This is a genomic window from Anaeromyxobacter dehalogenans 2CP-1, assembly GCF_000022145.1.
GTDB classification, from domain to species: domain Bacteria; phylum Myxococcota; class Myxococcia; order Myxococcales; family Anaeromyxobacteraceae; genus Anaeromyxobacter; species Anaeromyxobacter dehalogenans.
On the sequence record NC_011891.1, the window covers coordinates 4,154,884 to 4,209,869 of the forward strand.

Genomic DNA, 54,986 nt, shown 5'->3' on the forward strand with positions numbered 1-54,986 from the left:
CCGGAGGCGCTCGCGCTGCAGCGGCGCGCGGTGGACGTGTCCCCGGAAGGCAGCGATGCGGCCGCGTGGAACGCGCTGGCCGAGCGGCGCGCTCGCCTGGAGTCCGCCTGCGGGACGCCGCCCGCGCCCGCCCCGGCGACTGCGCCTGGCGCGGCGCCCTGACCACGTGAGGACGGAATCTTCGCTGCGGGTGTGGACGACCCGCGAGAGCGGTTGGTACCGTGGGTGGATGCGTCCCCTCCTGTGCAGGACCGCCGCCCTCGCTGCCGTCCTCGCCCTCGGCGCCACCGCCCGCGCGGACGACTTCCGCTGCCCGGATCGTGGCGGTCCGGCGTGGCGCGAGCTCCGCACGCAATTCGCCGAGCTGCAGGGCCGCTTCCTCCGCGGACAGGCGCGCCGGGAAGTACAGCTACCGCGGCGTGCGCCTGCCCGAGGCGGCGCCGATCCGCGAGCGCCCCATGAGCGCCGCGGAGGCCCACACGATCCGGCTCTCGCTGCCCTGGATCGAGCGCGGTGAGAAGCCCGACCCGGCGCGCCTGAAGGCCGAGATCGAGGAGGCGCTCGCCCACGATCCCGGGCACGTGGCGGCGCTCGAGCGGATGGCCGAGGACCGTGCCGGCGACGCGCTCTCCCTCGCCGAGCGCGCCACGGCCGCCCACCCCGAGGACGCGCGTGCCTGGCGGTTCCTCGCGCGCAGCACCAGCGACGGCGAGCGGCGCATCGCCGCGCTCCGCAAGGCGGTGGAGACGGATGGGGCGAGCGCCGAGGCGGCGAACGAGCTCGCCTGGACGCTGCTCGAGGCGGGCCGCTCCGGTGAGGCGCTGCCGCTCGCGCGCCGAGCGGTCGCGACGGAGCCGTGGAATGCGGGGATCATCGACACGCTCGCCGGCGTGCTCGAGGACCTGGGGCAGTGCCCCGAGGCGCTCGCGCTGCAGCGCCGCGCCGTCGACGTGCTGCCGGAAGGCGTCAGCCCCGCCGCGCGGGCCGCGCTCGTCGAGCGGAGGTCGCGCTTGGAGGCCGCCTGCGGCCGGCCGCAGCCCGCGACGGCGCCGGCGCCGGCTCCCGCCGCGGCGCCCTGACGCGGCGGAGCGCGGCCCCACGCCGCTGCGCGCGCCGGCGCAACTCCGTCCGGAGAGCCTCGCGCCGCGGAACCCGAAATCCGCCGCCCCTCCCCGGCTCCCGCGGGAGCACGATCCGTCCATGACCAGGCGAACGATGCAGCGGGCCAAGGTGGACCGGCCGGGCGACGTGGGCATCGACCTGCCCGCGGGCGCGGCGGCGGAGGCGCTCCGGCCCTCCGACTATCACCTCCTCGAGATGGAGCCGGCGGAGCCGCGCCCCGTCCGCGCGCACCACGGGCCGCGGGCGCACGCCGCGGAGGTGGAGCGCCCGGGCGACGTCGGCATGGACCTGCCCGCCGGCGCGGCGGCGGCCGAGCTCCGCCCGTCCGACTACCACCCGGTGGAGATGGAGCCGACCACCGGCGGCCGGACGAAGCGGCGCACGCATCACTGAACGTGTACGTCAGCGCGCGGCGCCGGGCGGGAGCGCGAAGAGCGCGTCCGCCGCGGCGCCGAACGCGCCGGCCACCTGCGCGGGGAACAGCAGCACCGGCAGCGCCAGGGCGGCGCCGACGACCACCGCCCAGGCGAGCGGGTGCGCCGTGTCGGTCTGCGTGGCCATGAACACCGACGCGCCGAACAGCAGCAGCGTGAGCGTGCCGCCCACCAGCAGCGAGGCCGGGCCGGAGAAGCCCAGCAGCCGCAGCGCGCCCGCGATCGCGACGAGGCCGGCCAGGTTGAGGAGGTCGCGCCCGCTGCCCGCCCACCAGGCCCGCCGCTCCTCCCGGAGCAGGCGGAGCCCGACCTCCTGCACCCACAGGAAGCCGGCCACCGCGACCACGTACGCCGCCATCGCCCCCGCGCGCGCCGTCCCGGCCGGCTCGACCACCGTCCACATGAGAGGAGTCTAGCGCGAGGCGAGCAGCGCGCACGTCACCTGCCCGACGTCGAGCAGCGGCGGCGCCCCGGCCGGCACCTCGACCGCGAAGGTGCAGGTCTGGCCGTGCCAGAGCACGTGCGCCCGGTGCGTCCCGGCCGGCAGGCCGTCGAGCCAGAACTCGCCCCGCGCGCCGACCGGCGACGTGAACACGCGCCGGCTCGCCAGGACCACCACGGTGCCGTAGGCCGGCACGGCGTCGTGGCCCGGCATCCGCACCCGGCCCTGGACCGCGCGCAGGCGCTCCACGTCGAACACCACCACCGCGCCGCCGCGGCGGGGCGGGCCCACCACGCGCTCGGTCGCGCCCACCGAGTGATCGATGGGGACGTCGGCGTCGGCGATGGAGAGCCGGTTGCCGCCGTAGGGGAGCAGGCCCGGCACGAGCAGGTCGCCGCCGCGGCCGGTGCGCCCCACCGGCTGGTTGTTGAGGTAGGCGTGCACGCCCGGGACGCCCGGGACGCGCACCACCGCGTAGCTGCCCTCCACCGGCCGCGCCGCGAACACGCGCCCATCCATGAGGACCAGCGCGCCGGATGCCGTCGCGGTTCCGACCTCGCCGAAGCGGGTGCGGTCCCAGGTCAGCTCGTAGCGCCCGAAGGACGACTGCGCCTGGCCGAGCGCGGAGACGTCGGTCTGGCCGGCCCAGCGATCGGTGCGCACGCGGTAGCCGAACCCCTCGCCGAGCGGGAGCGGCCGCTGGAGCCCGGCGCCGGTCCGCGCCTGGCCGTCCTGGACCCGCGTGCCGGCGTCGAGCGTGATCGCGCGATCCGCGGTGATCGCCAGCCCGGCGGTGCCCGTCCACTGCGCGGTACCGCCCGCGCCGGAGACGCCGGTCCCGACCTGCAGGTGGACCCCCCGCGCCATGCGCACGTAGGCGGTGAAGTCGGCCGCCGAGCGGGCGCTCCCGTCCGCGTAGCGCGTGGTGGAGGCGGCGAGCTGTCCGGTGAGCCAGCCCAGCGGCGACCAGGAGAGGTTAGCGCCGCTGCGCCAGAGCATGCGCGGGAACAGCGCGTCTGAGGTGGTGGTGACGTAGGCGCGGGAGCTCCACGTGTGGTCGAGCCCGAGCCAGGCGCGGCGCAGGCCCAGGCGCCAGCCGGCGAGCGCCGCGCCCCCCAGCGCGCCGTCGTGGCCGCTGGCGGCGCCGCCCACCTGCAGCTCGCCCACCGGCAGGCCCAGCACCGCCGAGAGCCCGCCGCTCGCCAGGTCCGGCGAGGCCTCCACCCGCGCACCTGCAGTGAACCAGTCGGTCACGCCCAGCCGGTGGCTCCCCACCAGCACGGGCGGCCCGTAGCTCCAGCTCTCCAGGCCGAACGCGCGCCGCCGCGGCCCGGCGTACCAGGAGAACGCGTGGAAGCCCTGCGCGAGCAGGCCCTGGGCCTGGTAGCGCGCCGCGTCCACCTCCTCGGTGCGCCCGAACGCGTCGCGCACCACCACCCGCACGTCGTTCTGCCCGGTGGTCACCGGCAGGTTGGAGAGATCGTACGTGCCCGGCGCCACCTGCATCGTGCGCACCAGCGCGCCGTTCACCCAGACCTCCACGGTGGAGGGGCTGGAGGCGAACGCCGAGACCTGCGGCAGCGGGCTGGTGCGGCGGTACGGATCGAGCGACGGCTCGCGCGAGATCCCCAGGCCGCCCAGGATCGGCGCGCCCCCGAGCGGCTGCGCCGGGACGATGGCGTCACCGAGCGTGAATCGGATCATCGGGCCCGGCTCCTCGCGGGTGAGCGCGGTGAGGCCGCGGATCACGCGGCCGTCCGGATCCACCGAGGCGCTCCCCAGCGCCAGGTGGCGCGAGAAGCTCACGCCGGCCTCGGCGAAGCCGGTCAGCTCGCGACCGCTGGTGCCGCGCGCCGAGTAGTTGAGGAAGGCGCCGGGCGACTCGCGCAGCTCGAGGCCGGACGGACGGCGGAGCGTGTCCAGGTCGAGCGCCTTGCGCCCCAGCAGCGCGGGGCCGGCGGTGAGCCGCAGCGTCAGCGCCGCCTCGTCCACCTCGAACTCGAGCCGCGGCGCGAGCGAGCGGAGCGACACCAGCTCGCGTCCGTCCGCGGTGCGCCGCGCGCCGTCGCCGGCGGCCACGCCCAGGCGCTCCAGGTCGGTCGGCGCGATCCAGGCGTCGCCGCCCTCCAGCACCACCAGCACCGGCTCGCCCTCGGCGTCGTTCACGATCGGCAGGAGGAAGGCCGGGCGCGGGCCGGCGGCCGGCTGGGCCGGGGACGCCTCGACGGTGGGTGACGGCTGGGCGCGAGCCCCGGCGGCGGCGGCGAGCGCCGCGAACGCCAGGGCCAGCGTCCGCGCGGCGGTCACGGCCCGCAGGCGCCCGGCGGGATCGGGGCCGACGCCTTCGCCTCGCCCGTGTCGAGCGTGGCGGTGACGGTGGCGGTGACCGCCGCGGCGCGCGCGGCGGCGCACACCGCCGCCCCGAGCGCGACCTCGTAGCGGCGCTCGCCGCCGGCCAGCACGTACCAGCCCTCCAGGTCCTGCTCGAGCAGCGGGCCGCCCGAGGCGCCGCGCACCACCAGGCGGACGGCGCTGGGCCGGAAGCGCGCGTTGCCCTCGTTGCGCAGGAGCGCGGTGACCCGGCCCGCCGCGGCTGCGGGGGGTGCCACCACGGCGCGCACCACCGGCACGGCCGGCGCCACGAACACCGGGATGCTGATGCGGGTGAGCACGCGCACCTCGGCGGCCGAGACGTCCGCGGGCGGCGGCAGCTCCTCGAGGAACACGCGGAAGCTCCGCTCGGCCGGGCCGGGCGCGAGCTCGGTGCCCACGCGCACGTTGCGGCTCGTCCCGGGCGCGATCTCGAGCAGCGGCGGGAACGCGAGGAGCTCGGTGGTCGGCTCGACGCGCATGACGCCGGCCGCGTCCTGCGCCCAGCTCGCGGTCCGCACCTGCACGCGGAGCGGCGTCGTGCCGGAGTTGCGCACCTCGAGCAGCGCGGTGCGCCCGCGCGGCCCCAGCTCGACCAGGATCGGCTTCACGTCGATCTGGCCCGCGCGCGCGGGGGCTGCGGCGGCGAGCAGCAGGGCGAGGGTCGCGCGGGCGAGCAGGGTCATGGCGGTCGGGCCGTCCCGGCGGAGGATTTCCGGACGGCGGCCCGTCACGGTATACGAAACGACGGACCGATCAATGAATCGGCGGCTGCCACATCCCCCGACGTCCTGCGCGCTCGCGCGCCTCCTCGCGGTGGCGCTATCGCTCCTCGCGCCTGCGGCGGCGCGCGCCACGAGCTGCAGCATGACCATGGGGACCTCGATCGCGTTCGGCGCCTACGATCCCCTCTCCCCCGTCCCGCTCACCACCACCGGCATGCTGCAGTACCGCTGCTCCCGCGGGCAGGCCATCCGGATCACGCTGAGCCCCGGCAGCTCCGGTGACTTCCAGGACCGCACGCTGCGCCAGGGGCCCTGGACGCTCGCGTACAACCTGTACGCCGACGCGGGCTTCGGGACGGTCTGGGGGGACGGCACGGGCGGCACCGCGGCCGCGCCCGCCGTCACCACGCTCTCGAACGGCCTCACCGTGGCGTACGTGTTCGGGCGCATCCGCGAGCGGCAGGAGCCGCCCGTGGGGCCGTACTCCGACACGGTCGTGGTGACGTTCGAGTTCTGATCGCCCCTCCCGCGCGCGCAGGGATGCCGGGACGATATCGCGGACGAGCCGGACCCACCGTAGCGCCTGCGCGGCGACAGCGCCCCCGCGTTGACCACGGGTCACGCGCTCTTCACGTGGGATGGGGATGCCGGAGGGCCGGGACCCCGGGTAGCGTCTCGAGCCTCGCGCTCTCGCGAACGTTCACCCAAGGAGTCGTCCACATGCAGAAGCTCGCCCTGCGCCTCGCGCTCGCCATCGCCGCCCTCACGCTCACCGCCGGCACCGCCCGCGCCGCGACCGCGACCGCCACCCTCGACGTCACCGCCACCGTGGTCCCTTCGTGCACGATCGCCGCCACCCCGGTCGCGTTCGGCAACTACGACCCGCTCGTCACGAACTCGAGCACGGCCCTCAACGCGCAGGGCACGGTGACGGTCACCTGCACGACCGGCACGGCCTACACCATCGGCCTCGGCGCCGGGAACAGCGCCAGCGGCAGCCGCGCCATGCAGCACGCGTCGCTCACCGCGGAGCTTCCCTACGAGCTCTACCTGGACGCGGCGCGCACCACCGTCTGGGACAACACCGTGATGCAGACCGGCACCGCCGCGGGCATCACCCCGGCCCCGTACCCGGTGTACGGCCGCATCCCGGCCGCCCAGAACGTGCCGACCGGCAGCTACGCCGACGCGGTCGTCGCCACGGTCACCTTCTAGCCGCTCGCCGTCGCCCCCTCCCCGCGCGCCGGTCCGCACACCCGCGGGCCGGCGCGCGCCGTCTCCGGCCCTGCCGCGCCACGCAGCCGCGGCGCCCGGTGCCGGCGCGGCCCACCCGGTCGCTGGGCGTCACGATCCGTGAACGGTGTCGCCTACCGCTGCGCCGGCGCCGAGGCGCCTCGGCCGACGACCCTCGCGGCCAGGATCCGGATCGGCGGCGAGAGCGCCTGGCCCTTCACCGCTGCGCGGTGGATGCGCCGCACCACGTCCATGCCGCGAACGATCCGCCCGAACGCCGCGAAGCCCTGGCCGTCCGGGTTGCGCCGCCCCCCGAAGTCCAGGTCCGGCTGCGGGCCCACGCACACGAAGAAGTCGCTGGTGGCCGTGTCCGGCCCTGCGCGCGCCATCGCGATCGCGCCGTCCACGTGCCGCAGGCCGGTGTCGCGCGTGCGCTCGAGGCGGATGGGCGCGTGGTCGTGCTCCCCGTGCGCCGGCGCCACCCCCGCCTGCACCACGTCGATCTTCACCGCGTCGCCGGGCTGGTTGTCGGCGCGCACCGTCCGGTGGAAGCGGCCGCCGTCGTAGCGCCCCTCGCGCACGTAGCGGAGGAAGTTCGCCGCCGTCGCCGGCGCGCGCGCCGCGTCCACCTCGACCTCGAGCTCGCCGAGCTCGGTGGTCATCACCACGTGGACGCGGGCCGGGGCCGGTGACGCGGCGCCGAGGAGGAGCGCGAGCAACGGGAAGGCGAGCATCCGGGGAGCGTAGCGCCTGCGGGGCGCCGCAGCGAATTCGAGCCCGCGATCGCGCCGGACGCCCTTCTCCGGGCGACGCCAGCACCGGGCTGGCGACTGCGCGCGGTCTCGTTCCGATGCCGCCTCGAGCCCCTCCTTCGGCCGAACGATCGGGTCGCACCGCGCTCGGAGGCACTCGGATGAGCGTGCCTTCACCCCACACGCTTCGTGCTATCCCCGTCGCCGACGCGCACGCGCGCGCGGAGGTCGCGATCATGCCCCTGGCACACCGGATGGCGGCGGAGGTCGTCGGCACGTTCTGGCTCGTCCTCGGCGGTTGCGGCAGCGCGGTCCTCGCCGCCGCCGTCCCGGGGCTCGGGATCGGCTTCCACGGGGTGGCGCTCGCCTTCGGCCTGACCGTGCTCACGATGGCGTACGCCATCGGGCACGTGTCCGGATGTCACCTCAACCCCGCAGTGACGGTGGGGCTCACGGTCGCGCGCCGCTTCCCGGCGGGCGAGGTCGGCCCGTACGTCGTCGCCCAGGTGATCGGTGCGATAGCCGGCGCGGGCGTCCTGTACCTCATCGCCTCCAGCAAGGCGGGCTTCGACGTGTCTGCGGGCTTCGCCTCGAACGGCTTCGCCGAGCACTCGCCCGGCGGCTACGCCCTGGGCGCGTGCTTCCTGACCGAGCTCGTGATGACGTTCGCGTTCCTGTTCGTGATCCTGGGCGCGACCGACGAGCGCGCGCCGAAGGGCCTCGCCCCGATCGCGATCGGCCTGTGCCTCACGCTCATCCACCTCGTAAGCATCCCCGTGACCAACACCTCGGTGAACCCCGCCCGGTCCACCGGGCCGGCCCTGTTCGCGGGCGGCTGGGCGGTGGCGCAGCTCTGGATGTTCTGGATCGCGCCGATCGTGGGCGCGGCGCTGGCTGGCATCGTCTACCCGCTCGTCGCCGGCGGCCGCGCCGCGCACGGACGCGCGACGGCCACGCACGCGAGCGCGACCTGAGGCACCACCCGGGGGCCCGCTGTTCGCCGCCGGAGCCCCGCCCATGGCGAGGCTCCGGGCGGACGGCCGTCACCGTCTCAGCGCGTCGCGGATCTCGCGGAGCAGGACGACCTGCTCCGGCGGCGCCGCCGGGGCAGGCGCCGGCTCGGCCCGCTTCATCCGGTTGAACTGCTTCACCATGAGGAAGATGATGAAGGCGAGGATGAGGAAGTTGAGGACGATGGTGAGGAAGCTGCCGTAGGCGAAGACCGGCACGCCCGCCTTCTTGACCGCGTCCAGGGCGTGGGGAACGCCCGGCGGGATCTCCTTCAGCGCGACGAAGTAGTCCTTGAAGTCGAAGCCGCCGAAGATCGCGCCGACCACCGGCATGACGAGATCGTTGACGATCGAGTCCACGATCTTCCCGAAGGCGGCGCCGATGATGACGCCCACCGCCAGGTCGACCACGTTCCCCTTCAGCGCGAACGCCTTGAACTCCGACGCGAAGCTCATGGTTGCTCCCCCGGTTCGATGGATGGTTCTCCCCGGGCCGGTCCGACCCGGGCCGCGATGACAGTAGGACGCTGCGTCACCTTCGTCCATCAGGTGGGGAGGCGCGCCGGCTGATCCCGCCATACGGGTGGGCGGTTCCGACGCGCCACGACGGACGGAGGGTCCGGGCCAACCAGGGGGCACCGACCGGTCACGCACGGTCGGTGAATGCCACGGCGAAGACGCGCGCGATCCCGGCCAGCGATCGGACGCGGACGTCCTTCAGCCCTGCCGCCGGACGCGCGCTCGGCACCGCGTGAGGGTCGAGGTCCATGCGTTGTCTCCCTGCGTTCCGGGAGGCGCCAAGCGACGCCAAGTGACCGCTCCACCCGCGACGCCGTCCGCCTGGACACACGCCCTTCGATGGTACAGAACCTCGGTCGCGCTCATCCACGGTCCGAGGAGCGCAAAGTCGGTCTCGGTCACCGACCGGTGCGCGAACCCCTTCCGCTCCGACACGCGCCAGCCGCGGATGCACGGGGAGATCGCGACGGTGAGCCCCCTGCTGCCGACGTGGGCGTGTAAGACGACCACCTCGCTCCTCTGGATCTTCTCGCGGCAGTCCGCCACGCAGATGCGCATCCGCAGGCCCTCGGCGCGGCAACTCGTGCAGCGTGACGATCTGCTGGACGTCCATCTCGGCGACCGCCCGGCGTCGGGTCGTTCACGACGAACCACAATTCTCCGGCCTGCTCGTTCACCCCAGGTCACGACGAAGGACGCATCTGGCTGCCCCGGCCGAACCCACCCTCCCCTAGCACTTCGACGGAAAGTGTGTTTAACTGTCTGTCGTAGCACCTTCCGTCGAACCGAGCAATGAGCGATATGTGCCGCCGCCGGCGGCGCGAACGGGCTGTCATCCTGGGGGCGCGCGACTGCGGCTCGAGTGCGGCTCGACGAGGGAGGTGTGCGACGACCGTGATCGAGGCGCCGCACACATGTGTCCGATCAGAACCCCGGGTCGAAGGCTCGCCCCGGTCTCAGCGGAGGGAAAGCATGCACACGTTGAAGTCGAATCGAGGTGCTGCACTTGGAGCACGCGTGACCATCGCGCTCGCATTGCTCGGGATCGCATTCGCCGGGTGCGGTCCTGGCGCGGAAGGGTCGTCCCCAGCGAGTTCATCAGAGCCGTTGTACGTGGCTTCCTCGAAGATCTGGCGGCTCAATCCCATTCCGGTTTGCTGGACGAATCCCTCGGAGGCGAACGCCATCGAGCGCGGCTGGATGCGCGCGGCTGTCGAGCGGGAGTACGAGGGCCATTCGGCAGTGCTGTTCGAGGGATGGGGGGCGTGTGGGGTGTTTCAGCGAGGAATTCGGATCGCGATCTCCGACGAACAACCGCACACGATAGGCCTGGGGACGGACATTGACAGTGCATGGATGTATTCAAGTCCAGGAATGTACGTCAACTTCACCTTCCAAAACTGGAGCCCGTCATGCGCCGCGGGCTCGATGAGGCGGTATTGCATCGAGGCGATCGGCGTGCATGAGTTCGGCCACGCTCTCGGCTTTTCACACGAGCAGAACCGGCCCGACACGCCGCGCGATATCTGCACGGATGCTCCCCAGGGTACGAACGGGGACACTCTCGTCGGCGCCTGGGACCTAGAATCCGTGATGAACTACTGCAATCCGAACTGGAACAACGGGGGCGTCCTCAGCGCGACAGACATCTTCGGACTGAGGATCTTCTACGGGCCGCCGAACCAGCTGTCGCGCGAGGCATGGGCAAGGGCCTCCGGAGGATTCTGGAACGCGCAGAAGTGGCTCGCGGGCGACTTCAACGGCGACGGACGCGCCGACCTCGCGAACGTGTTCAACGACGGGGGCTACTCCACCGTGGACGTGCATCTGTCCACGGGCAACGGATTTGTGCAGACGATCTGGGCGACGCGCTCGGGCGGCTTCTGGGACGCGCAGAAGTGGCTCGCGGGCGACTTCAACGGCGACGGACGCACCGACCTCGCGAACGTGTTCTACGACGGAGGATACTCCACCGTGGACGTGCACGTGTCCACGGGCAGCGGATTTGTGCGGACGCGCTGGGCGACGCGCTCGGGCGCCTTCTGGGACGCGCAGAAGTGGCTCGCGGGTGACTTTAACGGCGACGGACGCACCGACCTCGCGAACGTGTTCAACGACGGGGGATACTCCACCGTGGACGTGCATGTGTCCACGGGCAGCGCGTTCGTGCGGAGGGTCTGGGCGACGCGCTCGGGCGACTTCTGGGACGCTCAGAAGTGGCTCGCGGGCGATTTCGACGGCGACGGACGCGCCGACCTCGCGAACGTGTTCAATGACGGGGGTCTCATGTCCGCCGATGTTCACGTGTCGACGGGCATCAGCTTCGAGCGGCAGGCGTGGGTCAGGCGCTCCTACCAGTTCTGGGACGCGCAGAAGTGGATGGCAGCCGACCTGAGTGGCGACGGTCGGGCGGACCTCGTCAACGTGTTCAGCGACGGGGATCTCATGTCCGCCGACGTGAACGTCTCGTCCGGGGCCGGGTTCCGCCGCGAGCGGTGGGCGACGCGGTCCTACGGGTTCTCAGATGCGCAGAAGTGGATGGCGGCGGACTTCAGCGGCGATGGCCGAGCGGACCTGGCGAACGTCTTCAACGATGCAGGAAACATGTCTTCGGATATCCACGTCGCCGAGTGTCCGAGCGGGTGGCAACAGTGCTCAACAGCGAGCGGCAGCTGCGTCGACATGCAGCACGACGCCGCGAACTGTGGTTCGTGCGCGAACACGTGCGCGAGCGGTCTGACGTGCAATCACGGCAGTTGCGGGTGAGCTCTCCTGCTCATCTCCAGACGGTAGGGATCAGTATTGAAGCCCAGCGGACTTCCCAGGTCCGCTGGGCTTCGCCGTTTGCGGATGCGCGTCGCGTCACGGCGGGTCGCCCCAGGTCGCTCGCAAGCTGATCGGCTACTAGCGCCGATGGCCCGTCGCGAGCGTGTCGGATCCGCGTCCACGGAACGATCCACATTTCGCCAGCCAGCGCACGGGCTCGTGCGCGAGGGAAGCCGCGGTCGGGTCGCGCGCCCGTCGGCGATGCCGAGGCGAGGTCCTCTCGCCGCCTACTACTACCCGTGCGTAAGCCTCCCGGGTGCGCGTCTGCCTGCCGCTCGACCGTGGGGGGAGCATCGATCTCAATAAACGACCGCGCCCAGGTCGAGGCGCCGCAAGTCGCGCGCACCTCCGATGACATCTCAGAAAAAAAGACCGGAGCCGCCCTGTAAGCCGGGTTCTGTTCCGCGGGAAACCCCGCGGCGACGAACATTCATCTCGGACGCGCGTTGCCGCGCGTCTCCAGCGAGCATACCCGGAGGCCTGGACCGGGCCGGTCTTGCCCTCCCGCTCGCGCGGGTGGGACGCCTCCCTATTCGCTCTTGCACCGCGTGGGGTTTGCCGTGCCGCGCCGGTCACCCGGCGCGCGGTGCGCTCTTACCGCACCGTTTCACCCTTGCCACGCACGCCGGTCGCCCGGCGCCGTTCGGCGGTCTGTTCTCTGTGGCACTTTCCTGCGGGTCGCCCCGACCGGCCGTTGGCCGGCACGCTGCCCTCTGGTGCCCGGACTTTCCTCGGCGGCCCCCTTCCCTGCAGGACCGACGCGTTCGCCCGGGCGGCTCCGGCGAGGCGGATGTAACACGCGGGCGGCGGGCCGGCAATGGGCCTACCGGCGCAGGGCGGCCGGGACCCCGCGCTTCGGGCAGAGGTCGGCCACCACGCAGCGGGAGCACGCCGGCGCGCGCGCGGCGCAGGTCCGGCGCCCGTGCCACACGAACAGCTGGTGGCCGCGACCCCAGCGCGCCTCGGGCAGGAGCGCCATGAGGTCCCGCTCCACGCGGTCGGGATCCTGCTCGCGGGTGAGGCCGAGCCGTCGCGAGACGCGGCCGACGTGCGTGTCCACCGGGAACGCCTCCGCCGCGCCGAGGTGCACGAGCACCACGCCGGCGGTCTTCCGCCCGACCCCGGGCAGCGCCTCGAGCGCCTCGCGCGTGCGGGGCACGCGGCCACCGTGCTCGCGCGCGATCGCGCCCATGGCGGCCACGATCGCCTTCGCCTTGTTCCGGAACAGCCCGAGCGACCGGAGGTACGGCCAGAGCTCCTCCGGCTGCGCGCCGGCGTAGGCCGCGGCGTCCGGAAAGCGCGCGAACAGCGCGGGCGTCACCTTGTTCACGCCGGCGTCGGTGCTCTGCGCCGAGAGGATCACCGACACGAGGAGCTGGAGGTCGTCCTGGAACGCGAGCGCGATGCGCGCCTCGGGCATCTCCGCGTCGAGGCGGTCCACGATCTCGGCGGCGCGCGCGCGAGCCTGCGCGGTGGGCGCGCGGGGGCGTGCGCGGAGCCGGGAGCGGGGCGGCATGCGGGCGCGGATGCTAGCACCGGCGGCCGCGCCGGCGGGACGCCGGAAGAAAGAAGGCGCCCCGGCGCGGCGGCCAGGGCGCCTTTCCCACACCCTCCCCCGCGGAAGGCGGCGCCGGATGCGGCGAGACGATGGCGAGAGGGTGCGCCGGGAGCCGGCGCGGGGTCAAAGCCCCGGACCGGACGTCACGTACAGTGAACGCGCCGGCGCCCCGCTCCCGGCCCGGCCTCCCTGCCGCCGGCCGATCCCCCGGGGCCCCGGGAGATGTGCGTGCGTGCAGGGAGATGCAGGGAACTCCGGGAGGATCCCCGCCCCTCCTCCGCCGGGCCCGCCGGCGGCGCCGTGTCCCGTCCTCACTCGACAAATGGGGCCGCCCGTGCCAGCCTCTGCGCTCGCATCGGGTCCCGCGGGGGGCGGGCCGTCGCTCGGCACGCCGCTCCAGGGAAAGGCCCTCGTCGCGCGCCATTGGAGGATCGCGCTTCATGCAGATCAACCTGCGCAAGGCGATGTTCGTGCTGCCGAACCTGTTCACGGTCAGCTCGATCTTCCTGGGCTTCTACGCGCTCACGCTGTCCGCCGGGGACGCCACCCCCGCCCAGCTCTACCAGGCGGCCCTGGCCATCTTCTTCGCCATGTTCTTCGACGCGTTCGACGGCCGCGTCGCGCGCATGACGAAGACCCAGTCCGACTTCGGGGTCCAGCTCGACAGCCTGGCCGACGTCATCTCCTTCGGCGCGGCCCCGGCGCTGCTCGTCTACAAGTGGGCGCTCGCCCCGCTGGGCTTCATCGGCCTGTTCTTCTCCTTCGCCTTCGCCGCCTGCGGCGCGCTCCGCCTGGCGCGCTTCAACGTGCTCGCGCAGCGCGGCGACAAGGGCTCGTCCGCCTTCTTCGTCGGGCTCCCCATCCCGCTCGCCGCCGGCACCATCACGGCGCTCGTCATCGCGCACTACAAGGAGTTCGGCGCGGCCACCAACCCGGCCACCCGCGTGCCGGTGCTGGTGGTGGTCGCCCTGCTCTCGTTCCTGATGGTCTCGACCGTCCGTTACCGCACCTTCAAGGACGTGCACCTGTCCGCCCGCAGCCTGTCCGCGTTCGTGCTGGCGAGCGCGGTGGGGCTGGCGGTCGCGTACGCGACCCGCGCGTCCTTCGCGCTCGTGGTCTACATGGGCGCGTACATCGCCATGGGCCTGGCCGAGTCGCTGTTCGAGAAGGCGCGCACGCTGGATCGCAGCCGGCTGCCGCCGGACGTGCGCGCCGAGCTCGACGCCGACGAGGCGCTCGAGCCGGGCCCCGAGGACGTGGACGGGGACAAGGCGGAGCAGGACGAGTACATCTAGCGCGTGACCACGCCGCCCTCGCCCGCGCCCGGCCCGGCCATGCCCGCGCCGGGCGCGTCCTCCCCCGGCCTCCTCTCCCGCCTCCGCCGCCGCGGCCTGAAGCGCGGCCCGAGCCCGAAGGGCCCGCCGGGCCCGGCGGTGCTGTTCGCCGCGTGGGGCCCGTGCGGCTACGCGCCGGTCGCGCCCGGCACGTTCGGCACGCTCGGCGCCATCCCGCTCTACTGGGCGCTCACCTGGCTCACCTGGCCCGCGTACCTCGCGGTCACCGCGGCGCTCACCGCGCTCGCCATGGTGGCGGCCCAGCGCGCCGGCCGTTACTGGGGAGTGGCCGATGCCTCGCCCATCGTGGTGGACGAGGTGGCCGGGTACCTCGTGACCATGGCGCTCGTCCCGTTCTCCTGGCCCGCGGCGATTGCCGGCTTCGTGCTGTTCCGGATCTTCGACGTGCTGAAGCCCTGGCCGGCCTCCGCGTTCGACCGCGTGAAGAACGGCTTCGGCGTGGTGATGGACGACGTGGCGGCCGGGGTGTTCGCCTGGTGCACGCTGCAGTTCGTGCAGCTCGCGCTGCGGCTCCTCGCCGGCTGCGGGACCGTGTTCCACTGGTGGTGCGTGGAGGTGGGGTCGTGATGCAGGTGGAGATCCTCGCGACCGGCGACGAGCTGCTCACCGGCCAGGTGGTGGACACGAACTCCCCGTGGCTGATGGACCGGCTGTGGGACCTCGGCCTCATGGTGCGGCGCAAGACGCTGGTGGCCGACGACCGCGACGACCTGCGCGCCGCCATCCTCGAGACCACCGCGCGCGCCGACCTCGTCGTCATGAGCGGCGGGATGGGCCCGACCGAGGACGACCTCACCTCGGAGTGCGTCGCGGCGGTCCTGGGCGTGCCGCTGGAGCGCCACGAGCCGTCGATCGAGGTGCTGCGCGAGCGCTTCCGCAAGTTCGGGCGCGCGCTCACGCCGAACAACGAGAAGCAGGCCTGGTTCCCGCGCGGCGCGGAGGTGATCCCGAACCGCTGGGGCAGCGCGCCGGGGTTCACGGTGCCGGTGGGGCGCGGGCGGGTGGTGTGCCTGCCCGGCGTGCCGGTGGAGTACCGGGGCCTGTGCGAGGAGTGGGTGCTGCCGCACGTCGGCGCCCGGCTGAGCGAGGTGCCCGCGGCGGGCCTGGTGAAGCTGTTCGCCGTGCCCGAGTCGCACGCCGACCACGCCATGCGCCCGGTGATGGACGACCCGGCCAACGCCGGCGTCCGCTTCGGCTACCGCGCCCACTGGCCCGAGACCCACGTGAAGTGGACCGTGCCCGGTCCCGACGCGGCGGGCCGCGCGGCGCGCATCCGCGAGCGGGTGCTCGGGATCTTCGGCGAGCAGGTGTTCGGCGAGGGCAAGGACGAGCTGCCGGATCTGGTGGTGGCGCGCCTCGCCGCGCGCGGCGAGCGGGTGGCGCTGGGCGAGTCCTGCACCGGCGGGATGGTGGCCGAGCTCCTCACCGCGGTGCCGGGCGCCTCGGCGGTGCTCGACCTCGGGGTGGTCGCCTACGCGAACGCGGCCAAGGAGCGGGTGCTGGGCGTGCCGGCGGAGCTGCTCGCGGCGCACGGCGCCGTGTCGGAGCCGGTGGCGAGGGCGCTCGCCGAGGGCGCGCGCCGGGCCGGCGGCGCAGCCTGGGGCGTCGGCATCACCGGCATCGCGGGGCCGAGCGGCGGCACGCCGGAGAAGCCGGTGGGCACCGTGCACCTCGCGGTGGCGGGCCCGTCGGGCACCGAGACCGTCGCGCGCGCCTACCGCGGCGACCGCGACCGCGTGCGGCGCCAGGCCGCCTACGAGGCGCTCAACCTGCTGCGGCTCGCGCTGCGCTGAGCGACGGGCGCGTCACGCCGCCGGCGGGGCGGCGGGCTCGAGGCAGAACGCCTCGACGAAGCGATCCCAGGTGACCTGCGCGGCGCCGCTCGCCATCAGCGCCTCGTAGGTGCGCGTGGCCGCCTCGAGCAGCTCCGGCAGCGGCCGCGGCGCGTAGCGGGCGGTGAGCCCGCCGTCCTCGAGCACGCGGCGCACCAGCGCCTGCACGTTCACCGCGCGCCCCTCCAGCTTGCCCTGGCGGTCGATGAGCCACCCGACGAGCTGGCCGATCCGCTCGCGCACCGCCACCCGCACGCCGGCGCCGCCGGCGGCGAGCGCCTCGTTCACGGCGTCCGGCGCCGCGTCGCGGACCACCACCCAGGTGAGCGAACGGTCCGCGGCGTACCCGGCGCGCTCCAGCGCCGCGCGGCAGCGGGCCTCTTCCTCGGGAGGGCAGCGGATGCGGACCACGGGCTCGGTGCGGGGGCTCACGGGCCCCGTTCGTACCCTCGCGCCGGCCGGCGCGCAACGGCGTCCACGCGCGGCCCGCGCCGGCAGCCCGGGCGCGCTATCCTCCGGGCGTGTCCGAGGGCCCTCCCGACCCCGCCGCGCTGGAGCTGCTCCGCTCCCGGAGCGGCCTCTCCATCGACCCCGAGGGCCGGTTCCTGCACCGCGGCGAGCCGATCACCCACGCCCGCACGCTGGAGGCGCTGTGGCGCTCGCTCTCGCGCACGCCGGACGGGCGCTACGAGGTCGCGATCGGCCGGGAGCGCGCCTACGTGCAGGTGGACGAGGCGCCGTACGCGGTGCGCGGCGCCACCGAGGACCCGCGCGGCGGACCGCCGCTCCTGCACCTGTCCGACGGCACCGCGGAGCCGCTCGACCCCGCCACCCTGTCCGTCGGCGCGGACGGCGTGCTGCGCTGCGCAGTGAAGGGCGGGGCCCACCGGGCCCGATTCACCCGCGCGGGCCACGTGTCGCTCGGCCTGATGCTGCGTGAGGACCCTCCCGGGTCGGGTGGCTACGCACTTTTCGTGAATGGCGCGCGCTGGCCGGTGACGGTGTTGTAGTCCGCACGGACGGTGCCCGGCGCGGTATCCTTCCGGTTGCTCGCCCGGCGGCGGGCCCGACCGTTACCTTCCGCAAATGAGAAGACTCGTCGCGCTCTGCGCGCTCGCCATCCCGCTCGCGGCCGCGCCCCAGGGGTTCCAGCTCCGGGCGCCGTCGCTGGCCGACGCGTTCCAGACCATGGACCGCATCGAGGCGCGCCAGGTCGAGGGACGCGTCGAGGACGGGCTCGAGCAGACGTACATCCTCCCGGAGCGCCCCGGCCAGAACCAGGTGGCCTGGTACGGCTTCGACTGGCACTACCTCGACGTCCCGCCCCCGGGCGGCGGCAAGGGCGGCATCCGCCTCTACTACTACGAGACCGAGCTGGCCCAGGCGCGGCGCGCGCTGCCCGCGATCCGCAGCGCCTACGCGCGGCTGGTGGACGCGTTCCACTACAACCCCACCCGCCGCATCCCGTACATCCTCTACGCCACCCAGCGCGAGTTCCAGACGCAGAACGTGTTCGCGGTGACCGAGTCGGTGCTGGGCGTGACCTCGCCCGAGGACCTGAAGATGACGGTCCCGTACTTCGGCGATCACTCCCGGTTCACCGAGGTCTCCACGCACGAGATGGTGCACCAGTTCACCATCCAGAAGCTGATGGAGGCCGCCGGCGCCGAGGACATCGGCTCGCCCATCCAGTACCTGCCGCTCTGGTTCATCGAGGGCATCGCCGAGTACTACACGAAGGGTGGAATCGACGTCGAGACCGACCTGTACCTGCGCGACCTGGTGTGGAACCCGGATCCGCGGCGCGGGTACGAGATCCTCGCGTTCCAGGACGACCGCTACCGCGGCTACATCCCCACCTACAAGCTGGGCCAGGCGCGCGTCGCCTTCATCGCCGAGGAGTACGGGCGCGAGAAGATCCAGGGCTTCCTGGAGAGCGCGTACCTGCTCGCCGACGACGGCGGCCGGGGCGGCGGCGGCGGCGGGCGGGGCTTCTCCGCGCTGGTGCGGCGGGTGCTGAACGAGCCGGTGGAGCAGGTGGACGCGCGCTGGAAGGCGTGGCTCAAGAAGCGCTACTACCCCGCCTACCTCGCGGCGCGGCAGGACCTCTCGGCGGTGCGGGAGCTGCGGCAGCTCCCGGGCGAGCCGGAGGACTTCACCACCTCGCACGACGGCACGCTGGTGCTGTACCGCGCCATCGACCGGCGCCGCGGGCGCGCAAGCCTCTACCTCATGGACGTGCGCAGCCCGCGCAGCGCGGTCGAGGTCGCGACCGACAGCCAGCCCGGGCTCGAGTCGCTCCACCCCATCGACTACTCGGTCGGCGCGGTCGCCGACGGCGTCCTCGCGTTCTCGGCGCAGGACGGCATCGGCGACGCGCTCTATCTCCAGCGCTTCCGGCACAAGTTCACCGAGGGCCGCACCGCCCGCTTCCAGCTCGGCAAGCGCCGCAAGCTCGACGTCCGGCCGCCCGACGGGCGCCGCTTCATCACCATCGCCGACCCGACCTTCTCCGCCGACGCGAGCCACCTCGCGTTCGTGGGCGTGGCCGAGGACGGCCAGCAGGACGTGTACGTGGTGCCGGTGACCGGGGGCGTCGCCCGCCGGCTCACCAACGACGGCTACACCGAGAAGGACCTGCACTGGGGCGCCGACGGCCTCTACTGCGCGTCCGACGCCACCGACCACGGCCGGCTCAACCTGTTCCGCATCGACCCGGCCACCGGCGCGCGCACCCGGCTCACCACCGCGGCCTCGACCGACCGGCACCCCTACCCGCAGGCGGACGGCTCGGTGCTGTTCTCGTCGGACGCGCGCGGCAAGCCCGACCTCTACCTGCTCAAGGACGGCGCCATCCAGCGCCTCACCGACTTCACCACTGGGCTCACCAGCCCGGCGGTCGCGCCCAAGGCGCGCGGCGTCCTCGCCGCCACCTTCAACGGCGGCCTGTTCCGCATGGTGGAGGTGCCGCGGGTCGCGTGGCTGGAGGAGCCGCCCACGCCGGTGGCGCCGCCGGCGGGCGACGTGCTGGAGATCCCGTCCGCCGACTTCCCGGACTCGGTGCCCTCGTACCGCGCCACCTCCATCCGCAACTGGCGGCCGGAGGGCGGGTTCGTCTACGGCGGCGGCGCCGGCAGCAACGTGGCCGGCCGGGCCGCGGTGCTCTTCTCCGACCTGCTGCGCGACCACGTGCTGTTCGTGGACCTGTCGATCTACGGCTCGTTCGACTACACGCAGGCGATGGTGCTGTACGAGAACCGGTCGCGGCGCCTGAACTGGGCGCTGGGCGGGTTCCACTTCGTCCAGCAGCAGATCGACCGGCTCGACTACAACCTCGCATACTACCAGCGCGACTTCGGCCTGGTGGGCGCGCTCCGCTACCCGCTCGACCGGTTCCGCCGCGTCGAGCTGGAGCTCACCGTCGGCGGCGTGCAGCGCTACTGCCTCACCGACTTCTCCGGCGCCGGGTTCCTCGTCTGCAAGGGGATCCAGCTCCAGGGCGGCGTCTACCGCGACACCGCCGACTGGGAGCGCCAGAACGGCGGCGTGAACCTCACCGTCAACCCGGCGGTCCGCTACGGCTTCGACACCATCCGGTACGACGCGTACACCGGTCCGCTCGCCGGCAGCTCGCTGCTGCTCGAGCTGGGCGGCGGCTACCTGCCGGGGCGGAGCGCGGTGCACGGGTCGGCGCGGCTCGACGCGCAGAAGTACTGGCAGCTGGTGGGCCGCTCCAACTTCTCGTTCCGCTTCGCGGGCGGCACCACCTTCGCGCCGAGCGGGAAGAGCGAGGTCTGGCAGCGGAGCTGGTGGCTCACCTCCGGCGACAACCTGCGCGGCTTCTCGCCGTTCGACCTCGCCTACCTCATCGGCCAGCACTACTACGTCGTGAACGCCGAGCTGCAGTTCCCGCTCGACCCGCTCATCCGCCTGCTCATCTTCGACTACCTGGAGGGCGTGGCCGCGCTCGACTTCGGCAGCGTGTTCAACCGCTTCGAGGACCGGGTGGACGCCTCCGGCGCCATCCTCGAGCCGGGCGCCTGGGAGTCGCGCACGCTCACCGGCGTGCTGGGCGTGAACGTGCTGTTCGGCCCGCTGCTCCTGCGCGTCCACTTCGGCCACCCGTTCGACATCGGCGGCATCAAGACCCCGGCGATGCAGGAGGGGACGAAGTGGGTGACGAACGTGACGCTCCGGTACTTCTTCATGTGACGACGGCTCGAACGCGGGGCGGCGCGGGCCTGCATCATCCCGCGCCGCCGCCGCGCCTCGCCGGTCGCGTGCCTACCCCGCCGCCTCGGCCGCGACGACCGCCAGCGGGGTCGGTGCCCCCGGCGCCTTGATCCGCTCCACCAGCCGCTCGAAGGCTGCCGGGTTCGCGCGCAGCCACTCCGCCGCGCGCTCGCGACCCTGCCCGATCCGCTCGCCATCCATCGAGAAGTGCGCGCCGGACTTCTCCACCGCCCCGCGCTCGACGCCGAGGTCCACCGCCTCGCCGAAGCGGTCCACGCCCACCCCGTAGCGGATGTCGAACTCGGCCTCGCGGAACGGGGGCGCGACCTTGTTCTTCACCACCTTCACCCGCGTGCGGCTCCCCACCACCGCGTCGCCCTCCTTCACCTGGCCGATGCGCCGGATGTCCATGCGCACCGAGGCGTAGAACTTGAGCGCGTGGCCGCCGGTGGTGGTCTCCGGGTTCCCGAACATGACCCCGATCTTCATCCGGATCTGGTTGATGAAGACGACGAGGGTCTGGTTGCGCGAGACGACGCCGGTGAGCTTCCGGAGCGCCTGGCTCATGAGCCGCGCCTGCACGCCCATGTGCGCGTCGCCCATCTCGCCCTCGATCTCGGCCTTGGGGACGAGCGCCGCCACCGAGTCCACCACGATGACGTCGCAGGCGCCGGAGCGGACGAGCTGCTCGGCGATCTCCAGCGCCTGCTCGCCGGTGTCCGGCTGCGACACGAGCAGCTCGCCCAGGTTCACGCCCAGCTTTCGGGCGTAGCCCACGTCGAGCGCGTGCTCGGCGTCGAGAAAGGCGGCCACCCCGCCCGCCTTCTGCGCCTCGGCGATGGCGTGCAGCGCGAGCGTGGTCTTGCCCGACGACTCCGGCCCGAAGATCTCCACCACGCGGCCGCGAGGGAGCCCGCCCACGCCGAGCGCCAGGTCGAGCCCGATGGAGCCGCTCGGCACCACCGGCATCGCCGCCGGCTCCTCCGCCTCCCCCAGCCGCATGATGCTGCCCTTCCCGAAGCTCTGAACGGATCACCGCGTCCGATCGCTCCGCCTCCGCCGCCGCTCGTGCCACCCGACGTCACCACGCCGTTCACCTCCAGCCAACCGTCCGGGAAGAGGAGGATCTCGCCGCCCGGCCCCACGAGCCACTCCAGGATCCTGCGCCACGACGCCTTGACGTTCTCGTAGACGGCGGCCTCCTCTGCGTCACGGGGGGCACCGAAGGCGCTGTCCGGCCAGCCGTACGAGAGGCCCTCGCGGATCTTCTCGACCGTCTGTTCCATCTCCTCCTCGTTGATCGGTGCCGCCTCGGCCGCGGCCATCCGCGCGTGGGCAGCGTCCCGAGCCGCCTCCGCCGCGTTCTGCTGCGCCCGGATGCCCTTCAACTCCGCCTCGAAGATGCGCTCGCGCACCTGCCCGAGCGTCCGCATGTGGACGAGCGTCCGCTCCTGCCGGTCCAGGGTGCGGAGCTTCTTCTCGGCGGCGGCGACCTCCTGCTTCGCATCGTCACGCCCGGCTCGCGAGCGCTCCGCCTCGGCCTGCCTCCGCAGCCCCTCCCGCACGATCCTCGGATCGGAGAAGGCCCTGGTCAGCGAGGCCACGAGTCGCGCGTCCACGTCCGCGACAGCGATGCGCGGCTTCCCCCGCCCGCACCCGCGCGGGCAGAAGTACTTCCGCTCCCGGCGCCCGTCTCCGCCACCCGACAACGCTGCGTAGATGCGCGGCCGCACTCGCCACACGAGGCGAGCTTGCGCAGCAGGGTGAACACCTTCGGCCGCGGACCCGAGAGCTTGTTGTTCAGCGTGAGCTGGGCGATGGCCCGCCGCTGCGTCACCTGATCCACGATGGGTTCGAGCTGGGTCGTGGCGCCGTACGTCGTGTAGCGCCCCACCGCGCCCGGCGAGTGGATGAGATGCGCCACCGTGCGCTTCAGCCACCGCCGATCCCCTCTGCCCAGCGGGCTCGGGATCCCCTTCGCGTTGAGCACCTCCGCGATCTCCCTGAGCGACATGCCGGCGAGGCACATCTCGAAGATCGACCGGTAGACCTCGGCGCGCTCCGGGTCGAGCGTCCACCCGTGCATCTTGTCGAAGCGCCGGCCGTACGGCGGAAACCCGATGATGAGGCGCCCCTCCTGCGCTGCCCGCCGCTTCCCGGCCACCGTACGCTCCACGATCTTCCGGCGCTCCTCCGCTGCGCCCTCTGCCCGGACGATGGCCAAGATCCGGCCGGTCATCGTGCGCGGGTCCGTGATGGATCCATCGGCCTCCACGATGACAGCGTGGGCGCGGCGGATGATGCCGAAGACAGCCTCCTGCTCGTCGGGGTCGGCGTGCCGAGTCAGGCGATCGAGATGCCGGACCCGCACCTCATCGAAGCCGACTTCGTCCGCGAGCTGGGCGAGCCGCCGGATGTCCGGCCTGTCCGCGGTGGCCTTGGCGCCGCTCACGGCGAACTCGATCGTCTCCACGAGCATCCCGGGCCGGGCGAGACGCAGGCGCTTCAAGGCGGCGCGCTGGTCCTCGGGCGTGTCTCGGTCCGCCTGAGCGGAGGTGGACACCCTGATCAGCTCTATGAACCTCGGCCCCGTGCTCGGGGCGGTCGCGATCGTCACGATGCACCTCCGTCGTTCTGGCCCTTCCCCCAGCGCGCCTGCGCTCCCTTGCGGCCGGCGCCCGAGCGAACGGCGGCACGGATCGCCTGAACAACCTCCGGCCCGCGCACACGAGATGCAACCGCGAGCGGCAGGATCTCACCGCCCGCGCGTACCGCGACCGCAACGGCGTGAAGGCGCTGCCGCCCTCGCGCGAGCAGCGCCGGCATGACGCGGCGGTGGAGGGTGCGCTCTCCGTCGCGGCCCTCCTCGTCATCATCGCGATCGGGGTGCCCTGGCTGCTCGCGAAGCTGGCTGGGCGCGCCGTCCCGACGTCGGTGTAGCCGCAGCCCCGGCCGCGGCGCTGGACGACCAGCGGGAGAGGATCGCTCCGCCGGCCGGCTAGAAGCGTCGTCGGGTTGGCTCGCTTCGAGACGGCGCGTTAGGATGCGCACCGTGCGCGACCTCGACGTTCGCCTTGCGCTACATGAGACGGTACTCGCGCGGCATCGCGACGACCCGGAGACGATCGTCATCGACGAGTTCGGGTTGAACTGGGGCGTGGTCCGCGTGGACGTCGCGGTCGTGAACGGGACCATCCACGGCTACGAGATCAAGAGCGACTCGGACACGCTCGACCGGCTTCCCGTGCAGGCCGAGATGTACGGCCGCGTCCTCGACCGAGTCACCCTGGTCGCCGGCCGCCACCTCGCGGCTGCAGAGCGGCAGGTGCCGGACTGGTGGGGGCTCTGTGAGGCCATCGAGGTCGCGCCCGGGCAGGTAAGGCTCCGGTCCGTCCGGCGCGCCCGGTCGAACCGGAACCTCGACCTGAAGGCCGTCGCGATGCTGCTGTGGCGCGACGAGGCCCTGGCCATCTTGGAGGAGATGGGCTGCGCGGCAGGGCTCAGAGGCAAGCCCCGCCGCGCTCTCTACGGCGCCCTCGTGGAGCGCCTTAGTTCGACGCAGCTCCGCTCGCGGGTGCGGCGGGCACTGAAGCGCCGAGGGCCAGCTTGGAGAGCTGGTCCACCACGAACGTGATGTGGTGGTTGGTCGCGACCCGCCGCCACGTCTCGTGGTTGCCCGACCCGACGGTCCCGCTGGCGCACGCCGCGATGTAGTCGTCGCCCGCGCTGAACGCCGACCCGCAGTACGCCGGGTGCTTGACCACCAGCTTGCTCAGCGCGGTGAACTGGCCGAAGCCGTAGTTCTTGACGTTCCGGCCGCGGAAGATGACCCACTCGTCATCGCTCGTGTACCGGATGCTGGCGCTGATGAGGATGACGCGCGGGTCCAGCTCCTGGAGGTCCCAGTGCGCGACGGCGTAGTCGCCGTAGGTGGGCCGTCTCGGGAGGGAGCCGAGGGCCTTCCAGAGCGCCCACTCCGCGCGAGGCAGCGTGTGGACCCCGGGTGCGATGCCGCTCAGGTTCAACGGGAACGCCGTGGCGACGATGGTGAACGTCCGCCACGCCTTCAGGTTCGGGACCTTGCCGATGGCGCTCGCCGCCAACGCGGCGTTCACGGTCGTCTTGTTGGCCGACACGTCCTGCATGTCGATGACGACGTCAGCCGTCTTCTGCGTGACGCCGGTGGCCAGCAGCGCCTTGCTCACGGCCACCGGGAACGCGGGCGCCATCACCGCGTCGAGGCCCTCCCGCAGGCAGACGCCCCGCCGGTCCTTCTTGTGGATGCCGGCCGCGGCCTGGAGGATGTCCTGGGTCGCGCCGGTCGAGATGACCGGGATGGCGAGGATGGCCGCCGCACGGAGCCGGTCGAAGAGCCCGGTGAGCGTGGCCCCCGTCGCCTGGTTCGGCGGCAGGAGGCGGATGTCCACGAAGACGGGGTGGGCCGTGCCCCAACTCGACTTCATCTCCGCGATGGCGTCGTCCAGGTGCTTGGACAACGTCTTCTTGGCGGCGCCGGTCTCGGGGTCGGTGGGGACGGGAACGACCTCGACCAAGGGCGTGCAGGCCGCCTTCACGGCGGGGTCGAGGTCCTTCAACGCGCGCGCCTCCCCGCGCTTCCACTTCAGGACCGGGACGTAGTGCTGCTCGGAGAACTCCATGTTGAACTTCTGATCTGCTTCCATAAGCTACTCTCCTCATTAAGGACGCTGGTGCGCGGCTTACACCCAGCGCGAAATGCGCGGGTGGGCCCACACCGGATTTCGGCCGCGGGACTAAGTGTTCGCGCCTGCGGTCGATTCAGGCGAAACGCGCAGTCTTCCCGTTCTCGGCAGGCCAGTGTCCGTGCCGTTCCAGGCAGCCGCTTGTTCCGGGGTCCTTGACGAGGAAGGCGGAAAGTACGAAATTCCGCCCGTTCACCCCACGTCGTCGGATCGAGACTGGGCTGCTGATGTCTCCGAGGGCCTGCGGCTGCAACCGCGGGCCCTCACCGTCTTCCCTGCTACTAGTTCCTCTTCATCACCACCTCGCACTGATGTTGCCGCGAGCAGAATTCGCCGCGACCATGGGACAAGATGCTCCCGTCCTGTCGGAGCCGGTGCAGCGCAACTCGCACGGCGGAGCCGGCGCGCGGGAGTCCCAGCGCGCGTGCGATCGTAGACGGCGAGAAGGTTTCGTCAGGGTGCTCGTCCAAGAGTTTGACGATCTGGGTCGCGACGGAGACCTCCCGGGCAGCACCACCTCCGAACGCACGAGATGGATGGTAGAGCACCTCCACGTCTCGCGCCGAGAGTGCGGGAAGCTCCTTGGACACGACAGCGGGCTCCTGAGCCCGATCTTCGCCGTGGAGCAGCGCGTCGAGTTGACGCTCCAGTCGCGCCACCTCGTCTCGCGCCTTCGCGATCTGCATCGACAACTCGATGACCTGCTCACGTCGCCCCATGGTGAAGTCGATACTAAGCCCCGTAACGTTACAGTCAATCTGAGAAACGTTCCGCGTAACACGTCCAGCTCGAAAACCCCTCTGCCGTCAAGAGGTTGCGCAGGATCGCGGCATGTTGTCGCGGACGTAACTCGTTACCGGACTCCTGGACACTCCGAGCACCTGCGCGCCAGGTACACTGGCTGGTTCACATCTAACCACGATGGTCTGACATCGAGGGAGGGCGGCGCCGTAAGTCCATCGAACTGCTGCAGATTTTAGCCCCGCTTCGGTCGACTTCATCACGCAGGGTGATGGTGCCGTCTGGGCTCGTGTCGGCGCGCCCGACAAGCAGCGCCCAGAGCACCTGGTGCGGGTCGCGCCCGCGGCAGAGGTCGGCCGCGATCTCCCACAGCTCCTCTGCTCCCAGCGTGCGACGTTCACCGCCGACGGCGCCGTCGTGGGCAGCGCCGTCGGGAACACCAGCTCGGTCTTCTTCGCCTTCATGGCGCCGAGCGTGGAACGACCAGCCGGAGCGGGAACCCGCGCGCGGGAATCCGTGCTGCCCTTCCCGAACTGCTTCTCGATGCCGGCCACGGCATGGCCCAGCGCCTTCCACTTCTCGCTCAGCTTGCTCACGTCCTGCCTCGCTTCTCCCGCCGGCGGCGGGGGTGGTGCCGCCCGCGGGCGGCGTGGATCACAGGAGCGGGCGGTCCAGCGCGCGGTACTGGATCGCCTCGGCCACGTGCGCCGCCTTCACGGCCTCGTCGCCCTCCAGGTCGGCGATGGTGCGCGCCACCCGCAGCACCTTGTCGTGCGCCCGGGCGGACAGCCCGAGCCGCGCCACCGCGTCGTCGAGCAGGCGCCGCCCCGCCGCGTCCGGCGCGCAGATCCGGCGCAGCGCCGCGCCGCGCAGCCGCGCGTTCACCGGCGCGGTGCGGGGCCGGCCCGCGCCGCCTGCCGCTCGCGGGCCCGCGCCACGCGCGCCCGCACCTCGGCGCTCGGCACCCCGGGCGCGCCGCCGGACAGGAGCGCGGGCGGCACCGCCGGCACGTCCACGTGCAGGTCGATGCGGTCGAGCAGCGGGCCGGAGATCCGGCGCCGGTACGTCACCAGCTCGTGCGCGGTGCAGTGGCAGGCGCGGGTGCGATCGCCGTGGTGGCCACACGGGCACGGGTTCATCGCCGCCACCAGCATCACCTGCGACGGGTAGGTGACCGAGCGTCCCGCGCGCGCGATGCACACCTCCCCGTCCTCCAGCGGCTGGCGCATCGCCTCGAGCACGTGCCGCCGGAACTCGGGGAGCTCGTCGAGGAACAGGACCCCGTGGTGCGCGAGGGAGATCTCGCCGGGCCGCGGCGCGCTGCTGCCGCCCACCAGCCCGGCGTCGGAGATGGAAGCGTACCGCCTTCGCGGAGCAGCTTCGCGAGGCCTGCGCCGCGATGGCGGGATTCCTCTGCCTTCTAGCGACGACCGCTACGACTGCGTTGGCCGTGAGCGCGTCGACTTCGTGGTCGCGGACGTGGCCACATCCATCGCAGATTCGCTGATGACTGGCGCTACGGTCGATGCGATGGTGCTCAGTCTCTTGCAGTGCGTCATCGACGCCCGGAGGCGAGTGCCTTCACAAGACGTCGCGACGTCCTAGTCATGTCGATGTGTCCCTGGCGAGTATTCGTTCCCGCTGCACGGGACCCGGCGGGGAAACCAGCACGAACTACTGTGGCCTGGTCGCAGACTGCTTGCCAGCATCCTCGTCGAGGGACGTGAACCACACATCGAGGTTCTGCTTGATCTGTAGGAGCGACACTAGGAGCAGAACGATAGTGCCACCCGCGAACGACAGGCACGCTGCCGCCGCCCACCAGCGCGGGATAAGCCCAACCGTCAACTGAAGCGCTGACGTTACAAGAGCGGCAAGGATGGAGAAGAACAAGAGATGACTTAGCCGCCTCAGCGGTGCGTAGTGTGACTCGGTGTGTCCGAACGCTCGAGCCCGTTCCGCGTGCTCCTTGTAGGCGGCGGAGTCGTACAGCCCCTCCTTCATCTTCACGAGCACGAACGTCTTCAGCGACAGCATGAAGCCGCCGATTGTTAGGAATCCGGCGAAGAAGCTACCGCGCATGTTCTTCGTAAAGAACTCGAAGACTGGGTCAACTTGCCCAGAACCAGGCGCCGGCAGAGCGTGATGGAACCACCACGCGGCGACTGCCGCCGGCAGAGCGCCCACCGCAAACACGCCAAAGACGAACACCCAGACGAACAGGGACCGCATCACTGCACCTCAAAGATGTCCTTGTTCTTCTTCGCCGCGTCCAACAGCGCCTTGATCATCGCCGACTTCGCAAACTCTTCGACCTTCAGGTTCATCGTCTTAGCTGCTTGGCCGAACTCGACGTCGCCGAACTTCTCGTAGTTGTTCAGCAGGTTGATGATCTGCTCGTGTCCATCTTCGTCGTCGCCCACGATTCTACCCTTCGCGTCGGACAAACCCTTCAACACGGAGAGTACCGCAGCCTTCACCTTGCTCTGGCTCTTGTCTCGGTCGAAGACGTACTCCTCTCGCGCGAGCGTGATGAGGTCCTTCATGACAGGAGCAAACAAGGGCGCTTGCTGAGCCTTTAGAGCGCCGAAGTCAATGCGGAGCCGCTTCACACGACTCATCGCCTCGACCAGTTCGGGGACGTCCTCGTTACGAACGAGTTGGGTCAGCTTCAGCCTGCTCGACAGCCCCGCCCGAATGGTCTTCTTCTTCTTCTCGGTGACCTCGCCGCTGGCCTCGGCTGCCGAGATCGCGCTCTCAACCTCGCGCCGCACCAGCTGCTTGAGGTGATGGTCGAGGTACTCGCCGAACTTACGAACCCCCATCGACTGATGGTAGTGCTGGTACAGACCTCGACGCGTCGCCTCGTTGATCACGAAGAAGTTGAAGTCGATGACGGCGCGTCCAGCGGCGACCTCTCTGACTTCGATGACCAGGTTCTCCTTGGCGAGTTCGCACACCTGCCGCTGATCCTTGGTCGACAGGACTAGGCCAACGAAATAGCCGTCCTTCTTCGCTACGCGGATGATCCGGTCATAGAGCGCAAACCGCGCTGGCGAAGCCTTCTGGAGGAAGGTGGTCAACTCCGGAAGGCCCAGCGGCCCTTCACCCTCGAGCGCGAATCCAAGATACCGAATCTTCACATGTCCTCCGCTAGGCGAGAGGGTGCCGACATCCGGCGGCAATATACCGGGCGAACCGCTCTCGGAGTAAACGTCTCCACTGGAACGATGACGTCTCTCGGCTACGGCAGAACGCGAAGTCCCTGCGATGTGACCCCAATGTGTGTCCGACCGTGCGCCCGACAGCGTCAGCTGTCGCCTGTTCACGGTACGTCGCGGCGACGCTGGGTGAGACGGTTGACGGTCCGCGCGGAGACGCTGCTACCGCCACGCACACGCCGCGACAGCGAGACGTCACCCCCACTCGGCCCCACGTTCAACTCTCCCGGGGCTCCATGACCAGGACCACGGTTGCGCTGGTCGCCGCGCTCGCTGCTGCTCCGCTGCTGGTGCCGACGGCCGCTGACGCGGGCACCCACGTCCGCGGCTACTACCGGAAGAACGGGACGTACGTCGCGCCGCACTACCGGAGCTCGCCGGGCTCGGGCGCCGTCCGCAGCCACCCGCCGCGGACGTACCGGCGAACGCCGACGCCCTCGTACACGCCGCGCGATCATCACGGGAAGGTCAAGCGGAGCAGCTCGGCGAAGGCCGCGTTCCGGCGTTCGCACCCCTGCCCATCGACGGGCCGCAGCTTGGGCGCGTGCCCGGGCTACGAGGTGGACCACGTGACGCCGCTCGCCTGCGGTGGCTCGGACGCCGCCTCGAACATGCAGTGGCTCACCACGCGAGAGAACCGGCGCAAGGGTGCCGCGGGCTGCCGGCGCTGACGCGCCTGATGGTCGGTTCGGTCACGACGGGCCGACGCCACGCACATCGCCGCACAGCAGTTGCCTACCCCTGCGCGGAAGCGATCCCTTACACTCGGTCCGCCTCGCGCGCCGGGTCGTTGAGCGGCCACACCCCCCGGACCGTTTCGGCCCCGCGCGCGCTGGCACCTGCCGCAGATCGCGGCCGGGTGATTGCGGCGCCCGACCCCGCAGCGCGTCGTGCAGTAGGTCGCGCTTCCATGCGCGCAGGTTCACTTCACCGCTTTCCCTTTGTTCGCAGAGGCTGCCCGATGGCCTCCTCAGACGGTCGTCCCGCCTGTTCACGTATTAAGGGCGTGGCCGTTTCTGACGAGTGCTCAGGAACGGTAACAAGCATCCCTCGGCGCGGAGGCGGCGCGGGTAGCGCCATGCCCGGCAGCACCAAGGTGCCACCGGCGGGCGGCGTGGTTTCGGTAATTTCGACGCCGGGATAGTCGACCCGCCGCCCGGCAAAGATGTCTGACGCGGATACGATCTGAAGCCGAGGGTACTTGCGCCCGGTATGAGGGTCTTTCCACATGCCCGCACGCGCCGCCTCGACCCGCATCTCCTGCGTCGGATCCTGCATCGTGACAAGCACGCCCATCGCGGCCTTTTCTCGCTGAACTGTGCCGTGAAGTTCTCGTACGTTGGCTGGCGTAACTGTGCGTCCGCCCTTCACGGAGACAACAATTTCGTAGACTCGCCCGTCAGCGCGGAACTTGATCATCCCGTCGATTCCGCGATCGCGTCCGCGCCTGCCCTCGCGCCGTCCCGGGACACCACCTACTGGGTGCGCACCGATCCGATGCACGGCCCACCACTGGAATTGGTACTTATCCGTCTCGGCCAGATCCCGGGCGCTCTCCAGGTCCTGCGGCTCGCCAGCAAGTTCGTACTGAATCCCAGGGAACCCGCTCGCGAGCCGGTCTCTGATCACCCGGATCGCCAAGTACGTCACATCGATACCGATCCATTCACGGCCTAGGCGCTGAGCCGCTTCCACCGCGGTGCCGCACCCGCAAAAAGGATCAAGAACAACGTCGCCGGGACAGGAGGAGGTCGCGATGATGCGCTCGAGCAGTGCGAGCGGTTTTTGTGTCGGGTACCCCAGTCGCTCCGCTGCCTGGGAGTTCACGGGAGGGATATCGTCCCAGAGGCTTTGAACCTTCACGCCCTTCGACTCATCGAGATACATCTTCAGGCGAAGTTGACCGCCGCGTTTCGTCGGGAAATGGAGGCGCCCGGCGGTGTCGTACTGCCGCATCCTCTCCGGATCGCAGGACCACCCGTTACGATGCGGCTGGTACGTCACCCCGTTGCTCGCGTGATACGCGTAGTGCAGGTTCGGCCGCGGCTTCGGGCTCCGCAGCGTGACCGACTGCCAGACGCGACCGTCCTCGTCCTTCCCGCTAAAGCGCTTCGCCGCGTACTCCGCCGTGAACGGGCGATACTGACAGTGGAACTGGTACTCGGGAGATCGCGTGTAGAACAAGATGGTGTCGGTTACCGCACCGAAGTTTCGCCGCGGGTCACCGTGGCTGTGCGTTCGCTTCCATATGATCTCGTTTCGGAATTGCTCTGGACCGAAGATGGCGTCCATGAGCAGTTTCAAATAGTGGCTGGCGGTCGGATCGCAGTGCAAGTAGATGGAGCCGCTCCGTGCGAGCACGCGCCGCAACTCGATCAACCGAGGCGCCATCATCACCAGATACGCCGCCATGTCACTTCTCTGCGGAAGCGCCTTGTAGAACGCTTCGATCAGCACGGACACCGCAGGCGGGATACCGTGGTTCACGGAGTCTGGCCCGGTCAGCTCCTCGTATGTCTCCTGCGCCTGCTGGTCCCAGTGCCAGCAATCCTCAAACGCCCGGAGTTGCGCGACTGACGACGAGAGGTCGTGCTCCTTGAAGAGCACGTTGTAGTCCTGGTTGGAGTTGAAGGGAGGGTCGAGGTACACGAGATCGACGCACTCATCCGGAACGAACTCGCGCAGCATTGGCAGGTTGTCGCCGTAATAGAGCTTTCCGGGTCGCATAAATTACGCCTATCACTCAGCGTAATCCGTTCTCAAACTTATCGACCGATTCCAGGCGATATCGCTAACGGCGCGAGACGCCGAGGCGCTCGAGGTTCCGCCTGCGCGCCCGGGCGATCCCGCACTCCGGCGAGCAGGTCCGGGCGCGCCGCCGCATTAGCTCGCGCAGGCCGCGCGCGCGGCGCCGCTCGAGCGCCTCGCCCCACCCGACGCCGCACTCGGAGCAGCTCCACGCCGCCCCGCGTGGCTCCCGGATCCGGACGCGCTTCGCGCGCGCCCAGCGCGCCTCGGCGAGCCGGCGGGCACGGGCCCTCGAGCAGGTCGGGGAGCAGGTCCTCGCCGCGATCGTCAGCGGCGGGAGGCCGGCCCGCCGGCGGCGCCGGTCGGCCGTCGTCCACGGGCACCGGCACTCGGAGCAACGCCACCAGGAGGGCACGAGGACAGCCTACGCGATTGTGGCGGGCATGCGATCGACTCTAGGTGTTCTCACTGGTTGTCAGACCCTCATGGATCCGTGTCCGCACCCGCAGGAGGAGGAGATCACCATGTCGAACTCGAAGAAGCTGATCGTGGCCGGGTACGTCGCGGAGATGTTCACGCGGACGGACGTTCCGACGCTGGGCGGATCGGTGACGCTCAAGGGCTTCCGGTGCAAGATGTGCGACCTCACCGTGCTAGCGGAAACGAAGGAGCAGGTTCCGCCGCATGAGTGCGACCGCGGATCGGTGCTCTAGGTGGACCCGCTCGTCCTGCTCCTCGCGGTCCCGGTCGGGCTCGCGCTGACCTGGGTGTCGTTCTACGTGGCGGCGCACGCCGTGCTCAAGGCGTGGCGCCGGTCCCGGATGCGCCAGGTCGCGGCTGAGGAGGACCTCGCCGACGCCCGTGCCGAGGAGCGCCTCGCGCGGATGCGGACCGGCCGCGGCTAGAACGCCGCGCCGACCAGCAGCACCGCGCCGCCCGGCCCGCCGGCGACGGTGGCAACGCCCTCCGCCTGCCACCGCCAGAGGCTCACGCGGCGCGTGGCGACGGCGCCGGCGAGCCACCCCGAGGGCGAGACCACGCCGAAGCGGCTGGGGCGATCCTCGTGCGCCTGGCAGGGCTCCGCGGGAGGCGTCCGCGCGGCGAGCGTCGCCGGCGCCGAGAACAGCTGCCGTGTCACCAGCGCGCCGCTCCCCTCGAGCCGCGCCCCGAGCGTGCCGGTCAGCCGGTACTCGCCTGCGGCCAGGCCGCGCTCGAGCACCAGGTCGGTGCCGAGCAGGAGCTCGCCGCCGCCCGGGCGCGGGCCGAGTCGGCCGAGCGGCGGAGCGCCGTCGCGGCCGAGCTCGAGGTGAAGGTGGCCGCGCTCCGCGAACGCCTCGCCGACGCGACCGACCAGGACTGGCGCCAGCTCGTGGAGATCCTGTTCCCGCGCACCGCGGCGACCGGCATCCGCGTCTTCCCGGACGGCCGGATCGACCTGCGCGGCGCGCTCTCGCTGGACGACGGCGGCGAAGCCGCGCTCTCGCGCGCCGCGCGCGACACCTCGCGCGTGCTGGTCCGGCTCGCGACGCGATCGTAGGCCGGCGGAGGGTTCTCCGAACCGTCACCCGCTTCGACGGGAGCTTCACCCCGAGGTTCCGGATGGCGGCGAGCACCCGCACCTCGGCCTCGCGCACCGGCCCGGCCGCGAGCCCGACGATGTAGAACCCGGGCAACCCGACCGTCGCGTCCATCTCGACGTCCACCGGGACGGCGTTCACGCCGAGCACCGCCCCGGATCGCACGCGCACGAGCATGCACGCGCGTTCAGCAGCCCGCGTGCCAGCGGCGGGCGCCCGCCGCGCCCCGTGGATCCGCGGGTCCGGGCCGCGCGGCAGGCGCGGCGAGCGGCGATCGGGTCCGGGGAACGTCCGCCGCGGCCGGCGCGCGGACGCACCGGGCGCCGGCGCTCGCGCCGGGATCGGCGCTCAGCGCGCCAGCGCAATCGCGCGCGCGAGGACCGCGTCGATCATGGCCGCGGTGAGCCGGCCGGTCTGCGTGTTCTGCTGCGAGGGGTGGTAGCAGCCGAGCACCGCCGGCAGCCCGGCCAACCGCAGCTCGGCGCCGTGCCCGAAGCGCGGCCGCGGGCGCGGGACCTCGCGCCCGGCGCGCCGCAGCGCGGCCAGGATCGCGTCCCATCCGACCGACCCGAGCGCGACGAGCACCCGAGGGCGCAGCAGCGCGAGCTCGCGGTCGAGGAACGGCGCGCAGCGCGCCAGCTCGTCGGGGGTGGGCCGGTTGTCGGGCGGCGCGCAGCGGCAGGCCGAGGTGATCCAGGCGCCGTCGAGCGCGAGGCCGTCGTCGCGCGCCCGCGAGGTGGGCTGGGTGGCGAGCCCGGCGCGGTGGAGCGCCGCGTAGAGGAAGTCGCCGGAGCGGTCGCCGGTGAACATGCGCCCGGTGCGGTTCGAGCCGTGCGCACCCGGCGCCAGCCCCACCAGCGCGATGCGCGCGCGGGCGTCGCCGAAGCCGGGGATGGGCCGGCCCCAGTAGACCTCGTCGCGGTAGGCGCGCCGCTTCTCGCGGGCGACCTGCTCGCGCCACGCCACCAGGCGCGGGCAGGCGCGGCAGCGGACGACCTCGGCGGCGACGGCGGAGAGCGTATCGGCCATGCGGGAGGGTGGAAAAGGTGCGGCCCGGTCCGGCGGGTTCGTCCGCCGGCCGGGCCGCGTCCATGGCGGGCTCGCGCCCGGCGCCGCTACTTCTTCAGGCGCCGCTTCGCGTCCTCGACCTGGCTCTTCGCCACGGTGTCGGTGACGCCCTGCACGGCGACCGCGGCCGCGAACGCCTCCTGGGCCTTGGCGTTGTTCTTCGCGAACGAGAACAGGGTGCCGGCGCGGTAGAGCGCGCGGGCGGCGAAGTTCGGGTCGCCCTTGGCGCAGGTGGCGTCCTTGCCGAACACCAGGTAGCGCTCGGCGGCGTCGGCGGTCTTCTTCGCGGTGTCGAGCTCGGCCGCGACGTTCTGGAGCGCCACGCAGCGGTTCGGATCGCCCGGCCACTTCTCCACGAACTCGGAGTACATGCGGGCCGCGCCGGCGTGGTCGCCCTTCTTCGAGTGCTGGGCGGCGAGCAGCAGCGCGTTCTGCGGCGCCACCTTCGACTCGGGGAACTCCTTCAGGATGCGCTGGCGAAGCGCGCTCGCCTTGGCCGCGTCGCCGGCCTTGTCCCAGGCGATGGCGGCGTTGTGGAGCGCGCCGGCCACGTCGCCGCTCGACGGATCCGCGGCGAGCGCCTCGAACGCCTTGGCGGCGTCGGCGGCCTTGCCGGCCTCGAGCAGCTTCTGCGCCTCGGCGAAGCGGGCGCCGGCCTCGGAGCGGCCGAGGTCCTGGAGGACCTTCTCGTAGGACGCCTTGGCCTTCGGGTCGGTGGCCTTCTGCTGCTGGGCGGTCACCAGGTCGCGCACGCGCTTCGTGGCGGCCTCGTGCCCGGCGGCGTCCTTCGCGAACGCGAACGTCTGCAGGTAGAGCGGCGCGGCCGCCTCGACCACGTCGGCGTCGTCCGGCCAGCGCTGCAGCACCACCTCGAAGCGGCGGCGCGCCTCCTCCATGTTGTCGAACGCGTACTGCACCTCGGCGGCGATGAGCGCGAGCTGCTGCGCTGGGACGAGGCGCCGCTCGGCGGCAGGCTTCTGCTGCTCGGGGTCGGCGTCGATGTTCGCGAGGTACACGTCGGTCGTGTCCACGAAGCGCTTCCAGGCGCCGGGCGGCGTGCGCGGCTTCAGCGCCTCGCCCTTGCGCTGCTCGACGTAGGCCAGCTTGATGGGCTCGAGCTTGCCGCTCTTCACGTCCGCGTTGGCGGCCATGAGCCAGGCCTGCGCGGCGAGGTGGCCCGCGATCGCCTTCGTCTTGGGGCCGGCGTGCTGATCGGCCGAGGTCCGCTCGGCCGCCTGCGCCGCCTTCTCCCACTGCTGCGCCTGCATGAACAGCTCGGCGGCGTTGTAGCGGATCGGGATCTGGTACTCGTTCGCGCCGAAGCGATCGTTGAAGTTGCCGAGCCCCTCGGCGGCCGTCGCCCACTCGGCGCGGGCCTGGTCCATGTTGCCGGCCTGGGCCGCGATGTCACCGCGCCGCTTGTGGTCGAGCACGTCGGAGTAGAAGGCGCGCTCGGCGTCCTCCTGGATCGCGCTCGCGCCCGGCATCTTCTCGTCGGCCTGCTTGAAGCGTTCCGACGGCCCCCTGGCCGCGCCGCCGCCCGTGGCGCACGCGGTCGCGAGGAGCAGGAGGGCCGCCATCCGGATCTTCGATGTCATGTTGAGCACCTCGTTCCAGTGTCTCGCTCGCCCCGTCGCATGCCGTGGGCGGCGCACGTCGCACTCGCACTCAACCGGGCGGGCCGGTGGTCGACCGGTCGAACGGTTGGAATCCCGAGCAAATACGCCATCCCGGCGCGCACCGCCAGAACTAATGTCGTGTCCGCTGGGGGGCGCGCGGCCCGCGCGGGCGCACGTCGGCCGCGCGCGTCGCGGCGCTCGGGTCGCTGCGCGCGGGCGCGCGGGTGCGGGTGCGGGCTACCCGCCCTTCTTCAGCTCGGTGAGCACCAGCTTCGCGACCGACTTCAGCGTGTCGAACACGCCCACGCCGGTCGGCGCGACGGCCTGGAACTCCGGCACGCCGCGCGGGTTGAGCAGGCGGCGGAGCTCGTCCACGGTGGCGGTGTTGGGCAGGTCGCGCTTGTTGTACTGGACGACGTACGGGATCTTGTTCAGGTCGTAGCCCTGCTCGGCCAGGTTCACGCGGAGGTTCTCGACCGACTCGAGGTTCGCCTCCATGCGCTCGATCTGCGAGTCGGCCACGAACACCACGCCGTCCACGCCCTTCAGGATCAGCTTGCGGGAGGCGTCGTAGAACACCTGGCCCGGCACCGTGTACAGGTGGAAGCGGGTCTTGAAGCCGCGGATCTCGCCCAGCGACAGCGGGAGGAAGTCGAAGAAGAGGGTCCGCTCGGTCTCGGTGGCGAGCGAGATCATCTTCCCCTTCGCGTCGGGGTTGGTCTTCGCGTAGACGTACTGGAGGTTGGTCGTCTTCCCGCACAGGCCGGGCCCGTAGTAGACGATCTTGCAGTTGATCTCGCGCGAGCTGTAGTTGATGAAGCTCATGATCACTCGCTGAACAGATTGTCGATGTCGTCGTCGGTGATCTCGGCGAACGGGCTCGCCGCGCCCGGCGCGGCCTGCTTCCTGGCCAGCGCGTCGAAGACGCGGGCCAGCTCCTCCCCGGCCTTCTTCACCCGGAGGCGCACGAGCCCGAGCGAGCTCTTCGCGTCGAAGATGACGACCAGCACCACCCGGCCGCCCACGATGCTCATGTGGAGCGATTCCTTCTCGCCCTCGTGGAACTGGTTCGGGAACTCCTTCTCGCCGATCAGCTTGGCGAGGCCGCCCATGGCCGCGACGTTACCCGCGGTGAGGGACGCGAGCGAGGTGGTGTCCAGGTTCTGCGCCTGCCCGCTCGACGCGATGAGCTGGCCGTTCTTGTCGACGAGGAAGACGACCTTGGCGTTCGCGTCGCGCGTGAGCCGGTCGCAGATCCCGGCGATGAGCCGGAACTCCTCCTCGTACATCACCAAGCCGGAATTCATGGGCCGTCGCTCTCCGCGAAGATCCGAGTGATGGGCGAATACCAGGGAACCGTGCCGCGTTCAATCGGGGCCGGCGCGTGTAGCGCGATATCGCACCGGGGAGGCGATGCGGCGCGGCCCGGGACCGGCGCCCGTCGCGCTCAGAGCTCGCGGCGGCCGGCCAGCGCGCGGGCCAGCGTCACCTGATCAGCGTATTCGAGATCCCCGCCCATGGGAACACCTTGGGCGATGCGGGTGACCTTGAGCCCCATCGGCTTCAGGAGCTTCGTCAGGTAGAGCGCGGTGGCCTCGCCCTCGACGTCCGGGTTCGTCGCCACCACGATCTCGTCGGCCGGCTCGCGCTCGAGGCGCACCAGCAGCTCGCGGATCTTCAGGTCGGACGGGCCCACGCCGTCGAGCGGCGAGAGCGCGCCGTGGAGCACGTGGTAGCGGCCGCGGAACTCGTGGGTGCGCTCCACCGCCAGCAGGTCCGGCACGCCCTCCACCACGCACAGCGTCCGGGGGTCGCGCTCCGGGTCGCGGCAGATCGCGCAGGGGTCCTGGTCGGTGAGCGTCTGGCAGGTCGAGCAGAGCCGCACGTCCCGCACCACGCCGGCGATCGCGGCGGCGAGGTCGCCGGCGTAGCCGGCGCCGGCCTTGAGGATGTGGAACGCCAGGCGCTGCGCGGTCTTCTCCCCGATGCCGGGGAGCCTCGCCAGCTCCTTCACCAGGCGCGCGATGGGATCCGCGACGGCCATCGATCAGCCGGCGATGCCCGGGATCTTGATGCCGCCGGTGGCCTTGCTCATCGACTCGTCGGCCGCCGTGCGCGCCTTCTCCACCGCCGCGTTCACCGCCGCGGTGACGAGGTCCTCGAGCAGCGCCTTGTCGTTCGGGTCGACGGCCTTCGGGTCCACCGTGAGCCGGGTGATCTCGCACTTTCCGTTCATGGCGACCTTGACGAGCCCGCCGCCGCTCTCGGCCTCGACGGCGATCTCGGCGAGCTTCTCCTTCGCGTCCGCCATGGCCTTCTCCAGCTTCTTGGCCTGGCGCATCAGGTACTGGATGTCCATCACAGCTCCTCGATCCGGTCGATGGCGCCGTCCAGCACGCGGACGGCCTCCTGGATGTTGGGGTGGGCGCGGGCGGTCTCGCGCACCCGGGCCGAGCGGGCCGTCCGCTCGGCGGCGTCGCTCGCGGCGATCGACGGCGCGGCCGCGCCGGGGGGCGCCGCCGCCGCGGCGGGCGCCGCCGGCAGGGCGGCCACGGTTAGCGCCAGGCGGGTGGGACGGCCGAAGAAGCGGCCGAACACGGCCTCGATGTCGCCGCGCTTCCGCTCCGCGCTCTGCGCGTGGAAGCCGGGCGGGAGCTGGACGCGCACCTCGCCCTCGCCGAGGCCGAGCAGCGCCGCCTGCTTGAGCGACGCGGCCGCGGTCGGGCTCTCCTGCTCCACCTGCTCCACCACCGCGCGCCAGCGATCGGCGGCGCTCGCGGCCGCGCCGGGGTCGGCCGCGGGCGCGGCGGGCGCCGGCGGCGCGGGCCTGGGCTCGGGCTCGGGCTGGGCGGGCGCCGAGCCGGCGGCGCACCCGGGCGTCCCGAAGGCGGGGAGGTCGCGCCAGCCGGAGGCGGCGGCGGCGCCGCGGGTCGGCGCGGCGGGCGGGGCCGGCGGCGCGGAGCCGGAGGGCGGCGCGGCGGGCGCGGCCGGCGTGGCCGGGCCGGCGGCGCGAGGCGGCGGGAGCGGCGCGCCGCGGGCGAGCGCCTCGACGCGCGCGACCAGCTCGGAGACCTGCGCGCCGGGGGCGAGGAACACGCCCTCCAGCAGCGCGACCTCGAGCGCGTAGCGCGGCTGCTCGGCGAGCTTCACGTCCACCACGGCGCGCTGCGCCAGATCGAACAGCCGCGTGAGCTGCGCCGCGTCGGCGGCCGCCGCCTGCGCGCGCACCTCAGCGAGCTCCGCGTCGGGCAGGTCGATGGGCGCCTGCGGCACGAGCTTCGCCACCACCACGTTGCGCAGGTGCCGGACCAGCTCCTCGGCGAGCCGCTTCACCTCGAGCCCGCGGTCGTGGAGCGCCTCGATCTCGCGCAGCAGCGCGGCGCCGTCGCGGCCGACCAGCGCCCCCGCGATGCGCGACACCGCGGCCGCGTCCACCGCGCCGAGCGCCTCCGCCACCGCGTCGTCGCCGGGCGCGTCGCCGCAGGCGGCCCGCACCTGGTCGAGCAGCGACAGCGCGTCGCGCATGCCGCCCTCGGCCTGCCGAGCCACCAGCGCCAGCGCGGCCGGGGAGAGCCGCATCCCCTCCTCCGCCGCGACCTTGGCGAGCTGGTCGGCGATCTGCTGAAGGGTCAGCCGCCGGAAGTCGAAGCGCTGGCAGCGCGAGAGGATGGTCTCGGGGACCTTGTGGACGTCGGTGGTGGCCAGCACGAACTTCACGTGCGGCGGCGGCTCCTCCAGCGTCTTCAGGAGCGCGTTGAACGCGCCCTGCGACAGCATGTGGACCTCGTCCACCACGAACACCTTGAAGCGGTCGCGGGCCGGCCGGTACTTCACCGCCTCGACGATGTCGCGGACGTTGTCCACGCCGTTGTTGGACGCGGCGTCGATCTCCACCACGTCCACCGCGCGGCCCTCGGCGATCTCGACGCAGGGCGTGCAGACGCCGCACGGCTCGGCCGTCGGGCCCTTCTCGCAGTTGAGCGCCTTCGCGACCAGGCGGGCGGTGGTGGTCTTGCCGACGCCGCGCGGCCCGGTGAACAGGAAGGCGTGGGCGAGCTGGCCGGTCTTGAGCGCGTTCGACAGCGTCCGGACCACGTGCTCCTGGCCGGACATCTCGCCGAAGCGCTGCGGCCGGTACTTGCGGGCGAGGACGAGGTAAGCCATTGGGATCGGTCACCGCGGGGGCGTGGCGCGCCTCACCTTCCAGCAAAAAAAGCCGGCCCACAATCCCCGGGCGCACGGAGGACCACCTACCGTTGCTCCCTTCCGGGCCTGGCGGGGTTCGATGGCCCCCACGTCGCCCGAGGATTCTGGGCCGGCTCGCCCGGCGTGACGCCGGCTCGCGGGTCCCAACTCCTTAACGTCCTGGGACCTGCAATGCTGGCGGAGAGGGTGGGATTTGAACCCACGGTACCGTTCCCGGTACACACGATTTCCAGTCGTGCACCTTCAACCGCTCGGTCACCTCTCCTTATACCTGGGGGAATGCTCGGCTCCCCTGTGCTTCGCCAGGGGAGCCTGCGCTCCCCCAGCCCCCCTGCTCGCTACGGCCCACGCTACCGCGTGGGCCTGCGCTCGCTGAGGTTACCGCTTCCAACTCTCCAGGGAGTGCTCTGCTCCCTCCCTGGCGGTGGGGCCGAACGGGCCCCGTGATGTCTTCTCGGGAGCTCTCTATGCCTCTCCCCTGACCTCGGCTCCGGCCTCGTCTGTTCTCGCCGCAGCGAGCGAGCCCGCAGTCGTGGTCCAAATTGGCGGAGAGCGAGGGATTCGAACCCCCGGTACCGTTGCCGGTACACCTGATTTCGAGTCAGGCGCCTTCGACCAGCTCGGCCAGCTCTCCGCGGGCGGGTTTAACCGATCTCCCGGGGCGTGCCAAGGGGGAAGGCTTGGCTACCCCTCGCCGCCGTTGCCGTTTCCGTTCCCGGCGCCCCGGCGGGCCCGGAAGAAGGCTCTCAGGAGCTCGCCGGACTCCTCGGCCAGCACGCCGCGCTCCACCGGGAAGCGGTGGTTCAGCCGGGGGTCGGCGGACAGGTCCTGGAGCGAGCCGGTGCACCCGGCCTTGGGATCGCTCGCCCCGTAGACGAGCCGGTCGATCCGGGCGAGCACCATGGCGCCGGCGCACATGGCGCAGGGCTCGAGCGTCACCACCACCGTCACGCCGGTGAGGCGCCAGCGCCCGAGGGTGCGCGCCGCCTCCTGGATGGCGAGGAGCTCGGCGTGGGCGGTGGGATCGCGCGCCGCCTCGCGGGCGTTCGCGCCGCGGCCGACCACGCGGCCCTCGAACAGCGCCACCGCGCCGACCGGCACCTCGCCGCGGGCCGCCGCCTCGCGCGCCAGCCCCAGCGCCTCCTGCATCGCCTCGCGCTCGTCCACGCGCCCTACATACCCCGACGCCGGCCGCCCGCGCACGCGCGCCGCGGCGCCGCAGGGGTCGCCGCGCACCCGAGGTGAACCCCGCGGGTGGCCGGCCGGACCCGCACGCCGCGTCCGGACGCGCGCGCCCGGCCTCCACTTCCGGTCACGTCCGCGCGCGCCGGCGTTCCGTGGTGTGGAGCACGTTCACCAGAAGTCGCAGTCACCGCCGGCGAAGGCCGGCCTCCGCCACCCTCGCCGACCGGAGCCCTCCATGAAGCCCACCCGCCGTCCCATGCTCGCCCTGCTCCTCGCGGCGGCCGCCTGCTCCGGTGGCGGCGGCGACGACACCCCGGTCGCCCTGCCGGTGACGGTCTCCGCCACGCCGGCGCTCGTGAAGGCGGACGGTGCGGCGACGGTCACCGTCCACGTGCGCGCCGGCAAGGGACCGGTCGCGGTGGTGGCGAGCCGCGGCACGTTCCTCGGCACCGGCACCAGCACCGCCACGCTCGCCGCGGCCGAGGGCGACCTCACGCTCGTCACCTGCGACCAGCGCCTCGACCCGGCGTGCTGGGGGCCGGTGTCGGTGACCGCCTCCGACGCGTCGCTGGCGTACGGCCTGGCGCAGGTCACGTTCGTCGGCGCCGAGGTCTGCGACAACGGCGTGCCGGACGCCGGCAACCCGGCGGCGGACTGCGCCGCGGCCGAGTGCGCGGGCGCGACCTGTCGCACCGGCACCGGGGCGGTGGGGACCTGCGCCGGCGGCGCGTGCACGTGCACGCCCGACGCCGGGCAGGCGGGCGGCGAGACCGCCTGCGACGACGCGCGCGACAACGACTGCGACGGCGGGGTGGACTGCGCCGACACCGGGTGCGCCGGGCGCCGCTGCCTGGCCGCGGGCGGCGCGGTGGGCGCCTGCGCCCAGGGCGCGTGCGTCTGCACGCCCGCGTCGGCCAGCGAGGTCGCCTGCGGCGACGGGCGGGACGACGACTGCGACGGCCGGGTGGACTGCGAGGACGCCGACTGCGGCGGCGCCACCTGCGCCACCGCCGACGGACGGGCGGGCGCGTGCGCGGGCGGCGCCTGCGCGCCGGTCGCCTGCGACGCCACCGAGACGGCCGAGGTCTCCTGCGCGAACCGGCTCGACGACGACTGCGACGGCCTGGTGGACTGCGCCGAGGCCGCCTGCGACGGGCAGGCGTGCGACGCGGCCGCCGGCGCGCGCTGGGCCTGCCGCAACCGCCGCTGCACCGACCTCGCCTCCGGCGTGGCGCTCGGGCTCGCCCCGGCGCGCACCCGCATCCCGGCCGACGGCCGCGCCACCACCGCCGTCACGGTGACGCTCGCGCGCGACGGCGTGCCCGCGGCCGGCGAGCAGGTGGTGCTGTCCACCACGCTGGGCGCGTTCCGGGCCGAGGCCGGCCCGGCCGCGACCGTGACCGTGATCACGGACGGCGCCGGCGTGGCGGCGGCCACCTTCGTCTCCGCCGCGCAGGGCGGCACCGCGCTCCTCACCGCCCGGCTGGCGGCCGCACCGGTCGAGACCACCGCGTCGGTGCGCATGCCGGCGCTGGCGCAGATCTCGGCCCAGCCCGCGCCGGCCTACCCGGTGATGGGCGTTCGCGACTCCGGCTGGAACGAGGCGAACGCGGTCACGTTCACCCTGACGGGCGACGACGGCCTCGCCTACCCGGACGGCCTGGAGGTCTACCTGGAGCACCCGCGGCTGGGCGGCTCCGACCTGCACGGCGCGATGCCGTGCGCCGTGCCCGGCCCGGCGTGCAGCGCGGTGCACACCGCGATCATGTCCGGCGGCGCCCCGCCGGACACGCTCGGCCAGGCCCGCGTCACGCTGCAGTCCGGCACGGTGGCCGGCACGCTCACGGTGACCGCGACCGCCACCGCCGGCGGCCAGACCCGCTCGGCCCTGCTCCAGCCCGGTGTGGCCGTGGTCGGCGCGCGCGCCAGCGCCGGCGCGTTCACGCTGGTGTGCAGCCCCCACAACGTGGAGGCGCTCGCCGCCACGGACTGCGGCGCGTCGCTGGTGGACGCGGCGTTCACCTGCGTCGCGGTGTTGCAGGACCGCTACCAGAACGTGCTCGGGCGCGAGACCGCGGTGACGTTCCTCTCGGAGGCGAGCCGCGCCGCCGTGGCGCGCACCACGCCCGCGTACCAGCCCGGCATGGACCCGTCCGCCCAGCGGGACCTCGGCCTCGCGTCGGGCCTGTTCGCGACGCTGGGCGGCTACCTGCCCGAGGACGTGGCGCCGCGCCCGGACGAGCCGTCGGTGACCTACGCCGACGCCTGCGGCACGCGCACCCACAACCCGCGCGACGGGCTCGTCGCGGTGATCGCGGTCGCCGACGGAGAGGAGGCGTTCACCGACCTCGACGGCGACGGCCGCCACGGCGCGGGTGAGCCGTTCGTGGATCTGCCCGAGCCGTTCGTGGACGCCGACGACGACGGGCAGCACGATCCCGGCGAGGCGTTCGTGGACGTGGACGGCTCGGGCGACTGGACCGCGGCGAACGGGCGCTGGGACGCGCTCACGAAGATCTGGACGCAGACGGTGGTGCTGTTCACCGGCGCCCCGCTGCCGGCCGTCCCCGCGCCGGGCGGCGCGGGCCTGCTCGGCACCCGCTGGGCGGCGCTCCCCGCCGCCGGCGAGGGGGCGTGCACGCCGACCGCCCCGGCGGCGCCGTTCACGCTCACCGCCGGCGACCCGCCCTCGCGCGCCACCTACGCGGTCTACGCCGCGGACGTGAACCTGAACCTGCTCCCGGCGGCCACCTCCTACGCCGTCGCGGTGCGCGCCCCCTCCAAGATCTCCGCCGCCTACCGTGGGCTCGACGCCTACCCGGACGGCCGCGGCCTCGAGTTCACGTACCAGCCGTGCAACGCAGCCAGCGCGTGCGGGACGCGCTGCCCGGTGGGCAGCGTGGGGCCCTGCCGGATGGTGGCGCGGCTCGGCGGGTTCACCTGCGGCGTGGGCGCGTCGGTGACGCTCACGGCGGGCAGCGAGGCGGACCCCTACGCGCCGAGCGAGGTGGACTGGATCGTGGATGCCCCCATCCCGCTCCCGCTGGAGCTCCCGATCACCGGCACCAGCGCCGCGCCCTGATCCGATGGTCCGCTCCGGGCCCGTCCGCGGGCCCGGGGCGGGCGCCGGTCAGGAAGGGCGGGCCGGCGCGGCCAGCTGCACCACCGCCGGCTCGAGCTCGGGGTGATCGGCGCAGTCGAGGCCGCAGGCGCGGCAGGTGTCCACCGCGCACTTGGGCGTGAGCTTCGAGCCCACGCCGCGGCGGAGCTCGCGGGCCAGGAACCGCTTCTCGAGGCCCTGGTCGATGAAGTCCCAGGGCAGCGTCTCCTCGACGCCGGCCTCGCGCAGCACGAAGAAGTCCGGATCGTGCGGCCAGCGCGCCAGCGCCTTGCGCAGGTCGCCGCCGGTCTCGCGGTGCGCCAGCTCGAGCAGGTCCGCCACCCGCCGGTCGCCGCGCGAGAGCAGCGTCTGGAGGTACGCCTCGCGCGGGCTGAAGAAGTCCACGTCGATGCCGAGCGGCCTCAGCGTCCGCTCCAGCAGCTTGCGCTTCGCCTCCAGGCACTTGCGGTCGTGCATGGGCAGCCACTGGAACGGCGTCCACGGCTTCGGCACGAACGGGTTCACCGAGAGCGAGATGCGTCCCATGCGCCCGCGCTTGCGGGCCCACGGCAGCATCACCTCCTCGCGGATGCGCACCGCGATCCGCGCCATCCCGAGCACGTCGTCGTCGGTCTCGCCGGGCAGGCCGCACATGAAGTACATCTTCACGTGCTGCATCCCCTGCGAGAGCGCGTTCTCCGCCGCCTGGACGATCTGGTCGTCGGTGAAGTCCTTGTTGATCACCCGGCGCATCTTCTCGGTGCCGGCCTCGGGCGCGATGGTGATCGACCGCTCGCCGCCCTCGGCCATGCGCCGGGCGAGCGGCCCGGTGATGGCGTCCACGCGCAGCGACGACGGGCTGAACGTGCCGCCCTGCTCGCCGATGAAGCAGGTGAGCGCGTCGAGGCCGGTGTAGTCGCTCGTGTCCGGGCCGATGAGCCCGATGCGCTGGCCGCGGGCGATCCCCTCGCGCACCTCGGCGCGGAGCCGCTCCAGGTCCACCTCGCGGTACGGGCGCTGCACGAAGCCGGCCGCGCAGAACCGGCACCCCCACAGGCACCCGCGCGCCACCTCGGTGAGGAACAGGTCGCCGAACTGCGCGTCGGGGCTGTCCACCACCCGCGAGGTGGGCACCTGGCGGAGATCGGGGACGTAGCAGCGCCGCACGCGCTCCGGCGCGCCCTCGCGCGGCGCGAAGCGGGTGACCCAGGCGTCGCGCGCATCCCGCGTGTCGGAGTACTCGACGTCGTACAGCCCGGGCACGTAGCCGCCGGGCAGCTGCGCCACGCGCCGGAGCAGCTCGGCGCGGGCGGGCCGCTCCTCGCGCGCGGCGCGGGCGAGCGCCAGGAACGGCCCGACCAGCTCCTCGCCCTCGCCCACCAGGAACGCGTCGAAGAACGGCGCCAGGGGCTCGGGGTTGATCTGCACCGCGATGCCGCCCCCGAGCACGAGCGGGTGGCGCTCGTCGCGGTCCGCGCTGCGGAGCGGCAGGCCGGCGCGGTCGAGGAGCTCGAGGACGTGGGCGTCGTCGTCCTCGAACGAGAGCGAGAACGCCACCACGTCGAAGTCGCGCAGCGGCCGGCCGGACTCGACCGTCCGCGGCTCGCCCCCGTCCTCCGGCAGGAAGGCCCGCTCGCAGGCGGCCCCCGGGTCGGCGTTGAACAGCCGGTACACCGCGTGGAAGCCCAGGTTCGCCATCCCGAGCCGGTAGGCGTTCGGGTACACGAGGGCGACGCCCAGGCGCCCGCCGGGCTCCTTGCGGATGGTCCCCCGCTCCCTCGTCGGCTGCTCGCGTTCCAAGGCCGGTCCTGTCTAAGCAGACCATGGGGGCCGTGCCACGTTCAAAGCGTGCGGCGCCCACCCCGCGGGCGGGTCGTACTAGAATCCCGCGACCGCGCTCCCCGGGGCTCCCTCCATGACCGTCTCCCGCTCGATCCTCCTCGCCGCGCTCGCGGCCCTCGGCCTCGCCGGCCTGCCCGCCTGCAAGACCGCCGCGCCCGCACCGGGCGCCCCCGCCGCCGCCGCCCCCGCCGGCGCCGCCCCCGCCGCCACCGCCGACCCGCTCGCCGGCGTGGACCTCGACGACCTCACCCCGGAGCAGCGCGCCATCGTGCGCGACTGGGCCTCGCGGGCGTTCTGCTACTGCGGCTGCCCGCACACGGTCACGAGCTGCCTGCGCACCCACCAGCCGTGCAAGCACGCGGCGCGCATGGCTCGCCTCGCGGCGCGCCTGGTCGCGGCCGGCGCCGGCCCCTCGGCCCTGCCGGGCCTGGTGGACGACTACTACGCCTCGTTCGACCGCCGCATGGCGCTCGCCACCGACGGCTTCGGCCCGCCGCTCGGCGACCCGGCGGCGCCCGTCACGCTGCTGGAGTTCTCCGACTTCACCTGCCCGTTCTGCCGGGGTCTCCGCCCGGCGCTGGAGCGCTTCGTGGAGGAGCACCCCGGCCGCGTGAAGCTCGTCTTCAAGCCGTTCCCCATCGAGGCGCACCCCGGCGCGCTGGAGGCGGCGCAGGCCGGCGAATGGGCGCGCGACCAGGGCATCTTCTGGCCGCTGCACGACGCGCTGTTCGAGGCGGCGGCGCCGCTCGACGTGGACGCGATCGCGGCGGCCGCGCGCGAGGCGGGCGGCGACGCGGGCGACCTCCGCGACGCGCTCGCCAGCCGGAAGTACCTGGACAAGATCCGCGCCTCGCAGGCGGAGGCGCGCGCCGCCGGGCTTCGCGGCACGCCCACGCTGTTCCTGAACGGCCGCTACCTGGCCCTGCCCGACTTCTCGCCCGCGATGCTGCTGCACGCGCTGGAGGACGAGGAGGAGTGGCAGCAGCACCAGGGCTGGGAGAAGGACTGACCCTCCTCGTCGACATCGACGCCCACGGGCGGCTGGTCCCCCAGACCGACGAGGTCCGGCGCGCGCTCGCCGACCGCGCCGGGCGCTTCGTGCTCCTGCCCTCCGCGCCCGACCTGCTGCTGGCGCGCCGCACCCCGGCCACGGGGACCGCGGCCGCCCGCCCGCGCTGCCTGCTGGCCGGCGACCTGGACGGCTTCCCGCTGGGCGACCTGATGGCGTTCCTGCACCAGTCGCGGCTCACCGGGATCCTCACCGTGTCGTCCGGCGGGGTGGAGCGCTCGTTGGCGTTCCAGGAGGGCGAGGTGCGCGGCGCCCGCTCCAGCGCGGCCGGCGAGCGGCTGGGCGAGATCGCCGTGCGGCTCGGGCTGGTGGGGGAGGCGCAGGCGCGCGAGGCGCTGCGCTCGGGGCGGCCGGTGGGCAAGGCGCTGCTCGACGCGGGCGCGCTCTCCGCGGCCGACCTGTGGAACTGCCTCCACGAGCAGGCCACGGTGGTGTTCCAGGCCATCCTGCTCGCCGGCCGCGGCACGTTCGTGCTCATGGACGAGGAGCTGCCGGAGCGCGCCGCCGCCGCGCTCACGGTGAGCACGCAGGCGCTGCTCATGGACGGCGCCCGGCGCATGGACGAGCTGGCGCTCTTCCGCGCCCGCATCCCCGGGCCCCGGGCGCGCGTGCGCCGGCGCCGCCCGCGCCGCGCGGCCGCGCTCCAGCCGCCGGAGCGCGCCCTGCTCGAGCTGGTGGACGGGAGCCGCACCGTGGCCGAGCTGGCCATGGCCGCGCACCTGGACGAGTTCGAGGCGACGAAGCTCCTCTACCACCTCGCCGAGGCGGGCCACGTCGCGGTGGAGGCCGACGCGGCCGCGGAGCCGGCCCCGGAGGCGGCGCGCCTGGCGGAGCTCGCGGAGGCCATGAACACGCTCCTGCGCGAGGTGACCGCCGCCGTGCCGGAGGCGGGCCGGCCGGCGCTGCGCGCCGCGGTGCGCGGGTTCCTCGCGGACGGCGCGGCGGCGTGGGCGCCGGTCTGGGCGCACGTGGGCCACGCCGATGACGGCGCGCTCGACCCGGCCGCGCTGGCCGCGAACGTGGGCGCGCTGGCCCCGGCCGCCGCCGCCCGGCTCCACCCGTCCGGCGATCGCGCGCGGGTGCTGTTCGAGGCGCTCCGCGAGCTGCTCTTCTTCCACCTCTTCGCCGCCGGCGACCGCCTGGAGCGCGCGGCGGAGCGCGCCCTGGGGGCGTCGCTCCGGCGCGGCCTCGCGCGCGTCGAGGCGCTCCTCCCCTCCGCATGACCGACCTCCCCTTCGTCACCGCCGACCTGCCCGGCTCCGGAGGCGCGCTGCGCCGCGCCCCCGAGGACTTCCGGGTGGACGAGGTGCCCGCCTACCTGCCGTCCGGCGCGGGCCCGCACCTGTACCTCCGCGTGGAGAAGCGCGGGCGCACCTCCCGCGACGCGGTGCGCGAGCTGGCGCGGGCGCTGGGCGTGCCCGAGCGCGACGCCGGCTGCGCCGGGCTGAAGGACAAGGACGCGGTCACCACGCAGTGGCTCTCGTTCCCGGTGGCGCGCGATCCCGACCCGGCCGCGCTCGCCGCGCCGGGCCTGCGCGTGCTGGAGGCCTCGCGCCACCAGAACAAGCTCCGCACCGGCCACGTGCGCGCGAACCGCTTCACGCTGGCGGTGCGCGGCGGCGATCTGGGGCGGGCCCGGGAGTGCGCCGGCGCGCTCGCGGCGCGGGGGCTCCCCAACTTCTTCGGGCCGCAGCGCTTCGGCGCCGCCGGGCGCAACGCGGCGGTGGGGCGCGCGCTCGTCACCGGCGAGCGGACCCCGGAGGCCGGCCGCGCCGCGCGGGATCGCTTCCTGCGCCGGCTCTCGCTCTCCGCCTACCAGTCGCTCCTGTTCAATCGCTGGCTGGCGGAGCGGATGGCGGACGGGCTGTTCGCGGCGGCGCTGGCCGGCGACGCGATGAAGAAGCTCGACACCGGCGGGCTGTTCACCTGCGAGGACCCCGCCGCGGACGGGCCGCGGGTGGAGCGGTTCGAGATCTCGCCGGCCGGCCCGATGTTCGGGCACGCGCTGCGCCTGGCGGCCGGCGAGGCCGGGGCCCGCGAGGCGCGGCTGCTCGAGGCCGAGGGGATCGCGCTCGCCGACTTCGCGCGCGGCGGCGGCGAGGCCGAGGGCACCCGCCGCGCGGCGCGGCTGCGGGTGGAGGTCGCGCTCGAGCCGCTGGAGGACGGGTACCGGGCGGCGTTCGAGCTGCCCCGCGGCGCGTACGCCACCGTGGTCATGCGCGAGCTGACCAAGGGCGAGGCGGAGCTGCCCGAGGACGCAGACTGATCAGGCGCCCAGGCGCGCCGCCGCGTGGTCCGCGAGGAGCGCCAGCACCGCCACGTCCTGCTGGTCGAACAGCTCGCCGCCCCGCTTGTTCATCACCTCCATCGCGCCCAGCACCCGGCCGCCGCGGGCGATGGGCGTGCACAGGAGCGAGCGGGCCTCGTAGCCGGCCGCGCGGGCCACCGCGTCGTCGAAGCGCGGGTCCTGGCGCACGTCGGACACCGCGAGCGCCACGTTCTCCTGCACGCAGAACCCCACCACGCCGGCGCCGACCGGCACCCGCACGCCGCGCCGGAGGATCGCTCCGGCGGCGGGGCCGCGCGCGACGGCGAACGAGAGCTCGCGCTCGCCGGGCCGCAGCAGGAACACCGACCCGGCCTCGCAGCCGGTCAGCTCGAGCGCCAGGTCGAGCAGCGCGCCCAGCCCGCCGCCGGCCTCGGCGGCGACGCCGGGCAGCGCCGCCGCCCGCCGCGTCAGCCCGGCGAGCAGGGCGTCGGTGGAGGAGGAGCGCGGCGCCGGCTCGCGGCCGATGGGCGCAGGCGGCCGGCGGGGCGGCGGCGGCTCCCCGCGCCGCGCCGCGCCGGGGAGCGGCAGCTTCTCGGTGATCTCGTCGCGGGCCGGCCGCCGCGGCCGCGCAGGCGCGGGCGGGGACCCCGGCGGCGGCGTGCGCGCCGGGCGGACCGCCGCCTCGGGCAGCTCCTGGATCCGGAAGGCGCGGCCGGTCTCCGGGTCGGTGACGTGGATGACGCCGCCCGGACGCACGTCGCAGAGGACGTTCGCCGGGTGGCGGCCGCCGATGCGCGCCACGCCGGCCCGGAGCGCCCCGAGCCAGCTGTCCGCCTCGAGGAGCACCACCACGTCCGCCGCCTGCGCGGGCGGGGTGGCCGGCACGAAGATCTCGAACTGCGCCATGCGTCCCTCTCGCCTTCACCCGCCGGGGAGGATCCTGATCTCGGTGCGCCGGTTCTGGGCGCGCCCGCGCGCCGTCTTGTTGGAGGCGATGGGGTGCTCGGCCCCGAACCCCTTCGCCTCCACCCGCTCCGCCTCGATCCCGCGCCCGGCCAGCGCCGCCCGCACCGCCTCGGCGCGCGCCTGGCTCAGCCGCTTGCTCGCGGCCGCCTCGCCGGCGCCGTCGGTGTGGACCTCGACCGCGACCCGCAGCCGCGGGCGGTCGCGCAGCGCCTGCGCCAGCTCGTCGAGCAGGACCGCGCTCGACGGCAGCAGGTCGTCGCGCGCGCCGAAGCGCACCGGCTCGCGCAGCGCGATCCGGTCCCGCCCCACCTCGAGGAGCCGGTACGCCCGCGGGCACCCGTCGGCGGCGACGCCGGCCTGCTCGGGGCAGCGATCGTCCGGGTCGGCCACCCCGTCGCCGTCCGCGTCCATCACGGGGCAGCCGCGGTTCTCGAGCGGCCCCTGGTCGTGCGGGCAGGCGTCCACGCGGTCCACGATGCCGTCACCGTCGTCGTCCGGATCCGGGCAGCCGTCCTCCTCCTGGAACCCGTCGGCGTCCTCGGGATCGAGCGGGCACCGGTCGATCTCGTCGGGGACGCCGTCGCCATCGGAGTCCTTCGCCGGCGGGCACCCGAGCGTCTCGGCCGGCCCCGCCTCCGCCGGACACGCGTCCTCGGCGTCGCCGATGCCGTCGCCGTCCGCGTCCGGGCACCCCTGGAGCGTGGACGGGCCGGGCGCATCGGGGCAGCGGTCGTCCAGGTCCGGGACGCCGTCACGGTCGCCGTCGGTCTTCTCGATGATCACCCGCGCCGCGGGCTCGCCCTTGCGGATGGTGACCTGCGGGGCGGCGCAGGTCCGGGCCAGCTCCCGCGCGCGCCGGGCGCTGCGCCCGGCGGCCTCCACCCGGGCGCGGGCCGCCGCGTCCTCGCCCCGCCCCAGCCGCCGCTCGGCCTCTTCCAGGCTCGCCTCCGCGTCGGACAGCTCGTCCGCGGCGCAGCGCTCGGCCCCCGCGCCGCGGGCCTCCACCAGCTCGGCCCGGACCGCGCGCACGTCGGCCCGGAGCTGGCCGCCGGCGGCGCACGCGGTCACCAGGAGCGCCGGCAGGAGCGCGCGAGCGGGGGAGAGGCGGAGGGACATGGCGCGAGCCGACGCTACTCGGCGGGGGATCGGGGAGTCAAGGAAGCGCCCGTACCCACGGTCGAGGTGCGCCCGCCCGCGCGCCCGCCCGCGCCATGCCGGAGCGGGCAAGCACCGGCGTCGGCGTCGGGCCTACCTTTGCGCCGGGAGGCAGTTCAATGGGGATCATCGCCTGGATCGTCTTCGGGTTCGTCATCGGGCTCATCGCGCGCGCGGTGGTGCCCGGAAAGCAGAGCTTCGGGTTCGTCATGACCACCCTGCTCGGCATCGCCGGCTCGATCATCGGCGGGCTGGTCGCGTCCGCGTTCGCGGGCTCGCCCGGCACCTCGTTCCAGACCGCCGGGTTCATCGGCAGCCTGGTGGGGGCGATCGTGCTGCTCGTGATCGCGGGGATGGTGATGACGCCGCGGCGGCGGACCGTCTAGCGCCCGCGGCCCGGCGCTACTCGCAGATCAGCTCGGCCGCGGCCGGCGGGTCGCAGTACGTGGAGGCGTCCACCGACGCGGCGCTCACGCCGGTGACCGCCTCGTAGTCGGTCCCGGGCGCCGGCACGAGGCCCGCCCACCCGTTCCAGCGCGCGGTGACCACCGCGGAGTCGGCCACCAGGCCGCGGGCCGGCGACGGCGCGTACTCGCCGAACACGTTGCGCCCGGCCCCGCAGGCGTCGGCGCCGCCATCGAGGTGCCACGCCGTCACGCTGCCCGAGACCAGCACCTGGTCGCCGGCGTTGCCGTGGAGCGCGTTCCCGGAGAACCCCACCGCCTGCGTGCCCGCGGGCGGGTTGCCGGCGAGGTACAGGCCGCCCACCGCGCGCTTGGTGGTGAACGCGCCGCGCGGGGCGGCCGCGTTCCGGCAGATCCGCGTCCCGCTGATCCAGACGCGCGCGGTGTTCGCCTCGAGCACCACGCCGGTGGCCCCGTTGTCGCGGACGGTGCAGCCCTCCATCGTGAGGCGCCCGTCCGCCCCCGCGGCGGCGACCAGCCCGGCGCCGCCGTTCGCGGCCAGGGTCACCCGGAGCAGCGTGACGTCGCCGCGCGCGAGGCGCAGCCCCTCCTGCGCGTTGCCCTGGAGCACCGAGTCCTCGGCGGTGACCGGGGCGCCCACCGCGACCTCGCGCGCCACGGCCACGCCCGGGCCCGCTGCGCCCGAGACCGTCACGCGCTCCAGCGTCACCGGGCAGGCGCCCTCGAGGCGGAGCCCGGCCGCGAGCGCGCCGCCCTCGCGCGACGCCGCCACGGCGACGTCGGCCACGCGGGCGGGATCGCCGGCGGCGCACGCGGTCCGGACCGCGACCGCCGCGTCCGGCGCCGCGTCGTCGCGCACGGTGACGCCGGCGAGCGTCGAGCCGGCGCCGAGCGTCACGCCCGCCGCGACGACCCCGTCGCCCAGCGCCAGGATCCGGCCGGCCGGCGCGGCCGGGGCGTCGTCGCCCCGCAGCGTCACGCCGGGCGGGATCACCAGGTCGGCGGCCACCGGGTAGACCGCCGGGGCCGCGCCCGCCGCGACCACCGCGGTCGCGCCGCCCTCGGCCGCCCGGACCAGCGCGTCGGAGAGCGCGCGGAAGCGGCACTGCGCCGGCTCGCGCGCGCCGGTCGGGGCCGGCTCGCCCTGCGGCCCGCCCGCCACCGGGTCCACCCAGAGCTCGCCGCCGGCGGCGTCCGGGCAGTAGCACTCCGGATCGGCGTCCGGCGTCCGCTGACCGCACAGGACGCCCGCGCCGCAGTCCGCCACCCGCGTCCAGGTCCCGCCGCACACGGCGTCGCCGGTGCCGTCGCAGCGCACCACGTCGCCGGCGGTGGAGCACGTCATCTGGCCCGGCGTGCACGCGCCGCCCTCGCAGGCGGCCGCGCGCCGGCTGCAGCGCAGGTCGTTGCCGCAGGCCTGGCCGGAGGGGCACTGCGCGGTGGCGCCGGGGACCTGGCACGCGGCGCCCTCCACGTCCACCTGGCAGGCCGCGAGCGCGAGCGCGGCGGCCACGACGGCGAGGCGGCGCATCAGAAGGTCCCCTCCACGAAGAACAGCGTGACGCCCGCGGCGCCGGCCGCCCCCGCGATGCCGTAGAGCACGTTTGCGGTCCGCGCCTTCGAGCGCGCGTCGCGCGCCAGGGCGGAGGCGTCGTCGTGCGGCGCGCCGTCCACCAGCGCATCGCGCTTGCGCTGCGCGGCCTGGCCGTAGAGCGCGCCGGCGGCGAGCGCCGCGGCGGCGGCGCCGGCCGCGACCCAGGTGTACACGCGGTGCCGGGACGGCCGGGCCTGCGGCGCGGGCGTGAGCGGCACCGGCGCGGCGGGCGCGCGGGCGGACAGGTCGGGGCGGGCGGGCGCGGCCCCCGGCAGCGCGGTCGCGCGGCCCGGCTGCGGGGCAGCGGCGCCGGCGACGGGCGCGCCCGGGGCGGGCGGCGAGGCGCGGACGGTCGGGGCGGCCGGCGGCGCCGGGGCGGGCGCGGAGCCGGGCTGGAGCACCACCTCCACCACCCGCGACGCCGACGCGCCGACCTCCACCGCCTGCTCCACCGGTGCGTAGCCCTCGAGCGCGAGCGCGATCGTGTACGGGCCGGGCGGCAGGGTCAGGTGGAACGGCGTGGTGCCGCGCGGCCGGCCGTCGATGCGGACCTCGGCCCCGGGCGGATCGGTGTACACGAGCAGCGCCTGCACGCCGGCCGCGGCGAGGCGCGCCTCGATGCGGCCGATGGCGGCGCGGACCGCGGCCCGGTCGCGCGCGTCGGGCACCTCCCGCAGGTAATCGGTGTAGCTGCGCAGCGCGCCCGGCCACTCCTGGAGCTGCTCGCGGCAGCGGGCCACGTTGAAGTGGATGGCCCCGTGCGGCTTCAGCCGGTACGCCGCGTCGAACTCGGCGATGGCGGCGCGCCACTGCCGCTGCTGGTACAGCGCCGAGCCCTTGCGGAAGTGCGCGCTCGCCTCCGTCACGTCGTCCGCGCGCGCGGCGGCGGGGATCGAGGCGGCCGAGGCGGTGACGAGGGCGAGGAGCGGGAGCAGGCGCCAGGGTCGGGTCATCGGAAGGGGTCGGGCTTGAGCCCGCCATCGTCGGAGTAGGGATCGGCGGGCGCGGGGCGCAGGCGCGGGGCGGCCGGGCGGCGGGCCGCGGCGGGCACCGGGCGCGCAGGCTCCGC

At 73.5% G+C, this 54,986-nt stretch carries 54 protein-coding genes, 2 tRNA genes, 2 other RNA genes and 2 pseudogenes (2 of these 60 only partly in view); 23 read left to right on the plus strand and 37 right to left on the minus strand.

What is annotated here, in order from left to right:
- The 3 genes from A2CP1_RS18825 to A2CP1_RS18835 all read left to right on the plus strand — a co-directional run.
- On the plus strand, positions 1-162 hold the 3' portion of the coding sequence (locus A2CP1_RS18825) for a tetratricopeptide repeat protein (protein ID WP_015934825.1). It extends 1,356 nt beyond the left edge of the window; 162 of the gene's 1,518 nt are visible here — the last part of the coding sequence; its start codon lies off the left edge, out of view; its stop codon occupies positions 160-162.
- Between the two features lie 257 nt (positions 163-419).
- Positions 420-1,079, plus strand: a complete 660-nt coding sequence (locus A2CP1_RS18830; protein ID WP_015934826.1) for a tetratricopeptide repeat protein — start codon at positions 420-422, stop codon at positions 1,077-1,079.
- A gap of 121 nt (positions 1,080-1,200) precedes the next feature.
- On the plus strand, positions 1,201-1,515 hold the full coding sequence (locus tag A2CP1_RS18835; RefSeq protein ID WP_041450561.1) for a hypothetical protein: 315 nt from the start codon (positions 1,201-1,203) through the stop codon (positions 1,513-1,515).
- A gap of 9 nt (positions 1,516-1,524) precedes the next feature.
- Here the strand turns inward: A2CP1_RS18835 and A2CP1_RS18840 are convergent, their stop codons facing one another.
- From A2CP1_RS18840 to A2CP1_RS18850, 3 genes are read right to left on the minus strand one after another with little or no spacing between them, the layout of a single operon-like run.
- On the minus strand, positions 1,525-1,959 hold the full coding sequence (locus tag A2CP1_RS18840) for a hypothetical protein (protein ID WP_015934828.1): 435 nt from the start codon (positions 1,957-1,959) through the stop codon (positions 1,525-1,527).
- Between the two features lie 9 nt (positions 1,960-1,968).
- Complete coding sequence (locus tag A2CP1_RS18845; RefSeq protein ID WP_015934829.1) at positions 1,969-4,305, minus strand: fimbria/pilus outer membrane usher protein; 2,337 nt, start codon at positions 4,303-4,305, stop codon at positions 1,969-1,971.
- Positions 4,302-5,054 (minus strand): fimbrial biogenesis chaperone, encoded by a 753-nt coding sequence (locus A2CP1_RS18850; RefSeq protein WP_015934830.1) that lies wholly within the window; start codon positions 5,052-5,054, stop codon positions 4,302-4,304. The genes A2CP1_RS18845 and A2CP1_RS18850 overlap by 4 nt, the downstream gene beginning before the upstream one ends.
- Positions 5,055-5,127: 73 nt before the next feature.
- Here A2CP1_RS18850 and A2CP1_RS18855 point away from each other — a divergent pair, with 73 nt between their 5' ends.
- Both A2CP1_RS18855 and A2CP1_RS18860 read left to right on the plus strand, forming a co-directional pair.
- Positions 5,128-5,610, plus strand: coding sequence for a Csu type fimbrial protein (locus tag A2CP1_RS18855; RefSeq protein WP_041450562.1), 483 nt, complete (start codon positions 5,128-5,130; stop codon positions 5,608-5,610).
- Between the two features lie 203 nt (positions 5,611-5,813).
- Positions 5,814-6,308 (plus strand): Csu type fimbrial protein, encoded by a 495-nt coding sequence (locus A2CP1_RS18860; RefSeq protein ID WP_015934832.1) that lies wholly within the window; start codon positions 5,814-5,816, stop codon positions 6,306-6,308.
- Between the two features lie 152 nt (positions 6,309-6,460).
- Here A2CP1_RS18860 and A2CP1_RS18865 read toward each other — a convergent pair whose 3' ends face one another.
- Positions 6,461-7,060 carry a peptidylprolyl isomerase gene (locus A2CP1_RS18865; RefSeq protein ID WP_015934833.1) on the minus strand — a complete coding sequence of 200 codons (600 nt, stop codon included), beginning with the start codon at positions 7,058-7,060 and terminating at the stop codon, positions 6,461-6,463.
- Positions 7,061-7,314: 254 nt separating this feature from the next.
- On the opposite strand from A2CP1_RS18865, the gene aqpZ reads away from it, so the two are divergent.
- Positions 7,315-8,052 carry an aquaporin Z gene (aqpZ, locus tag A2CP1_RS18870; protein ID WP_015934834.1) on the plus strand — a complete coding sequence of 246 codons (738 nt, stop codon included), beginning with the start codon at positions 7,315-7,317 and terminating at the stop codon, positions 8,050-8,052.
- Between the two features lie 69 nt (positions 8,053-8,121).
- Here the strand turns inward: aqpZ and mscL are convergent, their stop codons facing one another.
- Positions 8,122-8,544 carry a large conductance mechanosensitive channel protein MscL gene (gene mscL, locus A2CP1_RS18875; protein ID WP_015934835.1) on the minus strand — a complete coding sequence of 141 codons (423 nt, stop codon included), beginning with the start codon at positions 8,542-8,544 and terminating at the stop codon, positions 8,122-8,124.
- Positions 8,545-8,734: 190 nt separating this feature from the next.
- Positions 8,735-8,857, minus strand: a complete 123-nt coding sequence (locus A2CP1_RS23985; protein ID WP_280959880.1) for a hypothetical protein — start codon at positions 8,855-8,857, stop codon at positions 8,735-8,737.
- Positions 8,858-9,624: 767 nt separating this feature from the next.
- Between A2CP1_RS23985 and A2CP1_RS23520 the strand changes: the two genes are divergently transcribed.
- Positions 9,625-11,373: an FG-GAP-like repeat-containing protein gene (locus tag A2CP1_RS23520; protein WP_168165128.1), complete on the plus strand. Its 1,749-nt coding sequence runs from the start codon at positions 9,625-9,627 to the stop codon at positions 11,371-11,373.
- Positions 11,374-11,803: 430 nt separating this feature from the next.
- Here A2CP1_RS23520 and rnpB read toward each other — a convergent pair.
- Positions 11,804-12,213: RNase P RNA component class A (gene rnpB / locus A2CP1_RS22860), an RNA gene on the minus strand.
- A gap of 43 nt (positions 12,214-12,256) precedes the next feature.
- Positions 12,257-12,949 (minus strand): endonuclease III, encoded by a 693-nt coding sequence (nth, locus tag A2CP1_RS18890; protein ID WP_015934838.1) that lies wholly within the window; start codon positions 12,947-12,949, stop codon positions 12,257-12,259.
- A gap of 482 nt (positions 12,950-13,431) precedes the next feature.
- Here nth and pssA point away from each other — a divergent pair, with 482 nt between their 5' ends.
- From pssA to A2CP1_RS18905, 3 genes are read left to right on the plus strand one after another with little or no spacing between them, the layout of a single operon-like run.
- Positions 13,432-14,286 carry a CDP-diacylglycerol--serine O-phosphatidyltransferase gene (gene pssA / locus A2CP1_RS18895; RefSeq protein ID WP_012527660.1) on the plus strand — a complete coding sequence of 285 codons (855 nt, stop codon included), beginning with the start codon at positions 13,432-13,434 and terminating at the stop codon, positions 14,284-14,286.
- A 3-nt stretch (positions 14,287-14,289) separates the two neighbouring features.
- Positions 14,290-14,913 carry a phosphatidylglycerophosphatase A family protein gene (locus tag A2CP1_RS18900; protein ID WP_245529842.1) on the plus strand — a complete coding sequence of 208 codons (624 nt, stop codon included), beginning with the start codon at positions 14,290-14,292 and terminating at the stop codon, positions 14,911-14,913.
- Complete coding sequence (locus A2CP1_RS18905) at positions 14,913-16,139, plus strand: CinA family nicotinamide mononucleotide deamidase-related protein (RefSeq protein WP_015934840.1); 1,227 nt, start codon at positions 14,913-14,915, stop codon at positions 16,137-16,139. The genes A2CP1_RS18900 and A2CP1_RS18905 overlap by 1 nt, the downstream gene beginning before the upstream one ends.
- Positions 16,140-16,151: 12 nt before the next feature.
- Here A2CP1_RS18905 and A2CP1_RS18910 read toward each other — a convergent pair whose 3' ends face one another.
- A complete protein-coding gene (locus A2CP1_RS18910; RefSeq protein WP_015934841.1) occupies positions 16,152-16,610 on the minus strand; it encodes a hypothetical protein in 459 nt (152 codons plus the stop codon).
- 89 nt (positions 16,611-16,699) lie between these two features.
- Here A2CP1_RS18910 and A2CP1_RS18915 point away from each other — a divergent pair, with 89 nt between their 5' ends.
- Positions 16,700-17,188 carry a hypothetical protein gene (locus tag A2CP1_RS18915; protein ID WP_015934842.1) on the plus strand — a complete coding sequence of 163 codons (489 nt, stop codon included), beginning with the start codon at positions 16,700-16,702 and terminating at the stop codon, positions 17,186-17,188.
- A 76-nt stretch (positions 17,189-17,264) separates the two neighbouring features.
- Positions 17,265-20,390: a TolB-like translocation protein gene (locus A2CP1_RS18920; RefSeq protein WP_015934843.1), complete on the plus strand. Its 3,126-nt coding sequence runs from the start codon at positions 17,265-17,267 to the stop codon at positions 20,388-20,390.
- A 72-nt stretch (positions 20,391-20,462) separates the two neighbouring features.
- Here A2CP1_RS18920 and recA read toward each other — a convergent pair.
- Positions 20,463-21,437, minus strand: a pseudogene (recA, locus tag A2CP1_RS18925) (recombinase RecA); the annotation flags it as partial.
- Between the two features lie 565 nt (positions 21,438-22,002).
- Positions 22,003-23,028: a recombinase family protein gene (locus A2CP1_RS18930; protein WP_015934845.1), complete on the minus strand. Its 1,026-nt coding sequence runs from the start codon at positions 23,026-23,028 to the stop codon at positions 22,003-22,005.
- Positions 23,029-23,198: 170 nt separating this feature from the next.
- Between A2CP1_RS18930 and A2CP1_RS23525 the strand changes: the two genes are divergently transcribed.
- Positions 23,199-23,351, plus strand: a complete 153-nt coding sequence (locus A2CP1_RS23525; protein ID WP_015934846.1) for a hypothetical protein — start codon at positions 23,199-23,201, stop codon at positions 23,349-23,351.
- Positions 23,352-23,454: 103 nt separating this feature from the next.
- Positions 23,455-24,045, plus strand: a complete 591-nt coding sequence (locus A2CP1_RS18935; protein WP_015934847.1) for a sce7726 family protein — start codon at positions 23,455-23,457, stop codon at positions 24,043-24,045.
- On the opposite strand, the gene A2CP1_RS18940 is transcribed toward A2CP1_RS18935, so the two are convergent.
- The 6 genes from A2CP1_RS18940 to A2CP1_RS18960 all read right to left on the minus strand — a co-directional run bounded on the left by A2CP1_RS18940 (position 23,960) and on the right by A2CP1_RS18960 (position 29,016).
- A complete protein-coding gene (locus A2CP1_RS18940) occupies positions 23,960-25,093 on the minus strand; it encodes a beta family protein (protein WP_015934848.1) in 1,134 nt (377 codons plus the stop codon). The two genes, A2CP1_RS18935 and A2CP1_RS18940, sit on opposite strands and share 86 nt — an antisense overlap.
- A gap of 320 nt (positions 25,094-25,413) precedes the next feature.
- On the minus strand, positions 25,414-25,818 hold the full coding sequence (locus tag A2CP1_RS18945) for a hypothetical protein (protein WP_232287335.1): 405 nt from the start codon (positions 25,816-25,818) through the stop codon (positions 25,414-25,416).
- 709 nt (positions 25,819-26,527) lie between these two features.
- Positions 26,528-26,758, minus strand: a complete 231-nt coding sequence (locus A2CP1_RS23840) for a magnesium chelatase subunit ChlI family protein (RefSeq protein WP_049771377.1) — start codon at positions 26,756-26,758, stop codon at positions 26,528-26,530.
- On the minus strand, positions 26,755-27,207 hold the full coding sequence (locus A2CP1_RS18950) for an ATP-binding protein (RefSeq protein ID WP_049771378.1): 453 nt from the start codon (positions 27,205-27,207) through the stop codon (positions 26,755-26,757). The genes A2CP1_RS23840 and A2CP1_RS18950 overlap by 4 nt, the downstream gene beginning before the upstream one ends.
- A gap of 340 nt (positions 27,208-27,547) precedes the next feature.
- The gene (locus A2CP1_RS18955) at positions 27,548-28,105 is read right to left on the minus strand and encodes a hypothetical protein (RefSeq protein WP_011422673.1); all 558 of its coding nucleotides are present in this window, start codon (positions 28,103-28,105) and stop codon (positions 27,548-27,550) included.
- Positions 28,105-29,016 carry a hypothetical protein gene (locus A2CP1_RS18960; RefSeq protein ID WP_011422674.1) on the minus strand — a complete coding sequence of 304 codons (912 nt, stop codon included), beginning with the start codon at positions 29,014-29,016 and terminating at the stop codon, positions 28,105-28,107. Before A2CP1_RS18960 ends, A2CP1_RS18955 begins: the two co-directional genes overlap by 1 nt.
- 314 nt (positions 29,017-29,330) lie before the next feature.
- On the opposite strand from A2CP1_RS18960, the gene A2CP1_RS18965 reads away from it, so the two are divergent.
- Positions 29,331-29,765, plus strand: a complete 435-nt coding sequence (locus A2CP1_RS18965; RefSeq protein ID WP_011422675.1) for an HNH endonuclease signature motif containing protein — start codon at positions 29,331-29,333, stop codon at positions 29,763-29,765.
- A gap of 256 nt (positions 29,766-30,021) precedes the next feature.
- Here the strand turns inward: A2CP1_RS18965 and A2CP1_RS18970 are convergent, their stop codons facing one another.
- On the minus strand, positions 30,022-31,821 hold the full coding sequence (locus A2CP1_RS18970) for a DNA methyltransferase (RefSeq protein ID WP_015934849.1): 1,800 nt from the start codon (positions 31,819-31,821) through the stop codon (positions 30,022-30,024).
- 545 nt (positions 31,822-32,366) lie between these two features.
- Here A2CP1_RS18970 and A2CP1_RS18980 point away from each other — a divergent pair.
- Together A2CP1_RS18980 and A2CP1_RS18985 are read left to right on the plus strand one after the other, a co-directional pair.
- On the plus strand, positions 32,367-32,555 hold the full coding sequence (locus A2CP1_RS18980; protein WP_015934850.1) for a C1 domain-containing protein: 189 nt from the start codon (positions 32,367-32,369) through the stop codon (positions 32,553-32,555).
- Positions 32,556-32,747: a hypothetical protein gene (locus A2CP1_RS18985; protein ID WP_015934851.1), complete on the plus strand. Its 192-nt coding sequence runs from the start codon at positions 32,556-32,558 to the stop codon at positions 32,745-32,747. It begins immediately after the preceding gene.
- Here A2CP1_RS18985 and A2CP1_RS18990 read toward each other — a convergent pair.
- On the minus strand, positions 32,744-33,061 hold the full coding sequence (locus A2CP1_RS18990) for a hypothetical protein (protein ID WP_015934852.1): 318 nt from the start codon (positions 33,059-33,061) through the stop codon (positions 32,744-32,746). The genes A2CP1_RS18985 and A2CP1_RS18990 overlap by 4 nt on opposite strands.
- Positions 33,062-33,154: 93 nt before the next feature.
- On the opposite strand from A2CP1_RS18990, the gene A2CP1_RS18995 reads away from it, so the two are divergent.
- Positions 33,155-33,379: a hypothetical protein gene (locus A2CP1_RS18995; RefSeq protein WP_015934853.1), complete on the plus strand. Its 225-nt coding sequence runs from the start codon at positions 33,155-33,157 to the stop codon at positions 33,377-33,379.
- Between the two features lie 31 nt (positions 33,380-33,410).
- Here A2CP1_RS18995 and A2CP1_RS23990 read toward each other — a convergent pair.
- The 12 genes and pseudogenes from A2CP1_RS23990 to tadA all read right to left on the minus strand — a co-directional run.
- Positions 33,411-33,596 (minus strand): annotated as a pseudogene (locus A2CP1_RS23990) (magnesium chelatase domain-containing protein); the annotation flags it as partial.
- A 171-nt stretch (positions 33,597-33,767) separates the two neighbouring features.
- Positions 33,768-34,448: a uracil-DNA glycosylase gene (locus tag A2CP1_RS19000; protein ID WP_015934854.1), complete on the minus strand. Its 681-nt coding sequence runs from the start codon at positions 34,446-34,448 to the stop codon at positions 33,768-33,770.
- Between the two features lie 86 nt (positions 34,449-34,534).
- Complete coding sequence (locus tag A2CP1_RS19005; protein ID WP_012527669.1) at positions 34,535-36,085, minus strand: tetratricopeptide repeat protein; 1,551 nt, start codon at positions 36,083-36,085, stop codon at positions 34,535-34,537.
- A 258-nt stretch (positions 36,086-36,343) separates the two neighbouring features.
- Positions 36,344-36,931: a GTP-binding protein gene (locus A2CP1_RS19010; protein ID WP_011422681.1), complete on the minus strand. Its 588-nt coding sequence runs from the start codon at positions 36,929-36,931 to the stop codon at positions 36,344-36,346.
- A 2-nt stretch (positions 36,932-36,933) separates the two neighbouring features.
- Positions 36,934-37,413: a roadblock/LC7 domain-containing protein gene (locus tag A2CP1_RS19015; protein WP_011422682.1), complete on the minus strand. Its 480-nt coding sequence runs from the start codon at positions 37,411-37,413 to the stop codon at positions 36,934-36,936.
- Positions 37,414-37,553: 140 nt separating this feature from the next.
- Positions 37,554-38,150, minus strand: coding sequence for a recombination mediator RecR (recR, locus tag A2CP1_RS19020; RefSeq protein WP_015934855.1), 597 nt, complete (start codon positions 38,148-38,150; stop codon positions 37,554-37,556).
- 3 nt (positions 38,151-38,153) lie between these two features.
- Entirely contained in the window at positions 38,154-38,465 is a 312-nt protein-coding gene (locus A2CP1_RS19025) for a YbaB/EbfC family nucleoid-associated protein (protein WP_015934856.1), read from the minus strand.
- Entirely contained in the window at positions 38,465-40,270 is a 1,806-nt protein-coding gene (gene dnaX / locus A2CP1_RS19030) for a DNA polymerase III subunit gamma/tau (RefSeq protein ID WP_015934857.1), read from the minus strand. Before dnaX ends, A2CP1_RS19025 begins: the two co-directional genes overlap by 1 nt.
- A gap of 55 nt (positions 40,271-40,325) precedes the next feature.
- An RNA gene (ffs, locus tag A2CP1_RS23070) (signal recognition particle sRNA small type) lies at positions 40,326-40,419 on the minus strand.
- A gap of 68 nt (positions 40,420-40,487) precedes the next feature.
- Positions 40,488-40,577 (minus strand) — tRNA-Ser (locus A2CP1_RS19035).
- Positions 40,578-40,855: 278 nt separating this feature from the next.
- Positions 40,856-40,946: transfer RNA gene (locus tag A2CP1_RS19040), tRNA-Ser, on the minus strand.
- A gap of 50 nt (positions 40,947-40,996) precedes the next feature.
- The gene (gene tadA / locus A2CP1_RS19045; RefSeq protein ID WP_280959881.1) at positions 40,997-41,479 is read right to left on the minus strand and encodes a tRNA adenosine(34) deaminase TadA; all 483 of its coding nucleotides are present in this window, start codon (positions 41,477-41,479) and stop codon (positions 40,997-40,999) included.
- Positions 41,480-41,732: 253 nt separating this feature from the next.
- Here tadA and A2CP1_RS19050 point away from each other — a divergent pair, with 253 nt between their 5' ends.
- A complete protein-coding gene (locus A2CP1_RS19050; RefSeq protein WP_015934859.1) occupies positions 41,733-44,579 on the plus strand; it encodes an Ig-like domain-containing protein in 2,847 nt (948 codons plus the stop codon).
- Positions 44,580-44,627: 48 nt separating this feature from the next.
- On the opposite strand, the gene A2CP1_RS19055 is transcribed toward A2CP1_RS19050, so the two are convergent.
- Positions 44,628-46,397, minus strand: coding sequence for a radical SAM protein (locus A2CP1_RS19055; protein WP_015934860.1), 1,770 nt, complete (start codon positions 46,395-46,397; stop codon positions 44,628-44,630).
- A 115-nt stretch (positions 46,398-46,512) separates the two neighbouring features.
- Here A2CP1_RS19055 and A2CP1_RS19060 point away from each other — a divergent pair, with 115 nt between their 5' ends.
- From A2CP1_RS19060 to truD, 3 genes are read left to right on the plus strand one after another with little or no spacing between them, the layout of a single operon-like run.
- Positions 46,513-47,448 (plus strand): DsbA family protein, encoded by a 936-nt coding sequence (locus A2CP1_RS19060; RefSeq protein ID WP_015934861.1) that lies wholly within the window; start codon positions 46,513-46,515, stop codon positions 47,446-47,448.
- A complete protein-coding gene (locus A2CP1_RS19065; protein WP_015934862.1) occupies positions 47,415-48,731 on the plus strand; it encodes a DUF4388 domain-containing protein in 1,317 nt (438 codons plus the stop codon). The genes A2CP1_RS19060 and A2CP1_RS19065 overlap by 34 nt, the downstream gene beginning before the upstream one ends.
- A complete protein-coding gene (truD, locus tag A2CP1_RS19070) occupies positions 48,728-49,774 on the plus strand; it encodes a tRNA pseudouridine(13) synthase TruD (RefSeq protein ID WP_015934863.1) in 1,047 nt (348 codons plus the stop codon). Before A2CP1_RS19065 ends, truD begins: the two co-directional genes overlap by 4 nt.
- On the opposite strand, the gene A2CP1_RS19075 is transcribed toward truD, so the two are convergent.
- Both A2CP1_RS19075 and A2CP1_RS19080 read right to left on the minus strand, forming a co-directional pair.
- The gene (locus A2CP1_RS19075; protein ID WP_015934864.1) at positions 49,775-50,683 is read right to left on the minus strand and encodes a GAF domain-containing protein; all 909 of its coding nucleotides are present in this window, start codon (positions 50,681-50,683) and stop codon (positions 49,775-49,777) included.
- 15 nt (positions 50,684-50,698) lie between these two features.
- Positions 50,699-51,859 (minus strand): OmpA family protein, encoded by a 1,161-nt coding sequence (locus tag A2CP1_RS19080; protein ID WP_015934865.1) that lies wholly within the window; start codon positions 51,857-51,859, stop codon positions 50,699-50,701.
- Between the two features lie 158 nt (positions 51,860-52,017).
- Between A2CP1_RS19080 and A2CP1_RS19085 the strand changes: the two genes are divergently transcribed.
- Positions 52,018-52,284: a GlsB/YeaQ/YmgE family stress response membrane protein gene (locus tag A2CP1_RS19085; protein ID WP_015934866.1), complete on the plus strand. Its 267-nt coding sequence runs from the start codon at positions 52,018-52,020 to the stop codon at positions 52,282-52,284.
- 16 nt (positions 52,285-52,300) lie between these two features.
- On the opposite strand, the gene A2CP1_RS19090 is transcribed toward A2CP1_RS19085, so the two are convergent.
- The 3 genes in view from A2CP1_RS19090 to A2CP1_RS19100 are tightly spaced (each overlapping or abutting the next) and all read right to left on the minus strand, a layout consistent with a single transcriptional unit that may run on beyond the window.
- Complete coding sequence (locus A2CP1_RS19090; protein ID WP_015934867.1) at positions 52,301-53,854, minus strand: right-handed parallel beta-helix repeat-containing protein; 1,554 nt, start codon at positions 53,852-53,854, stop codon at positions 52,301-52,303.
- The gene (locus A2CP1_RS19095) at positions 53,854-54,870 is read right to left on the minus strand and encodes a PEGA domain-containing protein (RefSeq protein ID WP_015934868.1); all 1,017 of its coding nucleotides are present in this window, start codon (positions 54,868-54,870) and stop codon (positions 53,854-53,856) included. Before A2CP1_RS19095 ends, A2CP1_RS19090 begins: the two co-directional genes overlap by 1 nt.
- On the minus strand, positions 54,867-54,986 hold the end of the coding sequence (locus A2CP1_RS19100; protein ID WP_245529843.1) for a serine/threonine-protein kinase. 1,242 nt of this gene lie beyond the right edge of the window; only the last 120 of its 1,362 coding nucleotides appear in the window; the start codon falls outside the window, past its right edge — the gene reads right to left on this strand; the stop codon is at positions 54,867-54,869. The genes A2CP1_RS19095 and A2CP1_RS19100 overlap by 4 nt, the downstream gene beginning before the upstream one ends.

Bases quoted from the DNA above. Each gene is read 5' to 3' on its own strand.
- A2CP1_RS18835 (WP_041450561.1), top strand. From the start codon at position 1,201: ATGACCAGGCGAACGATGCAGCGGGCCAAGGTGGACCGGCCGGGCGAC.
- A2CP1_RS18840 (WP_015934828.1), bottom strand. From the start codon at position 1,959: ATGTGGACGGTGGTCGAGCCGGCCGGGACGGCGCGCGCGGGGGCGATG.
- A2CP1_RS18850 (WP_015934830.1), bottom strand. From the start codon at position 5,054: ATGACCCTGCTCGCCCGCGCGACCCTCGCCCTGCTGCTCGCCGCCGCA.
- A2CP1_RS18855 (WP_041450562.1), top strand. From the start codon at position 5,128: ATGAATCGGCGGCTGCCACATCCCCCGACGTCCTGCGCGCTCGCGCGC.
- A2CP1_RS18860 (WP_015934832.1), top strand. From the start codon at position 5,814: ATGCAGAAGCTCGCCCTGCGCCTCGCGCTCGCCATCGCCGCCCTCACG.
- A2CP1_RS18865 (WP_015934833.1), bottom strand. From the start codon at position 7,060: ATGCTCGCCTTCCCGTTGCTCGCGCTCCTCCTCGGCGCCGCGTCACCG.
- aqpZ (WP_015934834.1), top strand. From the start codon at position 7,315: ATGCCCCTGGCACACCGGATGGCGGCGGAGGTCGTCGGCACGTTCTGG.
- mscL (WP_015934835.1), bottom strand. From the start codon at position 8,544: ATGAGCTTCGCGTCGGAGTTCAAGGCGTTCGCGCTGAAGGGGAACGTG.
- A2CP1_RS23985 (WP_280959880.1), bottom strand. From the start codon at position 8,857: ATGGACCTCGACCCTCACGCGGTGCCGAGCGCGCGTCCGGCGGCAGGG.
- nth (WP_015934838.1), bottom strand. From the start codon at position 12,949: ATGCCGCCCCGCTCCCGGCTCCGCGCACGCCCCCGCGCGCCCACCGCG.
- pssA (WP_012527660.1), top strand. From the start codon at position 13,432: ATGCAGATCAACCTGCGCAAGGCGATGTTCGTGCTGCCGAACCTGTTC.
- A2CP1_RS18905 (WP_015934840.1), top strand. From the start codon at position 14,913: ATGCAGGTGGAGATCCTCGCGACCGGCGACGAGCTGCTCACCGGCCAG.
- A2CP1_RS18920 (WP_015934843.1), top strand. From the start codon at position 17,265: ATGAGAAGACTCGTCGCGCTCTGCGCGCTCGCCATCCCGCTCGCGGCC.
- A2CP1_RS18935 (WP_015934847.1), top strand. From the start codon at position 23,455: ATGCGCACCGTGCGCGACCTCGACGTTCGCCTTGCGCTACATGAGACG.
- A2CP1_RS18940 (WP_015934848.1), bottom strand. From the start codon at position 25,093: ATGGAAGCAGATCAGAAGTTCAACATGGAGTTCTCCGAGCAGCACTAC.
- A2CP1_RS18945 (WP_232287335.1), bottom strand. From the start codon at position 25,818: ATGCAGATCGCGAAGGCGCGAGACGAGGTGGCGCGACTGGAGCGTCAA.
- A2CP1_RS18955 (WP_011422673.1), bottom strand. From the start codon at position 28,105: ATGCGGTCCCTGTTCGTCTGGGTGTTCGTCTTTGGCGTGTTTGCGGTG.
- A2CP1_RS18965 (WP_011422675.1), top strand. From the start codon at position 29,331: ATGACCAGGACCACGGTTGCGCTGGTCGCCGCGCTCGCTGCTGCTCCG.
- A2CP1_RS18970 (WP_015934849.1), bottom strand. From the start codon at position 31,821: ATGCGACCCGGAAAGCTCTATTACGGCGACAACCTGCCAATGCTGCGC.
- A2CP1_RS18980 (WP_015934850.1), top strand. From the start codon at position 32,367: ATGTCGAACTCGAAGAAGCTGATCGTGGCCGGGTACGTCGCGGAGATG.
- A2CP1_RS19000 (WP_015934854.1), bottom strand. From the start codon at position 34,448: ATGGCCGATACGCTCTCCGCCGTCGCCGCCGAGGTCGTCCGCTGCCGC.
- A2CP1_RS19005 (WP_012527669.1), bottom strand. From the start codon at position 36,085: ATGACATCGAAGATCCGGATGGCGGCCCTCCTGCTCCTCGCGACCGCG.
- A2CP1_RS19010 (WP_011422681.1), bottom strand. From the start codon at position 36,931: ATGAGCTTCATCAACTACAGCTCGCGCGAGATCAACTGCAAGATCGTC.
- A2CP1_RS19015 (WP_011422682.1), bottom strand. From the start codon at position 37,413: ATGAATTCCGGCTTGGTGATGTACGAGGAGGAGTTCCGGCTCATCGCC.
- recR (WP_015934855.1), bottom strand. From the start codon at position 38,150: ATGGCCGTCGCGGATCCCATCGCGCGCCTGGTGAAGGAGCTGGCGAGG.
- A2CP1_RS19025 (WP_015934856.1), bottom strand. From the start codon at position 38,465: ATGGACATCCAGTACCTGATGCGCCAGGCCAAGAAGCTGGAGAAGGCC.
- dnaX (WP_015934857.1), bottom strand. From the start codon at position 40,270: ATGGCTTACCTCGTCCTCGCCCGCAAGTACCGGCCGCAGCGCTTCGGC.
- A2CP1_RS19050 (WP_015934859.1), top strand. From the start codon at position 41,733: ATGAAGCCCACCCGCCGTCCCATGCTCGCCCTGCTCCTCGCGGCGGCC.
- A2CP1_RS19060 (WP_015934861.1), top strand. From the start codon at position 46,513: ATGACCGTCTCCCGCTCGATCCTCCTCGCCGCGCTCGCGGCCCTCGGC.
- truD (WP_015934863.1), top strand. From the start codon at position 48,728: ATGACCGACCTCCCCTTCGTCACCGCCGACCTGCCCGGCTCCGGAGGC.
- A2CP1_RS19075 (WP_015934864.1), bottom strand. From the start codon at position 50,683: ATGGCGCAGTTCGAGATCTTCGTGCCGGCCACCCCGCCCGCGCAGGCG.
- A2CP1_RS19080 (WP_015934865.1), bottom strand. From the start codon at position 51,859: ATGTCCCTCCGCCTCTCCCCCGCTCGCGCGCTCCTGCCGGCGCTCCTG.
- A2CP1_RS19085 (WP_015934866.1), top strand. From the start codon at position 52,018: ATGGGGATCATCGCCTGGATCGTCTTCGGGTTCGTCATCGGGCTCATC.
- A2CP1_RS19090 (WP_015934867.1), bottom strand. From the start codon at position 53,854: ATGCGCCGCCTCGCCGTCGTGGCCGCCGCGCTCGCGCTCGCGGCCTGC.
- A2CP1_RS19095 (WP_015934868.1), bottom strand. From the start codon at position 54,870: ATGACCCGACCCTGGCGCCTGCTCCCGCTCCTCGCCCTCGTCACCGCC.